Source organism: Candidatus Merdisoma sp. HCP28S3_D10 (genome assembly GCF_052065835.1).
GTDB lineage: Bacteria > Bacillota > Clostridia > Lachnospirales > Lachnospiraceae > Laedolimicola.
Window position 1 is genome coordinate 1 of the sequence record NZ_JBQHTG010000005.1, and the last position, 57,671, is coordinate 57,671.

The following is a 57,671-nucleotide window of genomic DNA, read 5'->3' on the forward strand; positions in this document are numbered from 1 at the left end:
GCGATCTCGATCATCGTCGGCAGATCCAGCATTCCCTTCTGTACGCAGTGATGGCTCTTTACGTAAAGCAGGGCAACTGTTTTTTCGTTAATTAACTCCTCAACGTCTTCCACTACTACCTCAGTAGCACAGCCTGCCTCTACCGGTACGCCGCCGCCCAGACGCAGCATGGTCTCGATGGGAGCGTTGAAGTTGATGGCATGGCCTTTCTGAAGGATAATCTCATTGGCCAGCCCGGTGGAATCCGGCAGACGATCCATGATCGTCTTCTTTCCCCTGGAAATCATTCCTGCCACGGAAAGGGCGATTGCCGCAGACGCGCATACGGTCGGGCAGCTGTCCTCGCCGCCGGTATACTGAGAGATAATCTCTCCGGCCTTATCCATCAAATCTTCTACTACTACATAGGACTGTCCGCCCGCTACGGCTGCCTTGGCCACCTTATCGCTGATGGTGGATACGCCCAGAACGGTTACCCGGCCACTGGCGTTGATGACCCGCGGAAGTCCGATTTCTTCATAAACTGTCATTTTTGTCTCCTCGTGATACTGTGAATATGAATTAGTGAATAAAAATACCGCCAAGGATCATAGCGCCAAGGATAGCGCCGCCTGTCATCTCTTTACCCCATTTATAAAAGATAGCGGAACCAATGATCGCTCCCAGACCTGCGTATACATTGTAGCTGGTAGCTGCCAGTACGATAAGCGGAGCCAGGTAACGTCCGGTTGCATTTCCGGCACCCATCATAACGGAGGTTCCGCCTACCGCTACGCCTTCCGGCATCAGCTTACGAACCAGCATAACGATTCCGCCGATAACCAGACCGATCACAGCACCGGTAATCAGCGCGGTAAAGAAGTTGGTAAACGGCAGCTTCCATCCCATGGAAAGGAACAGAGCCGGCAGACCGATACCTACACCAGTCTGCAGAGATCCGCCGATATCCATCAGGCCTACCAGCGGTCCTTCCAGGATACGTGCAATCAGGAAGCCTGCGGCAAATGCTGCGGCTGCCGCGTAATCGCCTGTGTCAATACCGTCACGGAGCATAGCTACGATTGAAATATCATTGAATGCGCCTGTACCGAAGCTGATATACATATAAGTTCCTGCAAAAATTGCTGCAGCGGCTCCAATTACCAGAAGGATAAAGGTGCTGTCCTTCATAAGAAATTCATCCATTTTCTGACCAAATGTTCTTTTGTCTTCCATCTTTCTCTTCCTCCCTAATTAAAACTTGCCAAAGAAGCCTCTGAAGTATGCAATGGCAACGAACAGAATTACAACGATGGCGATCAGAACCTGAACAACCTTGCTCTTGTAACCGTTCTCCTCAGCAGACTTACCGATCAGGATACCAAGTACAACACCGGGAGTTGCATTTCCGGTAATCAGCGCGGATACGCCGCCCAGAACAGTACCCCACATACCTGTGGTCTTACCGGCATCCACTGCTGCCAACCAGAAGATCGCAGGCATAACCGGATTGATGAGCCATGTAGTTGCAGGTCCAAGTACCTCGGAAGCGATCAGAGAAAGCTTCTCCGGGATAATACTTGCCATCGTGTTCAGGAAAATAACAACCAGACCGCCGACAACGGAACCAGCCATCATCATCTTGCGCGGATTCTGAACTGTCTCTTCTACCTTGTTGTTTTTAACAAGCAGGGCAGCGGCACTCCAGTTGGGCACGATACGGTGCATAACATCCTGTGTAAGGGATCCTGCCGCTACTGCAGAAGCTGCAGCCGAGAAGAAAAATCCCAGACCAAAGGAAAAATGTGCAATCGGGTCACCGTTGCAGGCATTCAGCTCACCCAGGGTACGGAACGCACCCATAGACTGAACTTCCGGCGCATGGAACATACGGGCTGCACCGGCTGCGATACATCCGCCTCCGATGATACCGATGATTGCGGAATAAATAATAATCTGTAACATACTAAAAATCCTCCTTCGTTACTTTAAGATATTTTACTTTTACCACGATCCTTGCGGTAATCGTAAAAGTCATCTTTTCTCTTGGCATGAAAAGAAACATAAAACGTTCGGTCTCTTTCTGAACCTGTACCTCATCGAAGTACACTTCTTTTGCTTCCATCTGAATGATCGGATAGGAAATTTCCTGGAAAATCTGCTTCCGCATCAGCTGAAACAGATTGCCTACCGCATTTTCCAGTGATCCTCCGGTCATGGTGAGGGTCATCTCATGATCCAACTCCTCTAAAAGCTGTTTTCCATTAAAGGTATCGATTCGTTCTGCATTCTTTCCAAACATTTTTACTCTTCTCCGTGTACTTCACGCCATGCCTGTACGACACGCTCGCCCAACTCTTCTGTGTCCAAGAAACCAAGTCCGACTGCCTGACAGCCTTCCTTCACAGCTGTGTATGCAGCGTCCACGGAACGAAGAGAATATTTTGCCTTGTAACCGTATTTGTTCTGAGCCGTCAGAGCGCCTGCTCCGCCGCTTCCGCAGAAGCTGATGCCCAGATCCGCGTTGTTTTCCTTCATCACATCGCCAAGCTTCATATCTGCTGCCATGCCCGGAATTACAATCGCCTTACCGCCGGCCTTCTCTACGCCTCTTGCTACCGCCTGACCTTTGCCCATGCGGTGGCCGATTACAACTAATACTTCTTTCATCGAGTGTTTCCTCCTTCTCCTGTTTCTTTATTGAACGGCTGACGCCGATGCAATCGCCATCTCCATGTGGGTTCCCACAAGGAATACTTCGCTCCTGTCGATGGCCACGCCATGGGCCTCGAACAACGGATCTACAATGATGTGGGCATATTTCCATGCCTCTTCGGACACCTCGTTCATCATCTCCTCCTCAATCGGATCCACGAAATGTCCCGTATAAATACGCTTAATCAGCGCCACCAGGTGATTGCTGAGCATGGCATCCGCGTCATCATTTAAGGCAATGGGAAGATTTTTGACTCTTTCCTTAGCAGCCTCATACTCTCGGATGGTGCGTTCCCGATGCTCCGCATCAATTTCATTCATTTCCAATGCTTTTTCTAAATACTTCACTTTCTTCTCCCTTACTGTAAATGGTTTTTCTTACTGTAATTTTATTCTTGAGGATGATGGTATCGCCGATGGAATCCGCAATTTCCTCCTCGCAGGCGTCCAGGGTCAGAAGATTCAGATCTGCCGTGCAGCCCTCCCTTAATTCTCCCAGACCTGTCAGGCCAAAGTGCTTAGCCGGTACGTAAGTAACCTTATGCACCACCTGATCCAGGCTCTCGCCGCAGTTGATGAGCTTGCTCATAACGCTGGCGATATTGTATACCGGTCCGTTGTAGTTCTCTACATGCAGATCTGTGGAGATCATATCACAGTCAAAATTGTCAAGCAGCGCCTGCTTGTATACACGGAGGCTGAAGCTTGCCACGCCGTGTCCCACGTCGAAACGCACGCCTCTGGCTCTGGCGTCCTTCGCCTCCTGGATGATTTCGCCCTCTTCGGTCAGGATGCCACCCTTCTTACCATGGTAAGCATGGGTGATGATATCGCCCTCGTCCACCAGCTTCAGTACATCCGTCAGAGCAGGCGGATAATTTCCCACATGAATCATCAGCGGTCTGTCTATCTCATGGGCTATCCGGGCAGCCTCCGCGATCGGAGTAAGACCCATTTCGCCAACGACGCTTGCGCTGGCTCTAGCCTTCAGGCCTACGATATTATCGCTGTACTTTTCTGCCACGGCCTTTACCTTTGCCTCGTCCAGCTTATCCATACTGTCCAGCTCATGACCGTTGATCAATCCTTCTCTGGATACGTTCAAAAGTGTAAATACTTTTGTCTTCGCTTTTTCTATGTAGCTGCTGCGGAAATCCTCATAATTGTCGGCTCCGCTGCTTCCTGCATCCAGAATGGTAGTTGCGCCTCTCTCCAGGCCCAGCACATCCGGATCCAGACCTAAAAATGCCTTCGGATAACAATGGGTATGGATATCGATAAATCCCGGCGTCACAATGCAGTTTTCCGCGTCAATGACTATCTCTGCCTCTTCTTCCAGCTGCTCACCGATTTTCTCAATTATTCCGTTTTTCACGAAAATATCTCTTTTTTCTCTCCGGAAGCCATTCGCCGGAGCAAGCAGCTGACCGTTTTTAATCAACAGGCTTTTCATATTCTTCTTATTCCTCCTCTATGATGTACAGAAAGAACGCGGTTCTCTCTGAAATCGATATTCTCACCTGCAGCGTATTTTCTACAGTTTCGAAAAATTTTTCCATTATCAGGAATACATCCGGATATTCTTTTTTAACCCGGTAATACTCCTGTCGGAACTCTCCTGCCGGATCCTCTGCGGGCTCGCCTGACAGCCATCGCTTTACCGCCATGCTCATATGAATGACCATACCCAGCATTGCGTCCTGGCTCAGCTGAATCTGAGACGGAAGCTTCGCCACATATTCCAGAAGCAACAGAATCAGATTACTCATGGTTCCGGCAGCCTCTGCCAGGTTCCGATCTGTTTTTCCCATAAGCTGTGCTGATATGGAAATATCCGTTTTTGCCTGGAAAGAAGCCTGATTTTTTTGTTTCATTGGGAGATCATCTACCAGCTTCCCATATTTCAGGAAATCCTGGATTCTCTGAATATCTTCTGCTAACAGAACGCCGGAAATCTTTACGACCGGCACTACGCTGTTTTCCAACGGAATGGTAGATATGGCAAAATCCACGCCCTTCATATCGCTGGCCTTCAGGAGCTGATAGGGCGAAACCTGTCCCACCACATTCAGCATAGGAAACACATGCTTGATACGCAGCGCCAGAAAATGGGAAAGTCCCTTACCGGTAGCGCAGACCACCATAACATTTTTGCGCCCGTTCTCCGCCTGTATTCCATTTTTATAAAGGTATACGGCCAGATAGCAGATTTCCATGATACCCAGCTTCTGTCCAATCTCTTCCTCAATAATTCCGGCCAGTTTTTTGGCCAGCTGAAAATGAGAATAATAATATTCCTGGATTTCCTGAAGAACAAACTCATTTTCTTCCTCCTGGCAATCCGCCGCGCTCATGGTCAGGTAATTTTTCAGATGCTCCTCCAAATCCCTTCGCAGGTTCTGCAGCTCAAAGCTGCCTCTCTCCTCATCATTTTCCAGATAGGCCATGATACGCTCCATGATTCGTTTCAGGATTTCGTCCTTTACCCGGTAACCCTCTGTACAAATCCCATAATCACGAAGAACTTCCTTCAGCCACAGCAGTTCCTGCTGATTTTCTCCTGTTCCTTCCTCTGCCGACAGCTCCTGCAGCATGTCCGACGCGTATGTATGATACTCTTCCAATTTTCTTTCGGATTCTTCTATCACCGGAATCCGCACATGTCGGACAATACAGTAGCTCATCAGATTCAGATAAGCCGTATTGGAAATCCAGATATTATATTTTCCATTCACCTGTCGGATGCTGCGGCTGATAGTCCGGAGGTGCTGAATAGTAATCTTGCTTTTCAACTCCTCGGGGAGAAGTAAAAACCATTCGTCTGCCTTGTAGCTTCCCCTGAATCTGACACTCAGAAGCTCCACCGCTTTTTTTCGAAGCTCCAGCTCATCTCCCAGAAGCCGGTATCCCTGTGCTTTCCGGATATCCAGTGTGAAGCTGTTTCCGAAATATCCTTCCAGCTTTCCCAAGCCCCTGGTCAATGTGGATTTGGAAGCCAGATATATATCTGCCAGTTTTTCTGCTGTCACGTATCCCTTCTGGACCAGAAGGTAAAAAAACAGACTTTCAAACCGTTTTTCTTCCTCGTCATCCATAAAACCTGCTTTATTTCCCATGTCCCATTGCATCAGAAGCGCGGAGCCTTCCGCCTTTTGGGCAACCGGAATCACATATCCTTTTCTGGTCAGATAACGGATTTCTATTCCATAGTTCTGACAGATTGCTTTCAGCTCCTGAACATCATAGCGAATGGTTCTTTCACTTTTCTGCAGTTTTTCTTTTAACGCACTGATCTCCATGGGGCCTCCGGACATCAGAAGCAGCCTGAAAATCTCTATCTGTCTCGGTTTTGGCGTTTCTTTCATATCATATAACCCCGTACCTTTCCAGCGCTGCCGCTATTCCATCCTTCCCATTGGTTTCTGTCACAGCAAAGGCATGAGCTTTCACATACTCTGCCGCGTTTCCCATGGCGATTCCGTATTTTATGACCCGGAACATATCCACATCATTTTCCCCGTCTCCAAAGGCCATCACTTCCTCCGGCTTTATCCCGGCCCTGTCCATCATGCGCTTCAGTGTCTGTCCTTTTGTGATTCCTCTTGGTGAAATTTCAATCAGTCTCGGACCGGTCCGCACAAATTCATACTGTCCGGCATACGTTTCCGTAAGCATCTCGTACAATTCCAGGATTCGTTCTTCCCGGTCAGTAGCATTCAGTTTATTGATTTTTTCCGGCAGCTCATCCATGGAATGTATTTCTATCTGCCTGGGATAATTGTGGATATTGTCAGTTACCCAGGACCATGCCCCCGCCACCAGGGGATGTTCCTTCGGATACCCCTTTTCCTGCCGTTCTTTTTCTTTTATGGGTCGCTGCCAGTCAGGAATCCAATAATAAATGGCGTCATCCTCATACCCCTGTATCTCCACTTCCCATTTCTGCAGAACCGGAAAAAGCAATTCCATATCTTTCCGTCCCAGAGCTGTCAGCTTATGACGTCCTCCCGGGGACAGATCGTTTACAGTCAGACCGTTATTTTCTATTAGACAGCCGCCATATTCCTTCAGCTTCAGTTCCTCTGCATAGGGCAGCTGACGCACATAGCTTCTGCCGCTTGCAAGGATCAGCCGGATTCCCTTTTTCTGGCAGGCCATCAGAGCCTCTCTGGTCCGATCTGTTATTTCGTCTCTGCTGTTCAGCAAAGTACCGTCCATATCCGTTACAATCCACTTTACATCCATTTAACAGTCCCCTTACCTGTTTCTAATCATAGCATAGTTCCTTTTTTACCTAGCCATTATTTATTTGCAATTTCTTAAGTATACATTGCAAAAATGAATCTGTTTTGTCAAGGCCTATTATTTTTTTAATTTCCGGGAAACGCGCATAGAAACTTTTCTTTCGGAAATCTTGTAACTATTAAGATCTTACAGGAGGACTTTACCGGATGGCACTGAATAAAGTAGAAATCTGCGGCGTAAATACAGCGAAGCTGCCTGTCCTGACCCAGGCGGAAAAGGACGCTCTGTGGGAGCGGATTGCCAAGGGCGATCCGGCAGCCCGGGAGCTCTATATCAAAGGGAATCTCCGTCTGGTGCTGAGCGTCATCAAGCGCTTCTCCTCCACCAACGAAAACGCGGACGATTTGTTCCAGATTGGCTGTATCGGCCTGATGAAGGCCATCGACAACTTCGACTGTACGCTGGGCGTCAAATTTTCCACCTACGCCGTACCCATGATTGCCGGGGAAATCCGCCGTTATCTCCGGGACAACAGCAGTATCCGCGTCAGCCGCTCCCTGCGGGATACCGCATACAAAGCCATTTACGCCCGGGAGAATCTGACCCGTCAGTATTCCCGGGAACCTCTTTTGAGTGAAATTGCCTCGGAAATCGGCATTCCCGACGAGGAAATTGTCTTTGCCCTGGACGCCATTCAGAGTCCGGTCAGTCTCTACGAACCGGTCTATACGGAAGGCGGCGATACCCTCTATGTGATGGATCAGATCAGCGACAAGAAAAACAGGGAGGATCTCTGGATTGAAGATCTCTCCCTGCAGGAAGCCATGAAAAGGCTGTCAGAACGGGAACATTATATCATTCAGCTTCGGTTCTTCCAGGGCAGGACCCAGATGGAGGTGGCCGATGAAATCGGTATTTCCCAGGCGCAGGTCAGCCGTCTGGAAAAAAATGCGCTGAAGTCCATGCAGAACTATCTGCAGCTATAAGCTACTCATACTTCAAAATCTCCTTTTTCAGTCGCCGGATAATTTTCTTTTCCAGCCGGGAGATATAGGACTGGGAGATTCCCAGAAGATCTGCCACCTCCTTCTGGGTCATTTCCTCGCCCCGGGGGTTTTTCAGACCAAACCGCAGCTCCACGATGGTCCGTTCCCGCTCAGACAGGGTTTCGATTGCCTTGTCCAGCAGCTTCCGCTCCATCTCTGTCTCGATGTCCCGGTAAATGACGTCCTCGTCGGTGCCGAGAATATCAGACAGCAGCAGCTCATTGCCATCCCAGTCCACATTCAGGGGCTCGTCGATGGATACCTCCAGCCTGGTTTTGTTATTCCGGCGCAGATACATCAGAATCTCGTTTTCAATACAGCGGGAAGCGTAGGTCGCCAGCTTGATATTCTTTCCGCTGTTGAAGGTATTGATGGCCTTGATAAGTCCGATGGTTCCAATGGAAATCAGATCTTCCACGCCCACGCCGGTATTATCGAATTTTTTCGCAATATAGACCACCAGCCGCAGATTATGCTCAATGAGCAGGGAGCGTGCTTCCTTTCCCTCCTCTGTCCCAAGCTTTCGGATAGCCCGGGCCTCCTCCTCTGCGTTCAGAGGCGCCGGAAGCACCTCCGCGCCTCCGATATAATGAATTTCCTTTTGCTTTCCCACAAAGAAAGTCGAAAAACTGGGGATCAGCTTCAGCTGAACCTGGTTTGGAATCGCCACTTTGATTAGCATTGCATCTCGTTCCTCCCACTCTCCTCCCCACCTGCGGCGGACTGCTCTGTCAGCGCCGGGTGAAGAATCATACTGTAATATTCATCAGAAGAAAGTGGTTCTTTGGTAACGCCAAGCAATGGCCTTTCCCTGCTAAGCTTCCTGCCGTCCGGTTCCCGGATTTCCAGAACGTCTGCGTAAAACGCCGGAAGAAATCCATGCTCCCGGCCTACACTCCGGTAGGGAATCGGGTACCAGACCGGCTCCCCGGACTCCAGGAGCTGTTTTTTCAGCCCATCCGTGATGATGCTCACAGGCTTTCCAAAAACCGGATCCCGCAGACCGTTGCCCGTATCCAAAAGGGCCCGGACGGTACAGGCTTTTCCCCGGTACCGGATCGTAACCGAACGGATGCTCTGCTCCTGCCTGCGCTGTCGGAATAAAGCTCTCATGCTCAGCTTCAAGATTCCATAGCTAACCAGCGTAAAAAATAAAAAAGGGTACGCAGGAAAACGCCAGGTATTCCAAAGCCAGCCGAAGATACCGCCCAGCAGGAAAGCATTCAGATACAGCAGGAAAATACTCTGCAGCAGCAGACGCCGGCTGTTCCATTTCCGGCTCACCAGCGCCATGCATGGCCCGACCGCCCCATGCAGGAGCAGCTTTCCGAGCATGCTTCTCTGCCAGCCCAGTCCGTAGAGGACACAGACCACCAGACTGCCCGCGGCGGCGGCCGCAAGCCTTCGCAGGATCCCGGAGCGCAGCTTCAGAAGCCGGTCTGTCAGCGATAGAAGCAGATAATCTGTCAGCAGATTCTCCAGGAAAAATACGTCTATGTACAGCGTATGGTACACAGCCCACCTTCTTTCTGTCCTACATTATAGAGAAGGCGGGCTGCATAATTTGTAAATTTATGGGATTTGCAGAATGGATTTATTCTACAGGATTCGACAGGATCTAACGCTCTTGATAATCATCTAAAAAGTTATAAACCTCATCGTCCTTATGATAACCGATGACGGTTCTCAGGTTGATGTTATGGACACTCTGGAAGATGTTGGACTCAATCACATCACTGGTGGCACGGAACTGCTTCATCAGCTCCTTCATCTCGTCACGCTTGGAGCCATGCTCTCCTCCACAGGTTGCGCAGTTCTCCGTAAAACGACAGGCGCACTGGATAAAATGAAGCTTGTGGTAATCTCTCCAGGCCTTGATGTCCTCCTCCTTGATTTTATACATGGGACGTATCAGCTCCATTCCCTCGAAATTCTTGCTGTGCAGCTTGGGCATCATGGTTTCAATCTTTCCGCTGTAGAGCATTCCCATCAGGATCGTCTCTACCACATCGTCAAAATGATGTCCCAGGGCAATCTTATTGCAGCCCAGGGCCTTTGCCTCCGCGTAGAGATTACCCCGACGCATACGGGCGCAGAGATAGCAGGGATTCCGGTCTACTCCGGCCACAATATCGAAGATCTCGCTTTCAAATACTGTCAGCGGAATTCCCAGGACTTTGGCGTTATCCTGGATAATTTTCCAGTTGTCCGCGTTATAACCGGGGTTCATCACCAGAAAGACCAGTTCAAAGGGATATTTTCCATGGCGCTGCAACTCCTGCAGCAGCTTGGCCATCAGCATGGAATCCTTACCGCCGGAAATACAGGCGGCGATTTTATCTCCGGGCTGGATAAGCTCATATTCCTGAATCGCCTGGGTAAATTTCCGCCACAGGGGCTTTCGGAATTTTTTGATGATACTGCGCTCGATTTCCGCCGTTTTCTCCTTCCGGGCGTCCTCCTCCTGCACAAAGCGGGCCAGCTCTATACGCAGATAGGCCCGGTATCCGCCCTCCACATTCCAGGCGTCATAGCCCTTCTGTTCCAGGTAATCCACATACTCCACACTCCGTTCTCCCGTGTGGCACAAAAGGCAGACCGGCTTGTCCTTCGGGATTTCCTCCACGCGCTCCGGAATCTCCTTCATCGGCATACTTAAGGCTCCCGCAAAGGTACCTCTTCGGTACTCCTCCCGGGGACGCACATCCAGAATGGTCATCTCTTCGGGCGCAAGCTTCATCAGTTCTTCTATGGTAATGGTTTTCATACGGTTCCTCCAAGGAAAAGGGCTGTCCGCACCACTGCGTCAGCCCCTTTTTTCTCTGATTATTTATTTCTCTGTAAAAACTCCGGAATCTTAATCTCTGTTTCCGGAACCCGGCTCTCGGGACGCTTCGGCATATTCAGACCCGGCAGGGGCTTGAATACCGGCGGCTCCGCAGCAGTCTGCGCTGCGCTCTGTCCGTTGGAATCAAAGGACGGCTTCGCCGCTGTGGCCGGCATCTTTCCAAAGCTGCTGCTCTTCGGCAGAACCTTGGTGCTGCTGTTCTCATCCAGTCCGGTCGCAATGACGGTAATGGTGGCTTCATCGGTGTATGTATCATCATACATCGCACCAAAGATAATATTGGCATCGTCGCCTGCCAGATCCTGCACATAGCTTGCAGCGTCGTTGGCATCCATCAGGGAAATGTCTCCGGAAATATTGATGATGACATGGGAAGCGCCCACAATAGTGGTCTCCAGAAGCGGGCTGGCAACTGCCTGCTTTACTGCGTCCAGAGCCTTGTCATCGCCCTTACCGGAACCAATACCGATATGCGCGATACCCTTGTCTGTCATAACGGTCTGCACATCCGCGAAGTCCAGATTGATCAGGGCCGGCAGGTTAATCAGATCTGTGATTCCCTGTACCGCCTGCTGCAGGACCTCATCGGCCTTCTTCAGCGCGTCCGGCATGGTAGTGCGGCGATCTACGATCTCCAGCAGCTTATCGTTGGGGATCACGATCAGAGTATCCACGCTCTCCTTCAGCTTCTGAATTCCTGTCATCGCATTCTGCATCCGTACTTTATTCTCAAAACGGAAGGGCTTCGTCACAACGCCGACTGTCAGGATACCCATATCCTTGGCCAGCTTGGCGATCACCGGTGCTCCGCCGGTTCCGGTACCGCCGCCCATACCGCAGGTAACAAATACCATATCCGCGCCCTGGATGGCTTCCTTGATCTCCTCGATGCTCTCCTCGGCAGCCTTTTCACCGATCTCCGGCTTGGCTCCCGCGCCCAGTCCCTTGGTCAGCTTCTCACCGATCTGAATGGCACGCTCTGCCTTACAGAACTGCAGAGCCTGCTTGTCCGTATTTACTCCCACAAACTCTACGCCTGCAATCTGCTCATCTATCATCCGGTTTACTGCATTATTTCCGGCACCGCCGACTCCAATTACAATAATTCTGGCTGCGGCTTCTGCATCGTTCATCATAATCTCAAGCAAAATATTGCCCTCCTATTTCCCTCTATTATTCTCATAAATCATACCCGAAGGCAGAGAACTTCCAATTTTTCTCATACCACATATGATAACTTTTTTCCAGAAATTTATCAACCCTATTTATAACATTTCCAAAATTATTTTTTTCTATACGCTATTCCCCGGAACTGTCCTTCTCGAAGCTGATAAATTTGGAATCTGAGGTATAATTTTCCATACGCAGGGTTCCGGACAGCCCTTCCAAATCGCTGTACAGCTCGTGGAGCCGTCCCACCTTATCCTCCAGATTGTCCCCGCTTCCCAGAGCTACCTTCACATCGGCAAAATACAGGGTCAGGCTCAAATCCCTGCCAAATTCAATTTTGTCCGGACTCAGCTCGTATTTCTTCAGAAGCTGGGTGATATTTAAGATACGGCTGAAAATCTTGTCGTCCTCCACCTGAAGCTTCTGATACAGGGCCAGGGAGCTGAACTTCACGCCGGAGATACAGGGAATTCCCTCCTTGACGTCTGCAGAGCTTTCCACCACCACGCCGTCCTTGTCAAAATAAAAATGGGAGCCCATATAGGTCACGTAGCCGATAACGCTTTTCTCGTAGACACGGATTTTCACGCTGCCCGGTCCCTTCAGACTCACCTCAATCTTATCGATAAAGGGAATCTCTTCCTTGTTAAAATACTTATATTTCAGATAGAGATACAGGGAATTCTGGCTATAGCGATCTGTAATGATCCGGTCCCTGATCTCCTGCTCACTGTAGAAGCTGTTGCCGGTAATCTCCACCTTACGGATTTTGAACAGGCTGATAAGGCCCACTGCCGCCAATGCCAGCAGCAGAAAAATCACCAGCGCCGCCAGAAAACCTTTCCCTCTCCGTTTCCGTTTTTTTATCTGTTTCCGTTCCTGAAATTTTTCCATGCCGCTCCTTCTGCTCCGTTTCTGTCTAGTATATCATAACTCCCAGCTTCTGCAAATCCCCGATTATGTTTTCATAGCCCCGGGCAATGTAAGGATATCCGAAAATCCGGCTCCTGCCCTCTGCCGCAGCCGCTGCGATACAGAGAGCCGCGCCGCCCCTGAGCTCCCGGGCCTCCATTACCGCTCCCAAAAGCATTCTTCCCCTGACCTCGGCCTCCTGTCCTGTAAGCCGAATCTCCGCCCCCATTTTTCGAAGCTCCTCCACAATTTTAAACCTGGCCTCAAAAACCTGTTCCCGGATCCGGCTCTTTCCGGGCAGACCTGCCAGCGCGCCCAGAAGGGGCGACTGCAAATCCGTCGGAAATCCCGGATAGGGAGCCGTCGTCACCTCTAGCCCGCATTCCTTTCTCTCTTGCCGCCTAAGAAGCACCGTTTTTTCCTCTATCCGGCTCTCTGTCCCCAGGGCTGCAAGAACCGGCCACAGGCTTTGCAGCTGCCCGGCCGGCGTTTCTCTCAGGCAGATTTCTCCGCCTGCAGCCGCCAGAAGCAGCATATAGGTTCCCGCCACAATCCGGTCTGCCATGACCGGAAATACCGTATCATGAAGGGGCTGCCCGCCCTTTACCACAATCCGCCCGGTTCCCTCTCCGCGGATACCGGCGCCCATGCTTCGCAGAAACCGGCAGAGCTCACAGATTTCCGGCTCCCGGGCCGCATTTTCAAGAATGGTCTCCCCCTCGGCCTTTACCGCCAGCAATAGTACATTTTCCGTAGCTCCCACACTGGGGAAGGAAAGCCGGATCCTGGCTCCCACCGGCTTTCTGCAGACTGCGTGAATTCCATTTTCTTCCAGTCTAATTTCCGCTCCCAGCTGCTCCAGAGCCTTTTTATGGAGATCGATCGGACGTTCCCCGATGACACAGCCTCCCGGATAGGGCAAAAAGACCTCGCCCACCCGTCCCAGAAGACTTCCCAGCAGCATGACGGAAGAGCGCATTTTCGCCGCGTAACCCGTTTCTGCCTGCAAAGGATATACCTGCCCGGCATCCACGATAAGCTTCCTGCCCTCCCGCCGGATTTTGCATCCACAGCCCCGCAGCAGCTCCAGCATGGCCTCCACGTCCGTAATATCCGGACTGTTTTCTACTACGGTTACGCCTCTGTGCAGCAACGCGCCGGACAGAATCGGAAGCACCGCATTTTTAGATCCCTGTATCCGCACCTCTCCCTGCAAGGGCCGGCCGCCCTCAATGTCCAGATAATCCATATCTTCTCCCCTAAGTCCGGCTATACCTTCAGCATATGCCATTCTCCCGGTGAACGTGACTGCGGGACACATTCAGGGCCAGACCCATTTCCGCCAGGAGAAATAAGACAGAGGTGCCCCCATAGCTGACAAAGGGCAGCGTAATGCCGGTGTTGGGAATGGCATTGGTCACCACCGCAATATTCAGAATCACCTGAATCAAGATATGCCCCATCATTCCGGTCACCAGCAGTCCTCCGAACAAATCCCGCGCGTGGAGGGCTATGATAAAAAGCCGCCAGATCAGCAGGACAAACAGAGAAATCAAAAGAACCGCCCCCGTCAGCCCAAGCTCCTCGCAGACAATGGAAAAAATCATATCGTTCTGGGCCTCCGGTACAAAGCCCAGCTTCTGCAGGCTTCCGCCAAAGCCCACGCCGAACAGGCCTCCGGATCCGATGGCGTAAAGTCCCTGCATGGTCTGATACCCCTTTTCGTAGGCCTCCGGGTTCCGCCAGATAGCCAGACGCTCCAGACGGTAGGATTCCAGGCTCAGAAACACCGCCAGAAACCCTGCCCCGCCTGCGCCGATGAGGATAAACCGGAGATATCCGGGGCTGGCCACAAAAATCAGGATTACCGCAATTCCCATAATAATAATCGCCGTACTCAGGTTGTTGGTACCCACCAGCCCCACCAGAGGCAGAGCCGGCAATATCACCACAAACATCTGCCGGAGGGTTACGGGCTTTTTCGTCCGGTTGCTGATCAACCGGGCCAACAACACGATAACCGCCACCTTGGCAAACTCCGAGGGCTGAAAGGACAGCGGCCCCACCGACAGCCAGCGCCTGGATCCGTTATATTCATCTCCAAACGCCAGAACTGCCGCCTGAAGTCCCAGGGAAATCAGATAACCGGGCACTGCCAGACGCTCCCACCGATGGTAATCCACGCAGGATACTCCATACATGACTGCCAACCCCAGAGAAGTAGCCCACAGCTGCTTCTTCAGGTAATAGGCCGGATCTGCAAACTTCACCTGCCCGTTCCAGGAGCTGGTGCTGTAAAGCACAACAAGTCCGAACCCCGCCAGAATCAGCACCGTAAGCCCCAGACCGTAATCCGGAGCGCCGCTCCTGTGCTTCTTCTTTTTTCCGGCGGAATCCGGACCTGTCATATACCCTCCGTCCCGGGGCCTCGCCCCTTGCTTTGCTTCGCAGGGCGCTTCCTTATTCCGGAAGCGCGCGGACGTAATCTTTAAACATTCTTCCTCTCTGTTCGTAATTGTCGAACATTCCCCAGCTTGCGCAGGCAGGGGAAAGCAAAACCGCGTCGCCGCTCTCTGCCTTTTCGGCGCATACCTCTACCGCTTCCTTCAGGCTTCCGGTAAATACAATCTTCGTAAATCCATGCTTCTTCGCTGTCTCGGCAATCTGATTGGCCGTCTGTCCCAGCAGCACCAGCCATTTCACCTTATCTCCAAAGCATTCAATCCAATCGTCAAAGCTGACGTGCTTATCGTAGCCGCCGCCGATCACAATGGTAGGACGGTTCATGGCCTGCACTGCCTTGATGGACGCGTCGGTATTGGTTCCCTTGGAATCGTTGTAATAGGCCACGCCCTTCTTCTCTGCCACGAACTCAATCCGGTGCTCTACGGCCGTAAAGCGAATCACCGTCTCCCGGATATAGGGAAGTGGAACTCCCATCGCTGCTGCAATGGCCACTGCTGCCATGACATTTTCATAGTTATGGGTTCCCAGAAGCTTCAGCTCGCTGACGTCGCAGATCTTCGTCCTCACAGACTCATCTTTGTATACGATCGCCGTTCCGTCCATATATACGCCCTGATCCAGTATATGCTCCCGGCTGAAATACAGAACCGAAGCCTTACAATTCTCCCCGAAGCGTCTCGTCTCCTCATCGTCATAATTCAGCACGCAGGTATCCTCTGCCGTCTGATTTTCCGCGATCTTTTCCTTGGTTTCGATATAGCACTTCATGGTGTGATGGCGGTTCAGGTGATCCGGCGTAATATTCAGAATCGCGCTGACCTTCGGATGGAAGCTCTCAATGGTTTCCAGCTGAAAGCTGCTGATCTCCGCAGCCGTCACGCTGTTCTCTGTCATTTTCAGGGCCTCCGCCGTGTAAGCGGTTCCGATATTGCCTACCACAAAAACCTCCGGATAATAGCTCTTGAAAATCTCTCCTACCAGCGTTGTCGTTGTAGTTTTTCCGTTTGTTCCGGTAATTGCCGCAATTCTGCCCTTTCCAAAATGATAAGCCAGTTCCACCTCGCCCCAGATGGCAGCGCCATTCTTCCGAAGCTCCTCCACCAGCGGCAGATCCACCGGTACGCCAGGGCTTAATATTACCAGCTCCGTCTCTTTTTTCAGCTGTTCCGGAAGTTCTCCCAGAACAATAGCGCACTTGCTGCCCTCGGGCAGTCTGCCCCGCACAGTCTCCTCTGTCAGCTTTTCATTGCTGTCATAAAGGGTGGGAGCCGCGCCCGCTGCCTCCAGAAGCTTCACTGCTCCGATGCCGCTGACACCGCTTCCGATTACCAGAATCTTTTTATCCTTAATCATGTCTTTTCCTCCTTAAAGCGCCAGCAATCCAATCAAACATAATAACGCCGTCACGATGGAAAATACTGCCACGACTCTGGTCTCCGACCAGCCGCCCAGCTCAAAATGATGATGAATCGGCGCCATACGGAAGATTCGCTTTCCGCCGGTTTTCTTGAAATACGTTACCTGAATCATAACGGAGAGAATCTCCACCCAGTAAATCAAAGCTACAATCAGAATAAAGATCGGCATATCCATCATGTAGGCCGTTGCCGCCACAAAACCGCCCAGAGCCAGGGATCCTGTATCGCCCATAAAGACGCTGGCCGGAAATACATTAAACAGCAGGAATCCCATCAGGCTTCCTACCACTGCACAGGTAATCGGATGGATGCCGCTTCCGGTACCCACTGCCACCACCGTAAAGAACACGGCAATCAGAACCGTCACACTGGCAGCCAGGCCGTCCAGACCGTCGGTAAAATTGGCTCCGTTAACCGTTCCGATGATCGCCAGAAAAGCCACCGGAATAGCAAGCCAGCCCAAATGCAGATAGTGACCCGGCCAGAAGGGGATCAGCATGGCCATATCGCCGCCGGTCATTTTATAATAATAAAAGACAAATACGCCGGTCACCAGAAACTGGCCAAACATCTTCTGTCCCGGAGTCAGACCCTCCGAGCGGTGAAGCATAATCTTGATATAGTCGTCCAGAAAACCGATAATCCCAAAGCCAACGGTCACAAAGAGAATGGGAATAATCTTCGGATAGTCCTTCGCGTAAATCAGGGCTGTCACAATAATCGCAGCCAGAATCATCACGCCGCCCATGGTCGGCGTACCCGTCTTCTTTAAGTGGCTCTTAGGTCCCTCCTCACGCTCTGTCTGGCCGAATTTCATCCGGCGGAGCAACGGAATCACCACCGGACCCAGCGCCGCACTGATGACAAAGGAAATCAAAACCGGAAATATCAGTGTTTTTACATCCATAACTTTTTTCTACCTCTCATATCCTTTTCTTAAGCTAATCTGCATTATAAGCCTTTTCCTCCGTTTTTTCAATGCCAAGATAGGGAAGAATATTTTCAAAGATACCGCGGATAACCGGAGCCGCAATGGTTCCGCCGTAATAGACCCCCTGGGGATTGTGAATCACGCACATGGCCAGTACCTTTGGATCCTCTGCCGGGGCAAATCCGATAAAGGAAGAGATATAGCGCCCCGTACCTCTCGGAAGGGTCTGGGAGGTGGCTGTCTTGCCTCCAATCCGGTATCCTTCCATATACGCCCGCCTTCCTCCTCCCTCCGATACCACCTTTTCCAGCAAAAAACGCATAGTTTCCGAGGTGTCGCCGCGTACCACGTTCCTGCCCTTCGGCCAGGCCAGCTTTTTCTCTGTTTCTCCCTCCTCCGTCAGAACCGCCACCCCAAAATGAGGCGTAATCCGGGTTCCTCCATTGATGATGGAGCTGACAGTGGCCGCCATCTGCATGGGTGTAATCTGAAAGGACTGACCAAAGGACATGGTTGCCAGCTCCACCGGGCCGATATTTTCCAGCTTATGCATAATAATATTAGCCTCGCCGGGCAAATCAATTCCTGTTTTTTCCATTAATCCAAACTGCCGGAAATATCCGCAGAAATCCTCTGCTCCCACCCGCTGTCCGATGTCAATAAAGGCCGGATTGCAGGAATTTTCTATGGCCTGTACAAAGGTTTCCGTTCCGTGTCCCTGTACCTTGTGACAGCGGATCCGACGATCCTCTACCATTCGGAAGCCCGGGCAGCTGAAGGTATCCTGCAGGGTCACCACTCCCTTTTCCAGGGCTGCCGCCGCTGTCACCACCTTAAAGACAGAACCGGGCTCATAGGTGTCATGGATACTCTGGTTCCGCCACATTTGATTCCGCAGATCCTGTCTCTCCTGTTCCGTCCGTTCTTCTCCGCTCTGCCCGGTGTCCTCCAGGTATGCTGTCAGATCATAGGGATTGTTCAGGTCAAATTCCGGCACATTTACATTGGCGTAAATTTCCCCATTTTCCGGATTCAGCACCAGAATTGACACATAGGTGGCCTGCTTTTCCTGCCGGACCTTTTTTGCTGCCTGCTCCGCGCAGCGCTGAATATTATAATCCAGGCTTACCTGCAGATCCGCCCCCGGAACTGGCTCTATCCGCTCCTCGCCCGCATCCGGAAGCTCGATTCCTCTGGCGTCCGTCAGCGTCAGAATTCTGCCCTTCTGTCCCTGCAGGTAGGTATCATACCGGACCTCCAGACCGATGATCCCCTGGTTATCCCCTCCGGTGAAGCCCAGCACCTTGGAGGCCAGGGAGCCGTAGGGATACCAGCGTTTATAATCCTCATCGATTTTTACCCCGTCAAGCTCCAGGGCCCGGATCCGGTCTCCCGTTTCTTTGTCCACATTGGCCTGAATCCGTTCTATGGAACTGTATTTTTCTACCCGTTTCCGCACCTTTTCCTCTGGCAGTCCCAGCTCCCTGCAGAGCGCTTCTATCACTCCCTCCGGATCGGTCAGCTGGCTGTGTACCACCGACACGGTACATACGGTCCGATTCGAAGCCAGCACCCTGCCGTTCCGGTCAAGGATTTTCCCCCGGGCCGCCTTAATGCTCCGCTCCCGCTGATGAAGATCCTCCGCCAACTTCTGATAATATTCGGATCGGAAAATCATCAAGTAGCCCAGACGCGCTGTCAGCCCCGCCAGCAGCAGAACGCAGACTCCAAAAACCAGCGTCAGCTTTTTCCGGTTGTAGGTTCTTACTTTCTGTTCCCCTGTTTTCATAAAAACCCCATAATCGGTTTGTTACAACCTATTATGGGGTTTCTGACTTTATGCGGCGCTTTCCGCCTCTCTATTCGGTACTGTCCTCTGAAGCTGTGCTTCCATCTCCGGGAAGGAGCGGGCTTTCATAGCCGTCCAGCGGACCGCTGTCACCGTCGGCCTCTACTTCCTCCTCCGTGGGCATCTTCACCGTTTCACCTGTATTCGGATCTACCAGGGTACCCTCCTCCACAGGCGTCTCGTCTTCCTTCGCTTCCTCTTCTGCCTCCTGCTCCGCAGCGGCTGCCTGCTCTGCCTCCACCTCTGCTTTCATATCCTCCGGAATCTCCGCCGTAGCATAGATATTCAGATAGGGCATGGCTTCCTTCATAATATTCTTGAAAATCTCCTGGGCAAAGGCGCTGCTAGCCTGCGTAACCGGACTGTCCGCGTTGGGCTCGTCTACTACCACATAGCAGACCACCTGGGGATTATCCGCCGGCGCAAAACCGATAAAAGATACCAGATATTTCCGCGCAGAACGGGGCACCTTCTGGGCCGTTCCCGTCTTGCCACCCATGGTATATCCGGCTACCCGCGCCTTTCTTCCGGTGGCATTGTTACCGTTGGAATCTGCGCTTCCATACATGGTGTGATACAGATACTGCCGAATCAGCGACGAGGTCTTATTGGAAATCGTCTGGCGCACCAACACCGGATTGACTGTCTCCACCGTACCGCCATCTGCGTTCAGAATCTTCTTTACCACATGGGGCTGATAATAATAACCTCCATTGATAACGGAGGAAAAGGCCGAAGCTACCTGGATCATGGACGTATTGAAGCCCTGGCCAAAGGAACTGGTGGCCAGCTCTACCGGGCCCATGGTATCCTTTGTAAATACCGTCGAAGCGTTATTCGTCTCACCGGGAAGATCGATGTTCGTCTTCAGTCCGAAATTGAAAATCTGCTGATATTTCAGAAAATTGTCATAGCCGAGCATGGCTCCCATCTGCATCAGGGCGTCATTGCAGGAAAACATCAGCGAACCCTCCAGGCTGATAATGCCGTGTCCTGTCTTTTTCGCGCATTTAATCTTGGGCTGTCCCTGTACGATAACCTGTCCACCGTCGCAGAGAAAGGTGGTAGAATCGCTGACCACGCCCAGCTCCAGAGCCGCCGCCACCGTCATGGGTTTTACGGTAGATCCGGGCTCATAGCCGTCGCTGATACAGAAATTACGCCACATCTGGTTTTTAGCGTCCAGCTGCTCCTCTTCTGTCATGGAATCCACCTGTTCCTGGGTCAGATAACCATTTTCCACCAGATCCTGGGGATTATTCAGATCGAAATCCACATCGCCAGCCATCGCCAGAATCTCTCCGTTCTGGGGATTCATCATCAGGATGCCAATATTCTTGGCTGCCGGTCCTTCTACGCTTTTATTGGTATAGTCCTCTATAAATTTATCAATGTACTTCTCCGCAATTCCCTGCAGGGTTGCGTCAAGGGTAGACACCACAGTATTGCCGTCCACAGCCTTTTTTACAGAAGTAGACTGCTCCAGATCCTCGTTCAGGTACTTGTAGCTGCGCCCGTTGGTTCCGTTCAGGGTGCTGCTGTATTCCTCCTCTATACCGGTCTGGCCCTGGTTACCCGTAACTGTATAACCAATCACATGACAGCCCAGCGAATTGTAAGGATAACGGCGGATATAGGAATCCTCAAACCAGACGCCCTTGATTTTACTTCCTGTCTCCTTATCCTCCTGAGCAGCCTTGAAATCTGAAATTTCGTCCTTACTCATCTGTTTTTTCAGAATTACGTAGCTGCTGTCCTTTTTTTCATTTAAGGTAGAACGAAGCTCCGCCTCATCCAGCTCGAAATACTGCACCAGCGCCCGGATCGTAGGCTCCACACAATCCTTGTCCGCATCCTCCTTGTCCTCATTCTGCCAGAGTACCTTGGGATCCAGAATCAGATTGTACACCTTCTCGCTGGTAGCCAGAATGGTTCCGTTTCGATCCAGAATATCGCCGCGACGATAAGGCAGCAGTGTACTGTTGGTATCCTGCTGCGCCAGAACCTTTTTCGTATATCTGTCTCCGCTGGTCTTATTGATATAGGCCAGCCGTACATTAACTCCCATCAGGGCAAGTACAATGAGCGCAAATACCAGCGCCAGCTTACGTTTCATACGATTGGTAAGCAGCACCTGCATCCGCGCTCTCGATTTCTTTCCATTTGACTGTTCGCTCAAATTACTCACCTGCTAATCGTGCCAAGCACTCCCTTAAGTCCGCCTTCGTTACTCTCCGGAATATCGGCATACTGCTTTACGTAATCGCTCCCCTCGTTGTCGTAAAGTACTACCTGATCCTCATTTGCATATACCATTCCCAGCTCATTGACGGCGATATCGCGAATTTTCTCCAGGTCTACCGATGTGGTGACTCTGTTATATTCGTCGTCATTCTCGTCCTTCAACTGGGAAAGCTCTGACTCCAGCGCCGCAAGGTTCTTTACCCGGGCCGTATTATCCGCCTGGAGCTGCAGATATCCCACGCAGACCCACATGGCTACGCCCAGAGCTGCCGCAAGAAACAGCACATGACCGATTCCCATCTGCCGGGTTCTGATCCTGTGGGCTCTATGTACGGAGGGCCGCTCCTCCCGGATCTGCCACTGCTTTGGCTGTTCCTTTACCCGGAGCTTGCGGACTGCTGATCCGTCCACGTAGAGATCCCGCCTTCTGTCTGCCTCTGTTCTGTTATCTGTTCTTCTATCTGTATAAATGCTTCTGATCTCTGCCATCTTTTCGCTTCCTAACTTTCCGTCCGCTCAAAGACACGAAGCTTCGAGCTTTTGGATCTTTTATTGTATTCCAATTCCTCCGCGCTTGGAGCAATCGGCTTTCGAATCGGTGACCTGCCCTTCGGTTTTTTACCACACACACACACAGGAAAGCTGGAAGGGCAGGTACAGGGATTTTCATTGGTTTTAAATATGGTCTTTACAATCCGGTCCTCCAGAGAATGGAAGGTAATCACGCAGATTCTGCCGCCCGGATTCAGAAGGTCTATCATATCGTCCAGAGAATTCTTCAGTACCTCAAGCTCCTGATTCAGCTCTATGCGGATAGCCTGGAAGGTCCGCTTGGCCGGATGTCCGCCCACAACCCGGAACTTTGCCGGAATAGCTGCCCGGATAATCTCCGTCAGCTCCCCTGTTGTCTCGATGGGCTTCTTTTCTCTGGCTGCCGCGATGTGCTTTGCGATATTGGCCGCGAACTTTTCCTCGCCGTAATCCCGGATAATCCGGTAGAGCTCATGCTCCGTATAGCCATTCACGATGTCCCTCGCCGTCTTTGTCTGACGCTGATCCATCCGCATGTCCAGCGGCGCGTCCACCCGGTAGGTAAAGCCTCTGTCCGCCGCGTCCAGCTGATAGGAGGACACGCCCAGATCCAGCACAATGCCGTCCACACGCTCAATCCCCAGGTTCGCAAGCTCCCGGCGCATATTACAGTAATTACTCCGGACAATCGTAACCCGATCGCCGAACTCCTTCAGTCTCTCTCCTGCTGCCGCAATGGCGTCCGCATCCTGGTCAATGCCAATCAGCCTTCCCTTGTCCGAAAGCCGTCTGCAAATCTCATAGGAATGTCCGCCGCCGCCCAGCGTGCCGTCTACGTATATTCCATCCGGACGAATATGCAGTTGTTCTATCGTCTCATGCAGTAAGACGGATACATGTGAAAATTCCATGCCTGTCCCCTTTTCTGTCAGATATCCAGACCAAGCTCTGTCAGCTGACCTGCAATCTCGTCCATGTCAATCTCTTCGTAATTGTTGTTCTCGTTCCACTTCTCCTCGCTCCAGATCTCGATACGGTTCAGGAGTCCGGCCAGCACAACGTCCTTTTCGATTCCCGCAAACTTCCGCAGGGTTGCCGGAATCAGTACTCTTCCCTGCTTGTCAAACTCACAGGAAGTGGCGCCTGCGGTCAGGAAACGAACAAAGGAACGGGCATTCTTATTGGTCATGGGAAGCTGCTTTAGCTTTTCCTCGTAGCTCTCCCATTCTTTCATGGGAAATACAAAAAGACAGCCATCCAGTCCTCTTGTCACAATACACTCGTCACCGAGCTTTTCCCGAAACTTTGAAGGAATGATCAGCCTGCCCTTGGTGTCCACCGTATGGTTGTATTCGCCGCGGAACATAGCGTCACCCCATTTCTTCCGGTTCCGGTGCTTTCGTGCCACTTTTCTGCACTTTGGCACCACTTTTTACCACTTGCCACCACTTACTTCTTAATAATATCTTAATTGTTATTAAAAATCAAGACCTTATTCCTTAAATTTTCTTCTTAGAATAAGGCCTGTTCCCCAACTGAGACCGCTGATTCCCAGTATGATCAGCATCACATGGGAGTATTCCCCCACCAGCCAGGCAAGGTATTCCCAGGATTCTCCCAGGAATGCCCCCAGGGATACCAGAAGAACGTTCCAGATCAGGCTCCCTATCGTGGTATAAAGCAAAAACAGGGACAGATCCATACGGCTCATGCCGGCCGGAATGGAGATCAGACTCCGCACCACCGGAATACAGCGGCAGAATAAAACCGTTCCCTGCCCCTTTTTCCGAAACCAGCTCTCCGCTTTTTCCAGATCTTCCCCGTTCAGATGAAGAATTTTCCCAAGCTTCCCCTCTGTCAGCCTCGTCAGCCGTTCCCGGTTTAAAAGGAAGCCCGCCCCGTAGAGAACCAACGCCCCCGCCAGAGAGCCAAGCGTGGCAAACAGTACCACTCCAGGTACGCTCAAAGCCGTATGGAGCGTCAGAAATCCGCCGAAGGGCAGAATCACCTCCGACGGAATAGGCGGAAATACATGTTCCAGAAAAATCAGGGCCAGAAGCCCGGGATACCCATATTGCTCCATCATCGACAAAATCAAACTCTTCATACCACAGTCTCCCGAACAATCTCTGTCTTATCTTATGTGACTGTTTTTTCCATTTATGACTGGTTTGAATTTACTTTTTGATTTGAGTATGCTATAGTGTACTTTGAATGTTTTAAGAAAATCGTTCAGAGACGATAAGGTTTTAAGGAGGATATAGATAACATGAAATTAGGTATCGTGGGTCTGCCGAATGTCGGCAAAAGTACCCTGTTCAATTCCCTGACAAAAGCAGGAGCAGAATCCGCCAACTATCCTTTCTGTACCATCGATCCCAATGTGGGCGTGGTTGCGGTACCGGACGCCCGTCTGGGGCTGCTGGCTGATATGTATCATTCCGCAAAGGTAACCCCTGCTGTCATCGAGTTCGTGGATATCGCAGGTCTGGTAAAGGGCGCATCCAAGGGCGAGGGCCTGGGCAATCAGTTTCTGGCCAACATCCGTGAGGTAGATGCTATCGTACACGTAGTCCGCTGTTTCGAGGACACCAATGTCATTCATGTAGACGGAAGTGTGGATCCCATCCGTGATATTGAAACGATTAATCTGGAGCTGATTTTCTCCGATCTGGAGATTCTGGAAAGAAGAATCAGCAAAACCGTCCGCGGTGCCCGCAACGACAAGACCCTGGCAAAGGAGCTGGAGCTTCTGAACCGCCTGAAGGCATGGCTGGAGGACGGCAAAATGGCGTCCGGCTTTACCACCGATGACGAGGACGAGCAGGAATGGCTTGCCAGCTACAATCTTCTGACCTATAAGCCCGTGATCTTCGCGGCCAATGTAGGCGAGGACGATCTGGCAGACGACGGCGCTTCCAATCCCCACGTAGAAGCAGTCCGCAAATACGCAGCCGAGAATGGCAGTGAGGTTTTTGTTATCTGCGCTCAGATTGAAGAGGAAATTTCCGAACTGGACGACGATGAAAAGACTATGTTCCTGGAGGATCTGGGATTAAAGGAATCCGGTCTGGACAAGCTGATCCGCGCAAGCTATCACTTGCTGGGACTCATCAGTTACCTGACTGCCGGAGAAACTGAAACCCGCGCATGGACCATTACCCGGGGGACCAAGGCGCCCCAGGCAGCCGGCAAGATTCATTCTGACTTCGAGCGTGGCTTTATCCGCGCCGAGGTTGTAAACTATCAGGATCTGCTGGACTGCGGCAGCTATTCCGCTGCCAAGGAAAAAGGACTGGTAGGTCTGGAGGGAAAGGACTACGTGGTGAAAGACGGCGACGTCATCCTGTTCCGTTTTAACGTTTAATACAAAGCAGCGCTTCTGGTTTTCGCATATCCAGAAGCGCTGCTTTTATACCATTTTACTGCTGTTTTACCAATGCCTCTATCTTATCCCGCTGAAGCAGCAGATTGAACCCTGCCGGATTCAGCGCAAACCCCTTTGCGTTCTGAATGATCGGCGGTACCAGTCTCTGGAAGGAAACGGAAAGCGCCTGCAGCTTCCGGGGATTCTTCTGACGGAATTTTTCATACTCCCACAGATCCGAGAAAATCGGCTGAATCACATCACCCGCCGGATTTTTCAGATAAGGAACCTTGATATCTGAATTGGGCTTCGACAAATCTACCGGCCCTTTCACATCTGTTACATCAATAGCAAGGACAAAACGGGAACGTCTCAGATCCGCAATCAGCTCCTGCTCCATCTCCTGCAGCTTCTTTGCCCGCTCCCTGTCTGTATTGTCCTGATTGGGGCGGCGCAGCTCCTGTAGAAAATAAACGGCCGTTAATTGCAGGGAATCATTCATGACCGGAGGCATATTTTCCTTCTGCTCCGGCTTTTTCACTGTTACAATCGCGTTCAGATCCAGATAGCAGAAGCCGGAACCATTGTGAAAGGCTACTCTGTTAATTCCGGTCAGATAAAGACCCGTATAAAAAGCCTGCATCTTTTCCTTTGTAATATCCGTCACAATAGTCGGATAGTTGTCATTCTCCAGAGCTTCCGCGTAGTTCTTCGCATCCTGCTCAATCTCAAAAACAGCAACCTGATCATCAAAGGTCTCCGGATCACACTCCGCGAAGGGAAGTCCGGTCGCCTTTGCCATCAAGGCGTAAAAGTGTTCCAGTTTCTGTAAATTTGTTATCATCAGCCGATTATCTGTACTCATCATTCATGTCCCTCATTTCTTCCGCTTACTTTTTACTTCTGCTTATTGCCTGAATTGCTTCTCCGTAATTCCGAATGATAACTTCTTTTCCCCGGCGCTTTTGGGGATCTGAATTAATAGCCCGGCGCACGTCGATTTCTTCAATCAGGAAGCCCTCGTACAATTCCCGGATCAGCTCTGTGTTATGATTGGTCAGCATACAAAATACGCCTTTCTCCGTCAGCTGCCGGAATAAGGCCGCCAGACGGCGATGCTCCTCCTCCGTAAATCCCTCTTTGGTATAGGAATCAAAGGAGGTGGGGTTCAACGGCGCGTAGGGACTATCAAAATAAACGAAATCCCCTTCCTTTACATCGGAAAGCGCCTCTTCAAAATCCTGACAGGTAATGGTCACAGATTTCAGATATGCAGAAATCGCCTTGATATTTTCCATATCCATGGAGCGCACCGACTGCTTCTGGTTCCAGGGCACGTTAAATTCCCCCCGGGCGTTTACCCGGTACAGACCGTTAAAGCAATGCTTATTCAGATATATAAATAACGCGGCCATCTCCGTATCATAGGAACCGCCAAGACGCTTCTCATTATAACGGCTGCGCATTTCATAATAAAATTCCCGGGTGCAGGTAACCTTATCCAACTCCATCAGCCTTTCCAGAATGGCGTCCAGGTGATCACGAATCACCCTGTAAGTGTGAACCAGCTCCTGATTGATATCATTCATATGGGCTCCTTCCGGAGCCAGGGAAAGCACCAGCGCTCCCCCGCCTGCAAAGGGCTCATAATACGTATTATACGTTTCCGGCATACGGATATAGAGCTGCTCCAGCATCTGCCGCTTGCCTCCGGCCCATTTTACAAACGGAACCATGGTTGTCCTATTCATAACCTATCCCCATTTTTCTTTGTATTTTATCAACTGCGTAAGAGCCGGCCGTCAGAATTTCCGGATCCCTTCGTCCTCGCCTCCGTCTTTGTCAATGGAACGAATCTGTACCTCATAACCGCCGTTTCCCACCTGTACGTGAACCCGGTCACCCACTTTATGACCCAGAAGCGCTTTTCCCAGCGGCGACTCAATGCTGATACGGCCCTCCAGGGAATTTCCCCGGATAGAAGTGACGATTTTCACTTCTTCCGTTTCGTCCTCGTCTTCATAGTATAGCACAACCTTTGTATCCATGCCTACCTCGTCTGCGCCGGAATGATCTTCTATCACCCGAGCGGTCTTCAGCATTCTCTCCAGATAGCGAATCCGACTTTCATTCTGGTTCTTATCCTTCTTCGCTGCGTAATACTCGAAATTTTCACTCAAATCTCCATGGGCACGCGCTTCCTTGACTGCCTCAATCGCTTCCTTTCGCACCACCAGCTTCCGGTGTTCTATCTCCTGCTGGATTTTTTCCACATCCTGTTTTGTCAGCTGTTCTCGCATTCTATTCCCAACCTTCCTCTTCCTGTCCGGAACGTCCCATCGTAAGGACAGAGATTCCATTTACCTCCACCCGGTCATCTACCGGAATCACCAGACATTTTCTTCCGTTGATGATCCGTGTCTCCACCAGATCCGCACGCTCCGGATTTACCTGAATCACCACGTCAGGCGCCTTAATCTCAAATTTTCGCGTATTCATCACATTGGAAGCCAGAAATTCCGTATTGGCTCCCACCGATTCCTCATAGCGTTCCTCAAGCTCTTCCATTTTCTCTGCCTTCACGCCGCTTTCCGCAAAGAGATGCTTTACTTCGGCCTTACTTAGCACCAGAGGCTCCGGCTCATCCTTCTTTTCCTCCGCCATCTCATATAGCTTCTCATGGATATTCCGGACTGCCTCGTAATCGCACTCCTCACCCAGGGTTTCCTCAATCATAGCGTTGAAGGTATCCTTCTGATCCGCGGCAGTCAATGGCGTACCGCAGCCAAACATTCCCTCTACAAAGTCGTCCTTCAATTCTTCCGCATTCTTGGAATAGTAAAGCATGCTGTGCAGATCTGTACTGCGATCCTGAAATGCCGGGAACAGAAAGCCCGCCATGGGAAGCTCTACCAGCCAGTCCCTTACCCTGGAACCAAAGCGGTTACTCTCCGCGTCATAGCTTAAGCCTGCCTTGTCCAGATTTACCGGACAGATGGTACAAAGCAGATACTCGTACACCTCGTCAGAAGCATCAAACATCTCCTCATTGTCTGAGGACTTGCCCGGCACGTCATACATGCCGTGTACCAGTAAAATCAGGTAATTCTCTCCATATTCATAGTTTTCTATGATCTTGTCATAGAACTGCTCCAGAAGTACATCGTCCTTCAACTTGCTATCCCGAAGCTTCCGTAAAAACTCCTGCTGCCCGCCTTCCAGCTCCGTTTCCAGCGGAAACTCCAGATTTACCAGATTTTTTCCCACCGTACCGGACAGGCTCTTTCTGAAAATTTCAAAATATTTAAAGCATTCTTCCTCGGACTGGGAAAGAAACGCCTCTTTCATCTCGCTCTTTTTATTCTTCTCTCCATCCACATAACAGGCGCAGAGTCTGGTCAGCGCACAGTTCTGAGGCGTAAACTGCTTCTTTATCTCCGCAATTTCTTTTTTATTCATGTAATCCTTCACTCCTGAATTTGATTTTCTCTCATTCTTCTGCTGACATCATTTCTTCTATCCAGCCGCGGACCTCGTCAGACAGATTTTCAAACAGATAATTCTTTGCGCCCACCGGCTTCTGCTCCAGACTTTCCCGAAGCTCGTTTCCGGTCAGCTCCACCAGCTCCCGAATACCCGAGGCAGAAAGCCTTGCCGCGCCCTGTCCCATAATAATCACCTGCTCCAGGCCGTCGGAGGTAGCTACCGTCACCTGATATTTTCTTCCTATTTCATGAACCGTCTTCTCAATATACTGGTCCGCCGTCTCAGCTTCTTTTGTATACACCACATGAATATTATGGTACCGAAAAATTTCCCGGGTTCCTCCTTCTACACGATAAGCATCAAAGACCAGAATCAGCGTACAGCCCAAAGCTCCCTGCAGATTGCAGAGAATATCCATCAGCTTTCCCCGGGCAGACTCCAGATTCACTTCGGAAAGCGCCTTCAGATCCTCCCAGGCAAAGATAATATTATAGCCGTCCACCAGAAGATATTCCTTTTCCTTCTTCCGGAACCTGATTTCCCGGATTCCTTCCTCGTCCGATTCCTTCCGGAAGCTTCGTTCCACACGACCTACGCCCTGACGGTCACGCCGGATCGGCCCATAGGTACGTTCGAATATCTCGTCCAGTTCCTTCGGATCTGCTGCCCCCAGAGAAGACCGGCTTCGTCTGGCAGTCTCAAGCCCCACTTCCCCCGAATCCTTCTTCGGCCGTAGAACGCCATCCACCTGCATATAGGAAAAAACCTGATTCCATGGTACATAAAAGCCTGCGCCATGGGCACAGAACACCGATCCAGTGGGATTCTGGACGTCCGCTTCCGAATCATAGCCTGCGGCAGCAATGATCTCCTCCGCATTGCCGCAGGGGCCATAGCCCTTAAGCGCACAGGACAGCTGCCCCTCGCCTCTGGTATAGGCAGTCACCTCTGCCGCGTAGCCCTGCATCCGCGATACGGGAGCAGTTCCGGACAGTACCATGCGCCCGTTCTCATTCTCCGGTTCTGAAAACGTACCGGACATCTTCTGAATATCTGTCATAGCCCGGCCCAACTTGTCTGCCGGAACAGTCAGCCGGAACTCGTAAAACGGCTCCAGAAGCACGCTTTTTGCCTGCTTCAGGCCCTGACGCACCGCCCGGTAGGTGGCCTGTCGGAAATCGCCGCCTTCCGTATGCTTGGCATGGGCTCTTCCGGCTGCCAGAGAAATCTTCATATCGGTAATCTCCGCTCCGATCAATACCCCAGGATGGCTCCGTTCTGAAAGATGGGTCAGGATCAGCCGCTGCCAGTTGCGATCCAACACGTCTTCGCTGCAGCAGCTGTCAAATACCAGTCCGCTTCCCGGCTCTCCGGGCTCCAGAAGCAGATGTACCTCCGCGTAATGGCGCAGCGGTTCAAAATGTCCTACACCCTCTACGGTGTCTTCAATCGTTTCCTTGTATACAATACTGCCTGCTCCAAACTCTACCGGAACGCCGAAGCGTTCCTGCATCAGGCTCTTCAGAATCTCTATCTGTACCTCGCCCATCACACGCACATGAATCTCTGAAAGCTCTTCCCTCCAGACCACATGCAGCTCCGGAAGCTCTTCCTCCAGACGGCGCAGCTTCTGCAAAAGCTCATGAAGATTACAGCCTTCCGGCGGCAGCAGCTGATAAGTCAGAACCGGCTCCAGCGCCGGTACCGGTCCCCGTTCTTCCGCTCCCAGGCCTTCCCCTGCCCAGGTACGGGAAAGCCCTGTTACTGCGCAGACCGTCCCTGCTGGGGCTTCCTGCACTGCTTCATAGCTGTTGCCGGAATAAAGACGAATCTGATCCGCCTTTTCTTCCCAGGATTCTCCGTCCTGCTCTCCGCTGATCAACTGCTTGACTTTCAGACTTCCCCCTGTTACCTTCAGATAACTCAGTCGGTTGCCCTGCTCGTCCCGGCCAATCTTGTATACACGCGCGCCGAATTCTGCCGGATATATATGCGGTTCCATATAAAGCGCCATGGCGTCCAGGAATTCCTGCACGCCTTCATCTTTCAGAGCGGATCCAAAATAACAGGGGTAAAGCTGCCGCTCCTTTATCTTATGAGCGATACTTTCTGTACTTAATGTTCCCTGCTCCAGAAACTCTTCCAGCAAAGTCTCATCGCAGACTGCCGCATCCTCCCAGATATCCGCCTCTGCACGATCCGCCGTAAAATCCACGCAGCGTCCGTCCAGAGCGTCCTTCAACTCTGCCAGGAGCGCCGCCCGATCCGTTCCGGGCTGATCCATTTTATTCACAAATAAGAAAACCGGAATCCGGTACTGCTTCAGAAGCTTCCACAGCGTCCTCACATGAGCCTGCACGCCGTCCGCGCCGTTAATTACCAGAATGGCGTAGTCCAGCACCCAGAGGGTGCGTTCCATCTCTGCGGAAAAATCCACATGCCCCGGCGTATCTAAGAGCGCTGCTTTCCAGTCTCCCAGCTGCAGCTGGGCCTGGCTTGCAAAAATCGTAATACCTCTGGCCCGCTCCAGACTGTGGGTATCCATATGGGCGTCGCCATGATCCACGCGGCCCGCCTTCCGAATGGCGCCGCACCGGTAAAGCATGGCTTCCGCCAAAGTTGTCTTTCCTGCGTCCACATGGGCCAGGATTCCAATTGTCGTTCTCTTTTCCATATATTCAAACCTCGGATTCCATTCTAACACAAAATGTGTGTTCGGGAAAGAGATTTCTTTTATCTGACCAATGCCCTCGCTTCTCTCAGCTTTATGCAATAATGCGAGTATGTAAACTGCGTCAGCAGCCAGATAACGGATACTACTACCACCGCAAACATCCCTGTATCAAAATACAAATTTGCTACCATCGTTCCCACCAGCAGAACCGGAATCGTCCGATTCACCATCATATAGGCCTTATAAGCACTCTGGTATATAATCTCTTTTTCCGCTTCATCACAGCTCTCCAACCACTGCTCCTGGAACTTCAGTGAAGACGGTTCTCCCTTTTTCTCCGGATGGGTCTTCTGAATCAGCTTCACATAGCGAATCTGCCAGAAATATTCATAGAGAAAGCAGGCAACGAAAATCATACAGGCAGCTAAAAGCCTGTATGCATGACCATCAGCTGTGATATATTTCATGGAATAGCCAAAGGTCAGAATCAAAATACAAAGTATCTGGGACAGCACATTCACATTCATGCCGAAAGCGCCTTCCTTCTCCTCCTCATACTCCAACCGGTCGCATTCCTCGTCCTCTGCCGTCTGTTGCTTTTCACATATTGTCTTCAGTCTCCGGTAACTTCCCTCCTCCAGAATCACAGATCCTGCAAAAATAATTCCCAGAAGCGGTGCCATCATGTTTTGGATCAGCACAGAGATTTCTGTCAGATACAATCCGATTCCATGCGTTTTCGCTGCCATACAAAGGCCTCCGGAAATGCCGCCCAGCACTCCGCCAACTACCATAATCTTCAAAGCTCTTTTATAGCTATTCGTTTTCTTCTCTTTCATCTTCCCCATCCTCCTCATACCGGAAAATATCCTCTACCTGTACCTCGCAAATCATCGCCAGCTTCAAAGCTAATGTCACCGACGGCGAGTAATCGCCCCGTTCAATCAGACTGATCGTCTGCCGGGATACGCCCGCCTTCTTTCCCAGCTCCGTCTGATTCATATTCAGCCGGGAACGGTATTCCTTTAAACGATTTAATAACGGCATAATGTTCAGTTCTCCTTTGTATTTGACAACTTTTCTTGTCATTATTATCATAGCATTGACAAGTATAGTTGTCAATACAGTTTGACAAGTTTTATTCCCCCTCTACGTAAATAGGAATCTTCCAGAAAATTCTACCCATTTTCCGAAAGATTCCTATTTTGTATGATATCTATATTCTATTTACAGTGTTTTCGTGGTCCATTTACTCATGTCCCACACTTCTCCCACCACATCCTGATAGAATTCCGGCTCGTGGCAAATCAGCAGAATGCTTCCTTTATATTCCTTCAGCGCCCGCTTCAGTTCCTCCTTGGCGTCCACATCCAGGTGGTTCGTAGGCTCGTCCAGAAGAAGGAAATTCGTATCCCGGTTAATGAGCTTACAGAGACGGACCTTTGCCTGCTCACCACCGCTTAAGACGCGCACCTGGCTTTCGATATGCTTGGTAGTCAGGCCGCATTTTGCCAGGGCGGCACGTATTTCCTGCTGATTATAAGACGGAAATTCATTCCATATCTCATCAATACAGGTGGTCTTATTATCGCCCTTCACTTCCTGCTCAAAATAGCCCAGCTGCAGATTTTCCCCCAGATCACAGCTTCCGGACAGGGAAGGAATCAGGCCCAGAATACTTTTCAGAAGCGTCGTCTTACCAATGCCGTTGGTTCCCACCAACGCTATCTTCTGTCCGCGCTCCATGCTGAAATTCAGCGGTTTGGACAGCGGTTCCGTATAACCGATAACCAGATCCTTTGTTTCAAAAAGTATTTTGCCCGGCGTCCGGCCATAACGGAAGTTAAATTCCGGCTTCGGCTTCTCTGCTGCCAGCTCGATGACGTCCATTTTATCTAGCTTCTTCTGCCGGGACATGGCCATATTCCGGGTGGAAACCCGGGCCTTGTTGCGGGCTACAAAATCCTTCAGCTCACTGATTTCCTGCTGCTGACGACGGTAAGCCGCCTCCAGCTGCGCTTTTTTGACTGCATAGACCTCCTCAAAATGGTCATAGTCTCCTACATAGCGGTTCAGCTCCTGATTTTCCATATGATAAATGATATTCACTACTTCATTCATAAAGGGAACGTCATGGGAAATCAGAATAAACGCGTTTTCATAATCCAGCAGATATCGCTTCAGCCAGCCGATATGTTCCTCATCGAGATAGTTCGTAGGCTCGTCCAGAAGCAGGATATCCGGCTTCTCCAGGAGTAGCTTTGCCAGCAAAACCTTGGTTCTCTGACCGCCGCTCAAATCCGTCACGTCCCGTTCCAGTCCCAAATCCAGTAGTCCCAGCGCCCTCGCCACTTCTTCTACTTTAGCGTCGATGGTATAAAAATCATGCAGCGTCAGCTCGTCCTGAATGGTGCCCAGTTCTTCCATCAGCGCCTCCATATCGTCTCCGGCTTCTCCCAGCATATCGCAGATTTCATTCATGCGCTGTTCCTTCTGCAAAAGCGGATCAAAGGCTGACTTCAGCACCTCCCCGACGGTCATTCCCTTCTCCAGCACCGCGTGCTGATCCAGATAACCCGCATGGACATTTTTTGCCCATTCCACTTTTCCCTCATCGGGCATCAGTTTTCCGGTCACAATACTCATAAACGTGGATTTTCCCTCGCCATTGGCTCCCACCAGGCCGATATGCTCCCCCTTCAGAAGGCGGAAGGATACGTCTGAAAAAATAGCCCGGTCTCCAAAGCCATGGGTTAAGTGCTCTACATTTAAAATACTCATCTTATTCTCCCTGTATACCAATCATTCATTTCTTTTGTTACGCACATGTAACCCATATTTTATCGGCTTTTGCCCTTTTCGTCAAGAGCGGGGCTCATGATTCGTAATCTCTCAGCCAAAGCGGAAATCTACCGAATCAGCCACTCTGCTTCCTCATAATCCTTTTTATGAACATAAATCTTATATTCATAAACATACTTTTGATCCAGCCCCAGACTACCTGTTCGGCCTCTCGATTTTCCCATAACAGCAGGGTTTTTCAGATTCGTTATTTTCACATCATATTGAATTCCATTTTTATCCAAAATGCTGCGCACTTCTCCCTGTCGCTTCATATCCATTGTAATGAGTAATTCTTTTCTATTGAAATATGTCAGCATAAAACTCCCCTCATTTCATTAACCGGAATATTTCTTTCTGCAAAAGCATTCCATCTCATGCGACCAAATCACGCCAACGGCCTGCAGATATGCATAAACCACGGTGGTGCCCACAAATTTCATGCCGCGCTTCTTTAAGTCTTTGGAAATTACATCGGACAATTCCGAGCTCGTTCTTCCTGTTTCCCGAATCACTTTGCCACCTGTCCAATGCCAGAGGTAATCCGAAAAACTACCGTGTTCCTCCTGAATTGCATGGAATACCTGTGCATTGGTAACGGCAGCCTGTATTTTCAGGCGATTGCGTATAATACGGGGATTGCTCCTCAGTGCTTCCAGCTTTTCCGCACTATAGGCGCAAACCTTCTCCACATCAAAGCCGTCAAAGGCTTCACGAAACGCAGCCTGCTTATTCAGGACACATTCCCAGGACAAACCTGCCTGAAAGCACTCCAATATCAACATTTCAAAAAGCTTCCGGTCATCATGCACCGGAACACCCCATTCCTCGTCGTGATAACGGATGTACCGCTCGTTTTTCGGATTTGCCCAACGACACCGCAGCTTTCCGTCTGCCCAATTCATTCGTACCCCGCCTTTCCATTTTTGCGCTAATGACCAGAAATTCCTCCAAATCGAAACCTTTAAAAATTTCCAAAACACGCTCGTTACCTATCATTTACATATTACCATATACAACGTGGAAGATAAACGCCCGTTCTGATTTTTAGCCAAAAGTTATTTCTCATTTTAAGCAGCTTTCCGCGATTGAATAGCAGAGTAAAATCAGTTTTACAAACCTGCCAGCGCCAGGAATTTTTTATATGACAGAATACTCTGTGTCAGAAATTGACCGTCCCGAAACAAAGCATAGGTCGTGACCGGTGCAGGTACATTCTGTGCGGATTCTTTGTCCGTGATATGGATAGCCTTGAACGGGATACCATGTTCCTTCGCCGCCTGCTGTACCCTCGGCACCCAATAATAGGTATACGGACACTGATCGGTATAATAAAGAACAAAACCCGCTTCCTTAATCACCGGATGTTTCGCACATTCCTTGAAATGCGGCGGCTGTGCACCCGATTCAATGGGAAGATACATGAGATTGATTCCGCAGTCGGACAGGTCTGCTACACGGAACCCCTTGTAAGCAAGAAATTTCGGATCAGCGAGAAATTCCCGCTTCCGTCCTTCTGCACACAGAATACAAAGACCTTTCTTTCCCTGAGCCTTAGCGTCACGGATACACGCCTCCAACAGATCGTTCGAGTATCCGTGTCCCTTCATGGAACCGGATACCCATAGGCAGTTCATGTAAAGATAACCCTCTGCCGCAATAGGCACCCAGGCATTTTCGGCCGGTATGTATTCGATAAAGCATTTACCGCGCTCTGCGCTCCGATAAAAAACAAGTCCATCATCAAAGCGTTGCTTCAGCCATTCCTTTTTTGCGACACTCTGCTTGCCGGACATGGCACAGCAGATATGTTCTTTGTCTATATTTTCTTTTGTGATCCGAATATAGTTCATCCGTTATTCCTCCCGTTCAACACAGCTGACACGGCAGCTTCTGCTTTTCTTTTGCCGGGAAAGTGGCTTCGAACTGTTCAAATTCCTCCGGGTTTTTCTCACAGACAAAATACCCTTCGGGGTCTTTGTAAGTGCCGGAGACGCCATCCAGGAATCCTGGTTTCAGTTCTTTGATGAGAAAATAGTCCGCCTCCGGGTCGTCAGCATAGCGCACGCCCTTGGTTTTGGCCGGAACAAAGCCAGACTTACCGTAAAAGTCAATATCGCCGGTAATGGCAAGCGCCCCTGCACCCATTTCCCTGGCTTTTTCCATGGAATAGTCGAGCAGCTGCTTTCCGTAGCCCTGCCGCTTGTATGCAGGTGCGATACCGATGGGGCCAAAGGTCATAATCGGTAGGGTTCGCCCATCGTCGCCGTCGATCTCCGACCGCACATAGATGACCTGACCGATCAGCTCACCGCCCAATTCCATCACAAAATCCAACTCCGGCACAAATGCCGGGTCATCCCGATAACAATGCAGCACATAGTGCTCCATACATCCGGGCCGGTAAACATTCCAGAATGCCTCGCGGGTCAGGTTTTCGACAGCTCTGTAATCTTCTTTTGTTTCCAGACGTATGGTAATATTCTTTTCTGACATGATGTTTCTCTTCTCTTTTTTCTTATCTCTTAATCAATAATCCTTCTTTTCTGCTGATTTTGGGAACGATGGCGGCCTGCTTCTTCATAATAAATTAATCCGAAGAGCGAACCGTTTGAATGACTTGAACGCCATCCATATCCGGCAAGCCCAAATCCAGTAAGATGATTTCAGGATTGTGCGATGTGGCCTCCACAATGGCTGCCGAGCCATTAGGTGCTACCACATAACGATAATCATTTGTTTTTAAAGTGGTCATAATGAGATTTCGTACAGACGGGTCATCCTCAACCACTAATATCAAAGGTTTATTCATGAAGTTCTACCTCCCCTGCAGGTAATGTAAATTTAAAAGCAGTGCCATTTGGCTGATTGTCTGATACGGAAATCGTGCCGCCGTGGGCGGTCACAATGGACTTACAGAGGGACAGCCCCAATCCAAGGCTTCTGCGGCTGTCGACCACTTTATTGGCCCCACTATAAAACATATCGAAAATACGGGGTTTCTGCTCATCGGGAATCCCAGGGCCGTTGTCGGAAACGGAAACCGTGACCCATTGCTCTTTTTGATCGGTATGTATTTCAATTACTGAACCGACAGGGGTATATTTGATGGCGTTGTCAACCACATTGATAATCACCTGAACGATCAGCTTCGCATCAATGTGGGCAAGGATAAAGTCTTTACCGCTGGTCACACGAATGGTGTGTTCTTTACTCTTTCTGTTGATGTGCTTCAGTGCTTCAGAAACGACCTCATCCATGAGTTCGATACTCCGAGTTAGATTGACCTGTCCGCCCTCAATTCGTGTGACTGCCAACAGGTTTTCAACGAGATTAATCAGCCACATGGAATCGTCATAAATATCGGTAAAGGTCTGCTCCCGTAGTGCATCGTCCATTTTTTTATAATTTGCAAGCAAATTGTCTGCGCTGCCGGAAATCGCTGTCAAAGGCGTCCGAAGATCATGGGAGATTGCCCGCAGCAGGTTGGCACGAAGCTGTTCATTTTGCGCCAGAACAGCCGCTTCCTCTTTTTCTTTGGCGTTTTTGATGTTTTCAAGTGCCAAAGCGCACTCGCCCAGAATAGAGAGGAGTACGCTGTTTTCGAAAGAGTCCAGTGGAATACCGTTCACCGCAATACCAGCCACTCCATATACATGCTGGTTGACCCGAATCGCAAGGTATAAACACTTTGCACTGGATAATGTATCTGTTGTGGCACCTGCGTGTTTGTTATTTCGGAAGGCCCAATCGGCGACTGCTTTCTCGTTCTCAGAAATTAAATCCTCTTGAGTGCTATTAACAGTACGAAAAACGTTGGGGGTGGCAAGTTCTTTACCATCAGACAGGTAGACGACGATATCTTTTTTCAGCAGCTTCATGAGTTGCCCTGCCGTAACGGTGATTACCGCTTTCTCATCCTGTTCTTTTTGCAAAAGCTGATTGGTTTCAAAGAGAATCTTTGTACGGTAAAGCTGTATGGGCAGATTGTTTCGCATTTTCTTTCAGCCGGGTAGCGAGAGATCCGGAAAGCAGTGTTACTATAAACATAATGGTAAAGGTAACAATATAGTTCGGATCGTCAAAATGGAATGTCAGTCTCGGAGTGGTAAAAAAGAAATTGAAAACCAGCACACTGACAACCGAGGTCAGAATCCCGCACAGTCGGTTGATTGTGATTACAGCGGTCACAAGTACGCCTAATATGTAAACTGCGATAATATTACTCTCCGTGAACCCAAGAGCGTCAAAGCCACAGCCAATTAGTGTAGCTACCAGCAATACGACTATACTCTTCAGAACATCACGCAGGGGCATCGCATCTACCTGCGCCTTACTCTTTTTTTCCTGATAGCTGGTTCCTGTGCTGGCATCCGGTATCACATGAATATCCAGATTAGGTACGCTGGAAATCAGGCGTTCCGTCAAGGTGGGCTTGCTGAAAATATTCTTTCGTGCAATGGTACTTCGTCCAATTACGATTTTTGAGATGCCGGAAAGACGGGCAAATTCCGCAATCTGATAAGGCACGTCATCACCATAACTTGTCTCAATCGCAGCGCCGAGTTGCTGGGCCAGACGCTTATTATCCTGCAAACGCTTTTTATCATCGTCACTCATCGCCGCTGTATTTGGCGTTTCCACATAAAGAGCGGTAAATGTTCCCCGAAAGGCTCTTGCCATCCTTGCAGCAGTCCGAATGATTTTTGCGTTGGATGGCGACGAGGAAAGACATGCCAGAATGCGCTCGTCTGTATGGTAATCGCCTCGGCTCTGTACTCTGGCGCTTTCCGTCAGCAAGTTCACCCGGTCAGCGCACCGACGGAGGGCGATTTCCCGCAATGCGGTGAGATTTTCCAGCGTGAAAAAATTAACTGTTGCCCGCTGCGCCTGATCTTCCCGGTACACATTTCCACTTGCCAGTCGTTCCAGCAACTCCGTAGGCTCAATATCCACCAGTTCTACCTGATCTGCTTGATCAAAGGTGGAATCCGGAATGCGCTCCCGCACAAGAATTCCGGTGATAGAGGCTACTGTATCGTTGAGACTCTCGATATGTTGGACATTTACAGTCGTATAGACATCAATTCCAGTATTTAGCAGTTCCTGAACATCCTGATACCGCTTCGTGTGCCGACTGCTTTCGGCGTTGGTATGGACCAACTCATCCACCAGTATGAGCTGGGGATTTCGCTTGAGCGCAGCATCAATATCAAATTCACGAAGGGTCATTCCTTCGTAAGCAACTTGTTTCACAGGAAGCTGCTCCAAGCCGTCCAGAAGTGCCATCGTCTGGGGGCGGGCATGGGGTTCTATGTATCCAGCAACCACATCGATGCCACGCTCCTTAGCCTGATGAGCCGCCTGAAGCATGGCATAGGTCTTTCCGACACCTGCGGCATAACCGAAAAAGATTTTGAGTTTTCCGCTTTTCTTAGTGGATGCATCGTTACGGATCGCACGAAGAAGCTGATCCGGATCTTGTCTTGGCAGTTCCATTTTAACCCTCCTATCTGTCACTCAAGTAAAAGCGATTCCCTTTTCAATACTATAACACACAACGTCAAAACCTACATCTGCGACTGATCCACGGCAGATTTGTTCAGGCATCCAATGAAAAAATCGACGACAGGTGATTTTTTGGAATCCCTCCATAGTGCTATTTGTGTGTTTCCAGTTCTCTGCACAATTCACTTTCTTCTCCGCTGAAAATATGGATAGAGACATCTGAATGCTGCTTTCCGTAAGTCTCGAAAGCATCTGCGAGACCGCCTGCCATTAATGGATTGGAAAAACCAATTCGCAAGCTGTTTTCGCCGTAAGTCAGAGCAGTGTCTTGTCTATTCCAATTGTTTTCCAGAAAAACATCCAGTTTATTCATCAGAAAATACCCAAAAATAAATATAGCTGATGTACTTACAAGTAAAATAACATCCTGCATGGATTCACCCCCAATTCCTTTGATTTTTCTTGAAATCAAGTATGAAAGCACTTTTGCAAATTTCTGTTACTTCCCAACGCCAACATGGTATCTCCTGCTTTCAGCACTGTGTCTGAAGAAATAGATAACTCCAGCTTGCCGCTTTTCTTGATTCCCATAATGTTAATATTGAATTTTTTACGAATATCAAGCTCTCCAATCGAATGGTCCGCCCAATCTTTGAGAATGGGAATTTCAAACATGGCATGATTTTCGTCCAGTTCTATGTAATCGAGAATGTGATTCGCACTGTAACGGATTGCTGTCCACTTTGCGGGCTGTTTTTCCGGGTAGACTACTTCATTTGCACCGTTACGCAGCAAAAATTTTTCCTGAACATCAGTTGCAGCTCTGGAAACTACAAACCTCGCTCCTAATTCACTGAGCAGAAAAGTTGTTTCCAATGAACTTTGAAAGTTGTTGCCGATGGCCACAATGCATAAACCGTTCCAATCCCTGACGAATCGTATCCTTTTCATGAAGAAATACAGTGGAGATTTTGGGAATCATGATTTTAGCTATGTTCATTTATTCATCCAGGATACCATCCAGCATCAGATTGACTTCCAGCACATTGACGGTTTCTTCGCCAAAGATGCCAAGGAATCGACCGTCGGTGTATTTTCGGATGATCTTGCGTACTTCATCATCGGTCATATCATTCGCTTTTGCAATACGTGCTACCTGATACTCTGCTGCCGCCGGGGAAATATGGGGATCAAGCCCACTGCCGGAACAAGTAACAAGATCCACCGGAACAGCTGTTTCATCCATATCCGGGTCGGCAGCCCGGAGCTTTTCCACCCGCTCTGCCACGAGCTGTGCATACTCCTCACTTGCCGGAGAGATGTTAGATGGGGCGGCATACATCAGTTCCTTTCCGTTTTCATCTGTATAGGTAGAAACATCGATATTCATAACTCGCCCCCACATATGGGACTCATCCGTATATTGCTGCCCCAGCAACTCACAGCCGTATTTTTTCCCATCTACTTCAATGATACTTCCATTGGCATTATCCGAGAAAATAAGCTGAGCAATTCCTGTGACAACACCCGTATAGATCACGCCGCACAGCAGAGTAAAGGTAGTCAGTCTGCCTCGTGTCATCAAAAGCTGTTTGCCGATGCGAACAATGTCGATCAGTTTTGTGGGTGAAGAGTCCAAATCCACCATGTTACCTGCTTCTTTTGCTGCTTGTGTGCCGCTGTTCATGGCAACTGCAACATCTGCTTGTTCCAAAGCCGGAGCGTCGTTGGTGCCGTCGCCTGTCATGGCGACCAAATGACCCTTGGCCTGAAAATCACGAATCATTGCCAGCTTTCCTTCCGGCGTTGCTTCCGCAAGGAAGTCATCCACACCGGCCTCGGCAGCAATGGCCGCAGCAGTAATCGGATCGTTGCAATCAGCTTGTCGAACTTCGGTATCTGTCCGATATTGGCGAACTCATCAAGCAGACAGCGAACATGGACCGGAAGCCTGCCGCCGTATTTATCATCTGCTCGATCACAAAGCAGGTTGAACAGCTGTGTGTACATGATGCTAACCACAAAATTGAAGGTATCATCTGTATCACTGATGATGACGAACATCGCTGTTTTCCTATCTCCCATAAGATCCAGTTCGAGCTCATCATAGCTCATAAGATCTCGCAGCTCCTTGATATCAAAGGGTGCTAATCTGGCACCGCAGCTGATCAAAATAGATTTCGCTGTCTTGCCAGAAACGAATTGTCAAGGACTTTTTAATCAAGTTTACAAAGAAGTCACATTCTGCGGACTTCTTCACGGAGCAGACGCTTGATTTTGTCCTCCATCGTCTCTTTGGCGGTCTCGCTGAAATGGACCCGGACGATATAGGTGGTCTTGCCAATCTGCTTTCTGACAGTCGGGCAAGGGCTGTTGTTGGTGGTGCTGAGGGTTGCGGTATTGTTCATTCAAAATCCTCCTGTAAATGAAAAATGCCCGGTGACTATTCATCATCGGGCGGTATCGGTATGAGGGAAGAAGGCAAGGCGGCAACATTAAGGTATCTATAAAACCCTTGCCGTCTTTGCCACGCTTGCCGTGTTCCTGTTGTCAGTCTCGGAGATAGCAGACCCATGCTGTGCCGTCTTTCTCGGTCACAAGCCTGTCCCCGATACGGCTCTTTGCCGTTCTCATGGTGCGTGACGAAATCCCACGCTCATTGACCGCTTTCTCAAGTTCTGCGCTCGGCATACGCTTTCCGTCTGCAAGCAGTTCCAGAATAAGCATTTGCGCCTGTGCGGTCTTGCTCTCGGTCTTGGCGGTGTCCGTCCCGGCAAGAAGCTCATCGGCGGTAATGTCATAAGCTCCTATCCACTCAAAGCCTTTCTCATCTCCCAGAGAAAACGCAAGAGACTGTCCGGGCGGCGCAAGGGAGCTTTTCTCATGGATAAGCACCCTCGTTGTGGGGCTGTCCTTCAGCTTGCCGATAAAGAGCAGACTGCGGACTGCCGCCGTAATGTCGATAGACCCTAACCCTCGGTAGGTGCTTTGCGTTCCTGCGGCTTTGTTAAGGTGTCCTATCAGAACGATAGCGCACCCGGTAGCCTGTGCAATGTCTCCCAGACTGCGGAATATCGGGCGCACCTCGTTAGCCCTGTTCATGTCAACATCTGCCCCAAGAAACGCCTGTACCGGGTCAATGATAACCAGCCTTGCGTTGTTCTCACGGATTGCCCTTGCTATGCGTTCATCGGCAAGGGTCAGTGGTGTGTCCCTGTCGTCAATGACAAGCACTCTTTCAAGGTCTGCGTCCGCTTCAATCAGTCGGGGTTTCACGGTATCACCCAGACCGTCCTCGGCGGTCTGGTAGACGATATTGAAAGGGTCAATGGTCTCCATGCCGGGCAAAGGCTTTCGGTTGGTGCAAGCCGCCGCAAGGCGCATGGCAAAGTAGGTCTTGCCCTCGCCGGGGTTGCCCTGTATGATGGTCAGCTTTCCAAAGGGGATATACGGAAACCATAGCCAATCCACGCTCGTCAGCTCCACATCAGCCATGCGGAGCATTGGGACAGGCTGGGCGGTGGGCAGCTCTCGCAGCGTGATTGTCTCGGCTATGAATTTGCGGCTCGGAATGTCCCCTTGCTGACGGAGAACATCGTTCCAGTCTTTCCTTGCCGGGACAAGGCGAATGACGGCGATCTCGCTGGGAATGTCCTGCGCCAGTCGAGTGCAGGCTTCACTTCCTGCGGTGTCGCTGTCAAGGCAGAGGAACACTTTTCGGGTGTCCCTGCGGTCAGAAAGGAAACGGTCAAGGGCTTTGCCCGAAACGCCGCCCAGGGCAAGATAGCTCCTTGTCTGCCAGTCCTGCGGATAAAGGCAGATAAAGGACAAAAGGTCTATCGGTGCTTCAAAGACAAAGAGCTGGTTGCCGTTGCCCTCGTAACGGAACGGATAGGATTTATCGGAGCCGGTAATGTCCTGTCTGAATGGGTCTGCCGTTCCTCGCACATGGGCGTATCTCGGCGTGCCGCTTCGGTCTCTGCCGACAAACACAACATTGTGCCGCTTTGCGTCCTCGTAAATATCCCCGGAAAGAAGAAAAGCCTCAACAAGCGTTTTGTTGAGACCTCGGCTTTCGCAAAGATATTGAATTGCTCTGTCGGCTGTTCGGTTGTGTAGCGGCAAGTGAAACTCTGTGGGCGGTGCTGTGGTAGCTTCGGTCTGTCCCTCGCCGTTTTCGCCTGTCAACATCTGGACGGCTTCGGGAAAGGACTTGCCGTAAAACTCCATGACAAAATCAATGGGATAGCCGCCCTTGCTCTGGCTGTGGCGAAACCACTTGTTACCTCGGATAGTCAGACTGTCATGTTCTTTCCAGCGGTATTCTCTGCCGCTTTTGATAAGCGTCTCTCCCTGTGTACGGAGAAAATCTTCCAGACTGACGGCGTTTGCCCGGTCAATCTGTGCTTGGGTGTAATTCATCGGGATAGTTCCTCCTTTTTCTGTCGTGTTTGGGGTTGATTTTGGAGCTTTTGTTCCTCTGCACGCTCGTTAAATCGGGCGGCAGTATCAATGTTTGACTTGACCCTCCAAAGCCGCTGTAAATCGTCTCTGACGGTCTTAAACTCGGCATAGGTGGTATCATGGGACTGCTCCAAAGCGTCATACTCTGCGGACAGTTTCTTCATCTCGATTTTGCCGTCCGCAAATTCCTCAGACAGCTTGCGTCTGGCGGTGTAGAACATTTTCAGTTCGTCAGCGTGTTCGGCCTTGTACCTGGCTCTGGGCTTTTCAAACTTGATTTTCTGCAAGCCGTCAAAGACAGGCTTCAAACGCTTATAAGTGTCAGCATACTCAAAGAGACTGCGGATTTCTTTCATTCGGGCAGTCTGACTGTCCAGCGTTCCCTTTCAGCCGTCAACGGTGGTGCGGTGGCACTCCACACGGCTTTCCAAATCTTCAAGAGTGTAAATGCCGTTTGCCCGGAGATAATTGAAAGTCTCATTCATCTCCTTTAGGTTGCTGATTTTGCCTTTCTGGGAATATGCCCCGGCTTTGCGCTGGGTGTAGTAGGCGTTCAGCAGAGAAACAAGGTCGGGTGCCTGCGGCTTGGCAAGTTCCGCTTTTGCTTCGGCAATCCAATCGAACAGGAGAGAGATTTTCTTCTTGATATCCCGGATAACAGCATTAGTGGCTTTTATCCAACGGTTGAACTCGCCCTTTTCGGTGCGTATGCCTTTCTTCTCCATTGCCCGGACGGTTGCGCCCTCATGGACGGTGGGAAGCAAATCCACGCCCTGACGCTCATAGCTTCGGTGGTCGATACGAACATCAAGTCCTTTCTCCGCAAACTTGGCGTTGCATAGTTCAGCCCATGTCTGACGCCAATGTTCCAGCGTTTCGGGACTGCCCCAGTCGGTAGTGGAAACGGCACTGAAAACATACTCGCCGTTCTGGTCTCGGATACGGTTGCCGTCCTCGTCCAGCTCGTACACTCGGTGTTGCTTTAGCCCCCATTTGCCGTTCTGCTCAATGGGACGGATAGGGCAAAGCACATGAAAATGTGGGTTGAGAATGCCGCCGTCCTCTTTGTCCGGTTGGTGTACGGCGAAGTCAACCACCATGCCCCGGCTCACAAATTGCTCCCATAAAAATTGCCTTGCAAGAGCGATGTTTTCCTCAAGGGAGAACTCATTCTGCAAGGCAATGTCAAAGCTGTATGCAAGCTGGGCGTTCTTTCCACGCTCGGCTTTTTCCACGGCGTTCCATAGCGTCTGACGGTCTGCGTATTCGGGCGGTGCATGGGACGGCAGGAGAATGTCGGAACAGATCACGCCGCCCTTACGGGTGTAGTCGCTGTACTCGCCATAATACTCGCTATACAAACGCTCTCCGGCTCGATAAGCGGCAGAAGCAATAGCGGACTGTCCTGCGCTTCGTTTAGTCTGTGTGACGCTCATGTGGAATAGTGCCATTGGCGTTCATCTCCTTTTCTCTGTTGACTTTACTGATATGGGTAATCGCCATGTGTCGGACGGCTCGCTGAACTTCGGACAGAGAAAAGATGTACTCCATCAGCTCTGTTATTTCGGTGCGTGTGAGATCTTTGACCTCCGGGGCAAGGCTCTCAATCGTGCCGCCCAGATTGCAAAGGCGGTGGGTGCGCTTTTGTCTCTCGCCTTTCTCCAGATACTTCTTTCGGTTTTCCAGACGCTCCAGCTTGTGCTGTTCCTGTGCAAGCTGCGTCTCGGCTCGCTCCTTATCGGCTCGGAGTTGTTCGAGGGTTTTCGGTTTTGCCATTTTGTTTGACCTCCTTTTTTAAAAATGGGGATAAAAAAAGACCGTCAACTTTTCGCAGATTGCGACCAGTCAACGGTCAGTTTTTCGGTATTCAGTTTTTCAAACTTGCTGGCGGCGAACGGTTTGTCAAAACCGTTTGCGGACGGCAAGTCCACAAGGGATAGACGCACAAGCGTCGCAAGGGAGTGTAGCTCCCTTGACGGAAGGTCGTGACGAAACATTCTCGGTCATGCAGTTTTCTTCTGCTGACGGAGAATGAAGCTCCGCAGGACGCACTACTCTCGACAGAGAGTATAGAAGTGCGCCCTTAGTGACTTTGATGCGGTGGGCTAACCGGAAGCTATGGAAGGGAAAACTATTTTGAGAAAGTTCTTGACTTTTACTCTTTAATGATATATTATATCATTAAAGAATTAATATAAATTAAGTGAGAGCTATGGCAAAACGGAATACTATCCAGCGTTCTTTAGTCTTGGAGGCAGTGAATAAATTGCATTGCCACGCCACAGCAGATGAGGTTTATGAAGAAATCATCAAGGAGCATCCGACGATCAGCAAAGCAACCGTCTATCGAAATCTGAATCTGTTATCTGAAATGGGCGAAATCCGCCGGCTTCAAATTCCAGGGAGCGCCGACCGTTACGACCATATCAGTCGCAACCACTGTCATGTAAAATGTAAAGTATGCGGGCGCGTCTTCGATGTGGACATGGATTTTGTCGGCGGCCTCGAAAGCGGGATCCGGGATACCCATGGATTTGACTTCACCGGTTATGACATCATTTTTCATGGTGTCTGCCCGGAATGCAAAAAGAAAAAGGATCACACTGAGCAATAGCCAATTTCGGAAAAGGCGCGGGAATGAGCGTTTTTTATAAATCAATTTTTAAGGAGGAGTATCATGAGAAGCATTACAAAGTTAGACCTGCAGTACGCACACCGTTTTTATGGTTTCAAAGGAGAGGCTCAGTATCTGCATGGACATACCGGCGTTCTGACCATCGAAGTCGAGGACACTGTTGAACCGGGCGTGAATATGGTCTTCCCCTGCAACGAAATTCAGAAGACGGCATGGGAGGTTCTGAAGAATTTCGACCATGCACTGGTCCTGCGGGAAGATGATCCGCTGCTGCCTGCAATCCTGAAGGTCTACGAAGAGCAGGGTATCAAGGATGGCGCCCCCACCAACAAGATGAAGGGCCCCGCGTTCCAGACCGAGCTTGCCACCGCTTACCCGGAGTGCCGTCTGGTCGTAACGAAAGAGACCATGACCGTCGAGGGCATGATTAAGATCGTCTATGAACTCCTGAAGGACAAGCTGAATATCGCCAAGCTGACTTTCACCAGCGGCGTGAATGCTGCATCCCAGGAATACCATCCGGAAGGCTCCAAAGACCGTTGCCCCCTGTGCGGTATCGCTTTGAACGAAAAAGGTGTATGCCCGAAGTGCGGGTACAAGAAGCAGTAACCTCTATAAGCAAAGGCGGAACGCCCGAAGAATCTGTGAATTCTTCGGGCGTTCTGTTCATATTCAATCAGCAGCTTTGGAACCAAAATTCTGCAAAAATTACCCTTTATTCTCCAAAATATTCAAGAAGCAAGCCTTATTTTGGGAGAGATGCAAAATAAGGCTTGCTTTTTTGCTGGAAGTGATGGATATGGAACTGGACAAATCTGTACAGGTGGAGCTTCCGAAGCATGGGATCGCTTACAAAAAGGAATCAGGATAGACTTATGTGTATTATGTGACGGTGGCCTATCGGAATGAGCGGGGCAAGCCGACCTGTGACCGTATTTCGATAGGGCGTTTGGACGAGGAAACAGAAAAGCTAATGCCCAACCGAAATTATTATGAAGTGTACTTGAAAAAGCCCATGCCTGAGTGTATAGGATAATTTTGAGTAGAGTTTAGGTTGGAAGAACATATCCCAAACTGTTTTATGCGCACCCGCATAATTTGCGGGGGTTTTTCTGTCAGGAAAACAATTCGCAGAAACAGTTACTTTTAAAGTGACTGACACATCTGTAGAAATCCAAAATCGGCGCGAAATAATCTGCCGGATGGGACATCATTTAATTTGCCGGACAACATTCATGGTGTCTGTACTCCTTTCTGCGGCTCTCGTGTGGGTAGCTGGCTGACCGGAACGAACACGCCCTTTGCAATGTCCTCTGCACGAATGGCGGCTTTCTTGGCTTCAATTTCTGCCTTTTTCTTCTCCTTGATTTTATCCTCGTATCGCTTCTGCGCTCCGCTGGCTTTACGCTTCAAGTAGTTCTGATGAAGTCTGTCCTTGCGTTCCTCACGCTTGCGGATTTCCTCTAATTCCTCTGGGGTCAGCTCCACTTCGCCAAATGCCGGGGGAACGAAACGACCCACGAAATTGAAGTAAATCTCAACCTCCTGTGTGGTCTGAATACTGCCCTTGCAGTCACGCTCATGCACAAGGATTTTCTCGATAAATTCATTGAGCATGGCAATCGTCAGCTTGTCGAAGTTCTCATACTTATCAATCAGAGCGATAAAACGGTCAGCGTCCTTTTCATGCTTCTCGTAGCTCTTGATTGCCTTTTCCAAAGCAGAGATTTCAGCGGTAAGCTCGGACTGTTCCTTTTCGTATTGAGCGTCCAGAGTGGCGTATCTGCTATCGGACAGCTTTCCCAAAATGTTGTCCTCATAGATTTTACAGAGCAGGACTTCCAGCTCGGACACTCTCTGCTTGGCGGTAGCAAGGCGTGTGCGCTGTTTCCTGACCTCTGCCGTCTGCTGGCTGGACTGCGCTTCCTGTACCACTCGGACAAATTCGGCACGGTCATGTTTTGCATACTCGGCAATGGCTTTGAGCATTTCGGAGACAAGAGAAAGTACCACATCTTCATTGATACGGTGCTGTGTCTTGCAGAGCGTTCCGACCGGGACTTTGGTGTACTGTGAACAGGTGTATTGAGAAATGCGCTTGCCGTTGTTGGTGCGGTGGACATACATCTTGCCGCCGCAATCGGCACAATAAAGCAAGCCTGTGAGGGGTGCGACTTCGCCCCAGCCGTCCGGGTAGCGTCTGACCTTGCTGCGGATTTTCTGCACAAGGTCAAAGGTCTCTTGGTCGATGATAGGCTCATGGGTATTCTCAAAAATCGTCCATTCGTCCTCCGGGACATAATGGCTTTTCTTGTCTTTGAAGTGCTTGCGGGTCTTGAAGTTGATGGTGTGTCCCAGATACTCCCGCTTTTCCAGAATATTTGCGATGGTGGAGGAACCCCAGCCGTACATATCTTTGAAAGTCTTGTTCTTGTTCACGCCCTCGCCATGCTGTGCAAGGTAAGCGGACGGAATGAGGACTTTATCTTCTTTCAGCCGGTTTGCGATCTGATACGGACCGTAGCCCTCAATCGTCATGGCAAAAATACGCTTCACAACCTCGGCGGCTTCGGGGTCAACCAACCATTGGTCTCTGGCTTCGTTCCAGAGGTAGCCGTAAATGACCGTCCCCGTGAGGTGCTTGCCTGTCTTGCCTTTGGATTGAAAAGTGGAACGGATTTTACGGCTGGTGTCTCTGGCGTAATACTCATTCATGATGTTGCGGAAAGGGGTGAAATCATCATCCCCTCTGGCGCTGTCCACGCCGTCATTGATGGCGATAAGGCGCACACCACGCTGTCGCAGGATTTCCATAATCTGACCGACTTTCAGATAGTCACGCCCCAGACGGCTCATGTCCTTGATACAGAGGTATTCCACATTCCCGGCTTCAACCTCTTTCATCATGGCTAAAAATCCGGGGCGGTCAAAACAAGTGCCGCTGATACCATCATCCGTAAAGTGGACAGGATTCGGAAAGTCATGCTGGGCGGCGTAGTCCTCCAACAGCTTCTTTTGAGACGAGATTTGTCAAGGTGTTTTTCTTCCAAGGAGTACAACGTTCTCGTTTAAATCCGGAAAAAGCGCACCTTTATAGAAGTATTGATGCTAATAGACAATTGCAGATAAGCTTCACCTATATGTGCCGGGATAAATGAAGAAGCTGCATTTCCATTCTGGAGAAGCTTGCGTTTTCTCCTCAAATCTTGTAAAATACAGCATATAGACGAATTAGAATCCCCCATACTTAGGAGGGCTGTATATGGCCTTATATACAAAAAAGCTCATCATGTCCACATTTCAAGAAATGCAGGAGGAGCTTCCGTTTAACAAGATTACCGTAGCAGCGCTGGTGAAACGAGCAGGTATCAGCCCTAATACGTTCTACTATCATTATCAGGACATCTATGCTTTGTTGGGTGCGTGGTTTTGGGAAAGGGCAGAATCATTTATCCCCAGCAATGCCCCTATTGAATGGAAAAGCACCACCAAAGCTGTGCTGCATCAATGCAAAGCCCATCCGAAAACAGTTTATCATGTGTTTAATGGCCTTTCCCGCGACCATTTGGAGCGATATATCTTTTCTTTGACCGATGATGTTTTCCTGAAGGTGGTACAGCAAGTGGCAGAGGGACGCCCGATTTCAGATAATCATCTTCGCAATATCGCATCTTTTTGCCGTTATGCTTATATCGGCTTTGTCATGCAGTTTTTCTGGAACCATATGGAGAATGATATTGATGAGAGCGTAGACCGGCTGGGGGGCCTTTTTGATACCTTTGTGGCCGGAGCTGTCCAGACTATTGAGTGAGAAAAGAGATACATACTTCCAAAGGCTGCCCTGTACGGGGCAGCCTTTTTTTGCGCACAAATTCAAAAATGCGCAAATTTGCGTATTGATGCGGTTCCCCTGAAATTCGGAAGAATCGACTTTTCCCGCCATAGTTTTCGCGTGGAGATTTCGTTAAGATAAGAATATCCTAAAGCAATACAAAACAGAAAGGAACTGTTATTATGAATGCCTCGGAAGTGTTAAAAGGCTTTGCCATGAAGCAAGTTTACGGTTATCTGGATAAGGATCCGGATACCAATATCCCTAAGCTGCTGGATATGCTGGAGAAGTACGACAAGAGTGGTCAGGCCATCACCTCACAGGTCGAAGGAATTCGTGCTGCACTGGCAGACCCGAACAACAACTGGTCGAAGCTGGTAAAGAGCCTGTGGACCGACATCGATGACGAGCAGCGGAAAAAGCTGGTAGAAACCGTTGCAATCAACGGCACGCTGATTGGCACGCCCGCTTCCATGAAGCTGCAAGACAAGTATCAGTGCAACATTCCCTGGGCGATCCTGATGGACCCCACCTCTGCCTGCAACCTCCACTGCACCGGCTGCTGGGCAGCGGAATACGGCAATAAGCTGAACCTGACTTTTGAGCAGCTGGATGATGTGATCCGGCAGGGCAAGGAGCTGGGAACCTATGTTTACATCTACTCCGGCGGTGAACCGCTGGTACGCAAGGCTGATCTGATCCGCCTTTGCGAGAAGCACAGCGACTGTGCGTTCCTTGCATTCACCAACGGTACGCTGATCGACGATGCCTTTGCCGACGAGATGCTGCGGGTCAAGAATTTCGTCCCGGCCATCAGTATTGAAGGCTTTGAGGAGGCAACCGACTTCCGCCGCGGTAATGGCACTTACCAGAAGGTCATCGAGGCCATGAAGCGACTGAAAGCCCGCAAGCTGCTGTTCGGCATTTCCTGCTGCTACACCAGCAAGAATGTAGAGGTCATCGGCAGCGAGGAATACTTTGATTCCATGATCGATATGGGTGCAAAGTTTGCGTGGCTGTTCACCTATATGCCGATTGGTGCGGCGGCTGTGCCGGAGCTGATCGCCACGGCGGAGCAGCGCAAGTTCATGTACGACCAGATCCACAAGTTCCGCAAGACCAAGCCCCTGTTCACCATGGACTTCTGGAACGATGGCGACGCTGTGGGCGGCTGCATTGCCGGCGGACGCGGCTACTGTCATATCAACGCCAACGGCGATATGGAACCCTGTGCATTCATTCATTATTCTGATTCCAACATCAAGGAAAAGACGCTGCTGGAGTGCTACCAGTCCCCGCTGTTTATGGCTTATCGCCGCAATCAGCCGTTCAATGAAAATATGCTGCGCCCCTGTCCTGTGCTGGATAACCCCGGTCGGCTGACACAGATGGTGGACGAATCCGGCGCGCATTCCACCGATCTGCAAAGCCCGGAACGCGCTTGCGACTACTGCAACCGCTGTGTACCCGCTGCTGAGAAGTGGGCTCCAGTTGCTGATGAGCTTTGGAATTCCCTCCCCAATAAGAGAGGTACGCAGCTTACCGGCAAGATGGCAAAGAAGTCTTAACAGGAGGCGATACTGTGGATAAAATGCTGTTCACATCGGAATCCGTGACCTGCGGCCATCCGGACAAGGTCTGCGATCAGGTGGCGGACAAGATTTTGGACGAGCTGCTGGCGCAGGATCCCGATTCCCGTGTTGCCTGCGAGGTGACCTGTGCCGAAAACCAGATGCACATTTTCGGTGAGATTACCAGCGAAGCCAAAGTCAATTACCGGGCTGTAGCGCAGCAGGTCATTGCCGAGATCGGCTATACGAAGCCGGGACGCGGCTTTGATGCAGATACCTGCGCCATTACAGTAGATCTGCATCACCAATCTCCCGACATTGCACGGGGCATCACCCGCAGCCGGGAGGCGGAGCAACTGGATGCCGGTGCAGGTGACCAGGGCATGATGTTTGGCTATGCCTGCAAGCAGACAAAGACCCTGATGCCGCTGCCCATTGAGCTGGCGCATGAGCTGTCCAAGCAGCTGGAAACGGTACGCCGAACCGGCGAATTGCCGTTCCTGCTGCCGGATGGCAAATCGCAGGTGACGGTGGAGTATGACGGAGACCGCCCCATCCGCATTGCATCTGTGCTGGTATCTGCCCAGCATCAGGAGGAGGTATCCACGGAGGCGGTACGCGCCGAGGTGCGCCGTCATGTGATGGAAGCCGTGCTGCCCGCTGAGCTGCTGGACGAGAACACTCAGTTCTATGTCAATCCCACCGGACGTTTTGTGTACGGCGGCCCGGCGGCAGATTCCGGTCTGACCGGACGCAAGCTGATCGTCGATACCTACGGCGGATATGCCCGACACGGCGGCGGTGCCTTTTCCGGAAAGGATGCCACCAAGGTGGATCGCAGCGGTGCATATATGGCGCGCTACATCGCCAAGAATATCGTGGCACAGGATTTGGCCGACCAATGTGAAGTTCAGCTCAGCTATGCCATTGGTCTGGCGGAGCCGATGTCGGTACGCATTGAGACATTCGGAACGGAAAAGGTAGACAAAAACACTCTGAATCGGGCAATACGAAATAGTGTGGATATGCGTCCCGCCGCTATCATTCAAAGATTCGGCCTGACACGGCCGATTTTCTCCAATGTGTCCTGCTATGGACATTTTGGCAGCAACGCCTGCCTGATGCCGTGGGAGCAGACAGACCTTACGATCAAGCTGTGAATCGGACGGAGGTGGCGTATTCGTGACTGTGAAGATCATATCAGACAGCACCTGCGATCTTTCGCCGGAACTGCTGCGGCAATATGATGTTTCCATCACCCCCTTATCAGTCTGCTGCGGCGAAAGGGTCGGCGCAGACGGAACAGAAATCACACCGGACGATATTTATGAATACGTTCATGCAGAGGGAAAGCTCCCACAGACCAGCGCCGTAAATGTCGCGGATTATGCAGAGGAATTTCACCGCTGGACGAAGCAGGGCTGCTGTGTTGTCCATTTCTGCATCAGTAGTGACTTTTCCAGCACGTATCAAAATGCCTGCCTTGCTGCCAAGGAAGTCGGAAATGTATTTGTTGTTGATTCCAGAAATCTTTCGACCGGACAAGGGCTGTTAGTCCTCCATGCAGCGGAAATGGCAGCAAACGGCTACTATGCGCAGGAGATATGGGAAACCTGTTCCGCAATGGCGAAACGGGTGGAAGCCAGTTTTGTCATAGACAGCCTCGACTATCTCTACAAAGGCGGCCGTTGCTCAGCCTTGGGTGCTTTTGGTGGAAATCTGCTTCGACTGAAACCGTGCATCGAGGTCCGGGACGGAAAAATGACGCCCGGTAAAAAGTACCGTGGCAGAATTGAAAAAGTCATGCTGCAATATGTGGAGGATCGTCTCCAGAATCGCACCGACATTGATAAGCACCGCATTTTTATTACGCACACCAAATGCAGCCCGGAAGCTGTCCAATCGGTGCGTGATAAGATACTGGAAATTGCACCGGATTTTGAGGAAATATTAGAAACTACCGCCGGAGCAACGATCACCTCCCATTGCGGGCCAAATACATTGGGCATTTTGTTTGTGAGAAAGGATTAGTGTGATCGAAGCCGTCATGTGTGGCTGTGACGATTGGCGGCTTGGCATACCGGATTCAAACAGAAGCAACCTGTCCGATGCTTGGAGCTGCGGCGGGTGATAACCACCCGCCGCAGTATTTTACAGGAGTCCTGCAAACAAAAGTCAATAGCTGAAATGAAAAAAGTCCCGCAAAATTTGCGCGACTGAAAAAGGGCATAACAAAACAGACTGGAGAAAAAGCTTCGCCAGCCGGGATAAAGTATCAATCTGATTTATCCTTGTGAGGTGCCCTGCTGTGCGTCAAAAGCCTCCAGGCATTCCTTCACACGGGCGTAGTAGATACGTAGGAACTTGTTCTGTGCGGCGGTCATGTATACAAAGTATGGCTTGCCCTCAGCGCGTTTCTTATCGAGAAACTGGTACACCGGCTCGTCTGCCGGCGCTTTTCTGAGATATGTGCAGACGATCTGGTACAGCGTTTTCCGAAGATGCGGCGAACCACGCTTTGTGGTCGACGTGCTTTGTGTCTCATGCTTGCCGGACTGGTCCACAGCCGGGTCAACGCCAGCGAAGCCCACAATGGAACTGCGGCGGGGAAAACGGCGCACATCGCCAATCTCAGCCATGAGTTGCGCAGCTGTGGTTTCGCCAACGCCGTACATGGCGCGCACGGTTTCGTACTCCGGGAGCTGTGAGGCGAGTCGTGTCATCTCTGCTCGCAGAGCAGCCAACGTAGTCTTTCCTGCAAGAAGCTGCTGTGCGGCTGTGGTAATGAGCAGCTTGGTGTTGTCGTTCTTCGGTATCATCGAGCGGAACATCTATTATTTCGCTACCGGCAGTGGAAATGATTTTCTCACCGACATCGGAGGAAAAGCAGGTGACACACCTCGCCCCATTAACCAGTACCTTCAAAAGCTGCCGTCGGTGTATGTGAACGGCACACGCCGTTATTGCCTCAACGGCATCGGCTATGGCATTGACGGTTACTGCTGTCTGGAGGGCGACCGCCAGCGGGAGCGCTCCACAAAGCCGGTCAATTATACATCCATCGCCATAAAAGGCCTGCTGTTCCACTATAAACCCACCTCCGCCGTTGTCACAGTGGATGGCGTAAAGCACACATACAAGCATGTCTGGTTGGCTCCGACCATGAACGGGCGTTACTACGGCGGCGGTATGATCCCGACGCCGCAGCAGGATCGTCTTGTGCAGCCGAAGCAGCTATCCGTTATGGTGTTCCGCAGTCCCGGTAAGCTGAAAGCCTTGGCTGTCTTTCCCTCTATTTTCAAGGGAGAGCATATCAAGCATACGGATGTAGTGGAAGTTCTGACTGGTCAGGAGATCACGGTGCAGTTTGACCGTCCTGCCCCACTTCAGAACGACGGAGAAACAATTCCCGATGTAACTACCTATCGTGCGTCGGCCTGCGCAGAGGTGCTGGCAGAAAGGTAACAGAAATGCAGAAGGTAAAGCTAAGTATTCAAGCTGAACAGACGCGCTGGCGTGTGTGGTTTTGGACAGTATGTGAGCTGTTTGTACTGTACTCCATGCTGCGCTCTCTGCATTCAGGGCCGGCGTCCGATGCGCTTGTGTGCCTGCTGGTAGGCATCGGTGTGGCAGTACCGTATATCCTTGAGGCTTTCGGCTACCGGATGTCTGATACGCTGTTTGTGTTCAGCCTGCTTTACCTGCTGGCCTCTATGTCAGGACGGATTTACAAGCTGTACTATCTCATTGCGCATTGGGATAAACTGCTGCATCTATGCGGCGGTGTGGTTTTTGCCCTGCTTGGTTCTTATCTCCCTGTGGTGATAAACAGGAAGTACGAGAATGACCGTCTGCTGCGTGTGCTTTTCGCGTTAATGTTCTCCATATCTGTTTCTGCACTATGGGAATTCTACGAATTTGGCATGGATCGCTGGTTCGGCATGGATATGCATCGGGACACAATCATTCACGCCATCCATTCTTACGACTTAGGCGAGGCCACCGGCGTGATCGGCAGCATCGACCAAATTGACAGCGTCATCGTCAATGGAGAACCGTTGGAGGGCTATATCGATATTGGCTTGATCGACACAATGGGCGATATGATGATTGAAACGGCAGGAGCTGCGGCCTACGCTGTCGTATTTGCACTGGATAAAGGCCGTCACCCCGCTTTTATCCATGCTGCAATGGCTTCTCTACCCGGAAAGAAGTCCGTTCATGCACAAGTCGAGTAACACATCGCCGGAGAACCGGCGGATACGAATCGCCAAATGCCTGCTTGCATTGGTTTGGTTCACGATCATTGCAGTATGTCTGCTGCATAAAGATGAGTTTACGCTGGAGGGCATTTTGAGCTATACACCCCAGCAGCCAATTTTAGCCGCAGCAGTATTATGGATGCTGTTTGCGGTGAAAAGTCTGAGCATCTTTTTGTATAGTGGCCTGCTCTATGCTGCCAGCGGCATTTTGTTTCCATTGCCCGTGGCAATCGCGGTAAACATCGCAGGCACAGCGGTCATGGTCAGTATTCCCTATTGGTTGGGGAAAAAGCTGGGCAGTCAAGCAGTGCAGTATATTCTGCATCGCTGGCCGAAGTCCGCCATGCTCCACGATCTTCGCGGCGGCAGTGATTTCTTTTTCGTTCTGATCGTCCGCTTGCTGGGCATCCTGTCTGCTGATGTAGTCAGCGCATATATGGGGGCAGTAGGGGTGAAGTACCGGGCGTATCTTCCAGCCTGTCTGCTGGGTTTCTTACCGACCTGTATTTTGTTCCCTATTATGGGCATGAGTATTTCGGATGTGCGTTCCCCTCAATTTCTTACTGCGGCAGGCATTGAACTTGCAGCAATGCTGCTCTCCTGCATCGCATTTCATTTCTATCGAAAAAAACACACAACGCACGAAAATTGACATACAACAGAAAGGACGAATGAAC

At 50.4% G+C, this 57,671-nt stretch carries 53 protein-coding genes and 6 pseudogenes; 11 read left to right on the top strand and 48 right to left on the bottom strand.

Annotated elements, in window-relative coordinates; translation table 11 throughout:
* The 9 genes from ACTNCH_RS11835 to ACTNCH_RS11875 all read right to left on the bottom strand — a co-directional run.
* Positions 1-530: hypothetical protein (locus ACTNCH_RS11835; protein ID WP_441019381.1), on the bottom strand; the 530-nt coding region annotated here is incomplete at its 3' end.
* Positions 531-561: 31 nt separating this feature from the next.
* Positions 562-1,215, bottom strand: a complete 654-nt coding sequence (locus ACTNCH_RS11840) for a DUF4310 family protein (RefSeq protein ID WP_349164282.1) — start codon at positions 1,213-1,215, stop codon at positions 562-564.
* An 18-nt stretch (positions 1,216-1,233) separates the two neighbouring features.
* The gene (locus tag ACTNCH_RS11845) at positions 1,234-1,944 is read right to left on the bottom strand and encodes a DUF4311 domain-containing protein (RefSeq protein ID WP_441019382.1); all 711 of its coding nucleotides are present in this window, start codon (positions 1,942-1,944) and stop codon (positions 1,234-1,236) included.
* Between the two features lies 1 nt (position 1,945).
* Positions 1,946-2,281 carry a DUF4312 family protein gene (locus ACTNCH_RS11850; protein WP_441019383.1) on the bottom strand — a complete coding sequence of 112 codons (336 nt, stop codon included), beginning with the start codon at positions 2,279-2,281 and terminating at the stop codon, positions 1,946-1,948.
* Between the two features lie 2 nt (positions 2,282-2,283).
* On the bottom strand, positions 2,284-2,649 hold the full coding sequence (locus ACTNCH_RS11855) for an SFCGS family glycine-rich protein (RefSeq protein WP_441019384.1): 366 nt from the start codon (positions 2,647-2,649) through the stop codon (positions 2,284-2,286).
* Between the two features lie 27 nt (positions 2,650-2,676).
* Positions 2,677-3,042, bottom strand: coding sequence for a PRD domain-containing protein (locus ACTNCH_RS11860; protein WP_441019385.1), 366 nt, complete (start codon positions 3,040-3,042; stop codon positions 2,677-2,679).
* The gene (locus ACTNCH_RS11865) at positions 3,008-4,147 is read right to left on the bottom strand and encodes an amidohydrolase/deacetylase family metallohydrolase (protein ID WP_441019386.1); all 1,140 of its coding nucleotides are present in this window, start codon (positions 4,145-4,147) and stop codon (positions 3,008-3,010) included. The genes ACTNCH_RS11860 and ACTNCH_RS11865 overlap by 35 nt, the downstream gene beginning before the upstream one ends.
* A 7-nt stretch (positions 4,148-4,154) precedes the next feature.
* Entirely contained in the window at positions 4,155-6,059 is a 1,905-nt protein-coding gene (locus ACTNCH_RS11870) for a PRD domain-containing protein (RefSeq protein WP_441019387.1), read from the bottom strand.
* 1 nt (position 6,060) lies between these two features.
* The gene (locus tag ACTNCH_RS11875; protein ID WP_441019388.1) at positions 6,061-6,939 is read right to left on the bottom strand and encodes an HAD family hydrolase; all 879 of its coding nucleotides are present in this window, start codon (positions 6,937-6,939) and stop codon (positions 6,061-6,063) included.
* A gap of 206 nt (positions 6,940-7,145) precedes the next feature.
* On the opposite strand from ACTNCH_RS11875, the gene sigG reads away from it, so the two are divergent.
* Entirely contained in the window at positions 7,146-7,925 is a 780-nt protein-coding gene (gene sigG, locus ACTNCH_RS11880) for an RNA polymerase sporulation sigma factor SigG (RefSeq protein ID WP_441019389.1), read from the top strand.
* Between the two features lies 1 nt (position 7,926).
* On the opposite strand, the gene sigE is transcribed toward sigG, so the two are convergent.
* From sigE to ACTNCH_RS11955, 15 genes are all read right to left on the bottom strand, one after another.
* The gene (gene sigE, locus ACTNCH_RS11885) at positions 7,927-8,667 is read right to left on the bottom strand and encodes an RNA polymerase sporulation sigma factor SigE (protein ID WP_441019390.1); all 741 of its coding nucleotides are present in this window, start codon (positions 8,665-8,667) and stop codon (positions 7,927-7,929) included.
* Positions 8,661-9,500, bottom strand: a complete 840-nt coding sequence (locus tag ACTNCH_RS11890; protein ID WP_441019391.1) for a sigma-E processing peptidase SpoIIGA — start codon at positions 9,498-9,500, stop codon at positions 8,661-8,663. The genes sigE and ACTNCH_RS11890 overlap by 7 nt, the downstream gene beginning before the upstream one ends.
* Before the next feature lie 103 nt (positions 9,501-9,603).
* The gene (locus tag ACTNCH_RS11895) at positions 9,604-10,752 is read right to left on the bottom strand and encodes an ATP-binding protein (RefSeq protein WP_441019392.1); all 1,149 of its coding nucleotides are present in this window, start codon (positions 10,750-10,752) and stop codon (positions 9,604-9,606) included.
* 59 nt (positions 10,753-10,811) lie between these two features.
* Positions 10,812-11,981 carry a cell division protein FtsZ gene (gene ftsZ, locus ACTNCH_RS11900; protein ID WP_441019393.1) on the bottom strand — a complete coding sequence of 390 codons (1,170 nt, stop codon included), beginning with the start codon at positions 11,979-11,981 and terminating at the stop codon, positions 10,812-10,814.
* Between the two features lie 151 nt (positions 11,982-12,132).
* Complete coding sequence (locus ACTNCH_RS11905) at positions 12,133-12,897, bottom strand: cell division protein FtsQ/DivIB (protein WP_441019394.1); 765 nt, start codon at positions 12,895-12,897, stop codon at positions 12,133-12,135.
* Positions 12,898-12,922: 25 nt separating this feature from the next.
* Positions 12,923-14,164 carry a UDP-N-acetylglucosamine 1-carboxyvinyltransferase gene (gene murA, locus ACTNCH_RS11910; protein ID WP_441019395.1) on the bottom strand — a complete coding sequence of 414 codons (1,242 nt, stop codon included), beginning with the start codon at positions 14,162-14,164 and terminating at the stop codon, positions 12,923-12,925.
* 28 nt (positions 14,165-14,192) lie between these two features.
* On the bottom strand, positions 14,193-15,323 hold the full coding sequence (locus ACTNCH_RS11915; RefSeq protein WP_441019396.1) for an FtsW/RodA/SpoVE family cell cycle protein: 1,131 nt from the start codon (positions 15,321-15,323) through the stop codon (positions 14,193-14,195).
* 52 nt (positions 15,324-15,375) lie between these two features.
* Positions 15,376-16,734 (bottom strand): UDP-N-acetylmuramoyl-L-alanine--D-glutamate ligase, encoded by a 1,359-nt coding sequence (gene murD / locus ACTNCH_RS11920; RefSeq protein WP_441019397.1) that lies wholly within the window; start codon positions 16,732-16,734, stop codon positions 15,376-15,378.
* A gap of 12 nt (positions 16,735-16,746) precedes the next feature.
* Positions 16,747-17,706 carry a phospho-N-acetylmuramoyl-pentapeptide-transferase gene (mraY, locus tag ACTNCH_RS11925; RefSeq protein WP_441019398.1) on the bottom strand — a complete coding sequence of 320 codons (960 nt, stop codon included), beginning with the start codon at positions 17,704-17,706 and terminating at the stop codon, positions 16,747-16,749.
* 34 nt (positions 17,707-17,740) lie between these two features.
* Complete coding sequence (locus ACTNCH_RS11930) at positions 17,741-19,519, bottom strand: peptidoglycan D,D-transpeptidase FtsI family protein (protein WP_441019399.1); 1,779 nt, start codon at positions 19,517-19,519, stop codon at positions 17,741-17,743.
* A 70-nt stretch (positions 19,520-19,589) separates the two neighbouring features.
* The gene (locus ACTNCH_RS11935) at positions 19,590-21,758 is read right to left on the bottom strand and encodes a peptidoglycan D,D-transpeptidase FtsI family protein (protein WP_441019400.1); all 2,169 of its coding nucleotides are present in this window, start codon (positions 21,756-21,758) and stop codon (positions 19,590-19,592) included.
* A gap of 5 nt (positions 21,759-21,763) precedes the next feature.
* On the bottom strand, positions 21,764-22,312 hold the full coding sequence (locus ACTNCH_RS11940; protein WP_441019401.1) for a hypothetical protein: 549 nt from the start codon (positions 22,310-22,312) through the stop codon (positions 21,764-21,766).
* Between the two features lie 11 nt (positions 22,313-22,323).
* Complete coding sequence (gene rsmH / locus ACTNCH_RS11945; protein WP_441019402.1) at positions 22,324-23,265, bottom strand: 16S rRNA (cytosine(1402)-N(4))-methyltransferase RsmH; 942 nt, start codon at positions 23,263-23,265, stop codon at positions 22,324-22,326.
* Positions 23,266-23,282: 17 nt separating this feature from the next.
* Positions 23,283-23,720 carry a division/cell wall cluster transcriptional repressor MraZ gene (gene mraZ / locus ACTNCH_RS11950; RefSeq protein ID WP_158362097.1) on the bottom strand — a complete coding sequence of 146 codons (438 nt, stop codon included), beginning with the start codon at positions 23,718-23,720 and terminating at the stop codon, positions 23,283-23,285.
* 126 nt (positions 23,721-23,846) lie between these two features.
* On the bottom strand, positions 23,847-24,461 hold the full coding sequence (locus tag ACTNCH_RS11955; RefSeq protein ID WP_441019403.1) for a DedA family protein: 615 nt from the start codon (positions 24,459-24,461) through the stop codon (positions 23,847-23,849).
* A 162-nt stretch (positions 24,462-24,623) separates the two neighbouring features.
* Here ACTNCH_RS11955 and ychF point away from each other — a divergent pair, with 162 nt between their 5' ends.
* On the top strand, positions 24,624-25,721 hold the full coding sequence (ychF, locus tag ACTNCH_RS11960; RefSeq protein WP_441019404.1) for a redox-regulated ATPase YchF: 1,098 nt from the start codon (positions 24,624-24,626) through the stop codon (positions 25,719-25,721).
* Between the two features lie 55 nt (positions 25,722-25,776).
* On the opposite strand, the gene ACTNCH_RS11965 is transcribed toward ychF, so the two are convergent.
* The 22 genes and pseudogenes from ACTNCH_RS11965 to ACTNCH_RS12070 form a co-directional block, all read right to left on the bottom strand.
* The gene (locus ACTNCH_RS11965) at positions 25,777-26,589 is read right to left on the bottom strand and encodes an SseB family protein (protein WP_441019405.1); all 813 of its coding nucleotides are present in this window, start codon (positions 26,587-26,589) and stop codon (positions 25,777-25,779) included.
* 22 nt (positions 26,590-26,611) lie between these two features.
* Entirely contained in the window at positions 26,612-27,472 is an 861-nt protein-coding gene (locus ACTNCH_RS11970; protein ID WP_441019406.1) for a DNA adenine methylase, read from the bottom strand.
* Positions 27,473-27,523: 51 nt separating this feature from the next.
* Positions 27,524-28,021: a transcription elongation factor GreA gene (greA, locus tag ACTNCH_RS11975; protein WP_441019407.1), complete on the bottom strand. Its 498-nt coding sequence runs from the start codon at positions 28,019-28,021 to the stop codon at positions 27,524-27,526.
* A 1-nt stretch (position 28,022) separates the two neighbouring features.
* The gene (locus ACTNCH_RS11980; RefSeq protein WP_441019408.1) at positions 28,023-29,180 is read right to left on the bottom strand and encodes a DUF4317 domain-containing protein; all 1,158 of its coding nucleotides are present in this window, start codon (positions 29,178-29,180) and stop codon (positions 28,023-28,025) included.
* 31 nt (positions 29,181-29,211) lie between these two features.
* The gene (locus tag ACTNCH_RS11985; RefSeq protein WP_441019409.1) at positions 29,212-31,881 is read right to left on the bottom strand and encodes an NYN domain-containing protein; all 2,670 of its coding nucleotides are present in this window, start codon (positions 31,879-31,881) and stop codon (positions 29,212-29,214) included.
* A gap of 59 nt (positions 31,882-31,940) precedes the next feature.
* Complete coding sequence (locus ACTNCH_RS11990) at positions 31,941-32,720, bottom strand: DUF3169 family protein (protein ID WP_441019410.1); 780 nt, start codon at positions 32,718-32,720, stop codon at positions 31,941-31,943.
* Positions 32,698-32,928: a helix-turn-helix transcriptional regulator gene (locus tag ACTNCH_RS11995; protein WP_441019411.1), complete on the bottom strand. Its 231-nt coding sequence runs from the start codon at positions 32,926-32,928 to the stop codon at positions 32,698-32,700. Before ACTNCH_RS11995 ends, ACTNCH_RS11990 begins: the two co-directional genes overlap by 23 nt.
* 180 nt (positions 32,929-33,108) lie before the next feature.
* Positions 33,109-34,662, bottom strand: a complete 1,554-nt coding sequence (locus ACTNCH_RS12000; protein WP_441019412.1) for an ABC-F family ATP-binding cassette domain-containing protein — start codon at positions 34,660-34,662, stop codon at positions 33,109-33,111.
* A 128-nt stretch (positions 34,663-34,790) separates the two neighbouring features.
* A complete protein-coding gene (locus ACTNCH_RS12005; protein ID WP_441019413.1) occupies positions 34,791-35,042 on the bottom strand; it encodes a hypothetical protein in 252 nt (83 codons plus the stop codon).
* Between the two features lie 18 nt (positions 35,043-35,060).
* On the bottom strand, positions 35,061-35,627 hold the full coding sequence (locus ACTNCH_RS12010) for a DNA-3-methyladenine glycosylase I (RefSeq protein ID WP_441019414.1): 567 nt from the start codon (positions 35,625-35,627) through the stop codon (positions 35,061-35,063).
* A gap of 207 nt (positions 35,628-35,834) precedes the next feature.
* Positions 35,835-36,575, bottom strand: coding sequence for a YoaP domain-containing protein (locus tag ACTNCH_RS12015; protein WP_441019415.1), 741 nt, complete (start codon positions 36,573-36,575; stop codon positions 35,835-35,837).
* A 16-nt stretch (positions 36,576-36,591) separates the two neighbouring features.
* Entirely contained in the window at positions 36,592-37,218 is a 627-nt protein-coding gene (locus ACTNCH_RS12020) for a GNAT family N-acetyltransferase (protein WP_441019416.1), read from the bottom strand.
* A 103-nt stretch (positions 37,219-37,321) separates the two neighbouring features.
* A pseudogene (locus ACTNCH_RS12025) lies at positions 37,322-37,534 on the bottom strand (response regulator); the annotation flags it as partial.
* Positions 37,527-40,221, bottom strand: a pseudogene (locus tag ACTNCH_RS12030) (DUF4118 domain-containing protein). The pseudogenes ACTNCH_RS12030 and ACTNCH_RS12025, both read right to left, overlap by 8 nt.
* A gap of 160 nt (positions 40,222-40,381) precedes the next feature.
* On the bottom strand, positions 40,382-40,663 hold the full coding sequence (locus tag ACTNCH_RS12035) for a hypothetical protein (protein WP_441019417.1): 282 nt from the start codon (positions 40,661-40,663) through the stop codon (positions 40,382-40,384).
* Positions 40,664-40,698: 35 nt separating this feature from the next.
* Positions 40,699-41,145: pseudogene (locus tag ACTNCH_RS12040) on the bottom strand (potassium channel family protein); the annotation flags it as partial.
* An 85-nt stretch (positions 41,146-41,230) separates the two neighbouring features.
* A complete protein-coding gene (gene kdpC / locus ACTNCH_RS12045) occupies positions 41,231-42,061 on the bottom strand; it encodes a potassium-transporting ATPase subunit KdpC (protein WP_441019418.1) in 831 nt (276 codons plus the stop codon).
* A 32-nt stretch (positions 42,062-42,093) separates the two neighbouring features.
* Positions 42,094-42,435 (bottom strand): annotated as a pseudogene (locus tag ACTNCH_RS12050) (type IV secretory system conjugative DNA transfer family protein); the annotation flags it as partial.
* A 32-nt stretch (positions 42,436-42,467) separates the two neighbouring features.
* Positions 42,468-42,638: a transposon-encoded TnpW family protein gene (locus ACTNCH_RS12055; protein ID WP_441019419.1), complete on the bottom strand. Its 171-nt coding sequence runs from the start codon at positions 42,636-42,638 to the stop codon at positions 42,468-42,470.
* Between the two features lie 142 nt (positions 42,639-42,780).
* Positions 42,781-44,652, bottom strand: coding sequence for an AAA family ATPase (locus ACTNCH_RS12060; RefSeq protein WP_441019420.1), 1,872 nt, complete (start codon positions 44,650-44,652; stop codon positions 42,781-42,783).
* Positions 44,649-46,145, bottom strand: a pseudogene (gene mobQ, locus ACTNCH_RS12065) (MobQ family relaxase). The gene ACTNCH_RS12060 and the pseudogene mobQ overlap by 4 nt, the downstream one beginning before the upstream one ends.
* The gene (locus ACTNCH_RS12070) at positions 46,111-46,470 is read right to left on the bottom strand and encodes a DUF3847 domain-containing protein (protein WP_441019421.1); all 360 of its coding nucleotides are present in this window, start codon (positions 46,468-46,470) and stop codon (positions 46,111-46,113) included. Before ACTNCH_RS12070 ends, mobQ begins: the two are co-directional and overlap by 35 nt.
* A gap of 436 nt (positions 46,471-46,906) precedes the next feature.
* On the opposite strand from ACTNCH_RS12070, the gene ACTNCH_RS12075 reads away from it, so the two are divergent.
* On the top strand, positions 46,907-47,308 hold the full coding sequence (locus ACTNCH_RS12075; RefSeq protein ID WP_441019422.1) for a Fur family transcriptional regulator: 402 nt from the start codon (positions 46,907-46,909) through the stop codon (positions 47,306-47,308).
* Positions 47,309-47,371: 63 nt separating this feature from the next.
* Entirely contained in the window at positions 47,372-47,938 is a 567-nt protein-coding gene (locus ACTNCH_RS12080; protein ID WP_441019423.1) for a 6-pyruvoyl trahydropterin synthase family protein, read from the top strand.
* Positions 47,939-48,562: 624 nt separating this feature from the next.
* On the opposite strand, the pseudogene ACTNCH_RS12085 reads toward ACTNCH_RS12080, so the two are convergent.
* Positions 48,563-50,356 (bottom strand): annotated as a pseudogene (locus ACTNCH_RS12085) (recombinase family protein); the annotation flags it as partial.
* Positions 50,357-50,591: 235 nt separating this feature from the next.
* On the opposite strand from ACTNCH_RS12085, the gene ACTNCH_RS12090 reads away from it, so the two are divergent.
* From ACTNCH_RS12090 to ACTNCH_RS12105, 4 genes are all read left to right on the top strand, one after another.
* Positions 50,592-51,140, top strand: coding sequence for a TetR/AcrR family transcriptional regulator C-terminal domain-containing protein (locus ACTNCH_RS12090; RefSeq protein ID WP_441019424.1), 549 nt, complete (start codon positions 50,592-50,594; stop codon positions 51,138-51,140).
* 203 nt (positions 51,141-51,343) lie between these two features.
* The gene (locus ACTNCH_RS12095; RefSeq protein WP_441019425.1) at positions 51,344-52,729 is read left to right on the top strand and encodes a radical SAM protein; all 1,386 of its coding nucleotides are present in this window, start codon (positions 51,344-51,346) and stop codon (positions 52,727-52,729) included.
* 14 nt (positions 52,730-52,743) lie between these two features.
* Positions 52,744-53,892 (top strand): methionine adenosyltransferase, encoded by a 1,149-nt coding sequence (gene metK, locus ACTNCH_RS12100; protein WP_441019426.1) that lies wholly within the window; start codon positions 52,744-52,746, stop codon positions 53,890-53,892.
* A gap of 22 nt (positions 53,893-53,914) precedes the next feature.
* Entirely contained in the window at positions 53,915-54,763 is an 849-nt protein-coding gene (locus ACTNCH_RS12105; RefSeq protein WP_441019427.1) for a DegV family protein, read from the top strand.
* 254 nt (positions 54,764-55,017) lie between these two features.
* Here the strand turns inward: ACTNCH_RS12105 and ACTNCH_RS12110 are convergent, their stop codons facing one another.
* Entirely contained in the window at positions 55,018-55,563 is a 546-nt protein-coding gene (locus ACTNCH_RS12110; protein ID WP_441038354.1) for a transposase, read from the bottom strand.
* Between ACTNCH_RS12110 and ACTNCH_RS12115 the strand changes: the two genes are divergently transcribed.
* The 3 genes from ACTNCH_RS12115 to ACTNCH_RS12125 are packed head-to-tail and all read left to right on the top strand — an operon-like array spanning position 55,517 to position 57,646.
* The gene (locus ACTNCH_RS12115) at positions 55,517-56,197 is read left to right on the top strand and encodes a diacylglycerol/lipid kinase family protein (protein WP_441019429.1); all 681 of its coding nucleotides are present in this window, start codon (positions 55,517-55,519) and stop codon (positions 56,195-56,197) included. The genes ACTNCH_RS12110 and ACTNCH_RS12115 overlap by 47 nt on opposite strands.
* A gap of 5 nt (positions 56,198-56,202) precedes the next feature.
* The gene (locus ACTNCH_RS12120; RefSeq protein ID WP_441019430.1) at positions 56,203-56,970 is read left to right on the top strand and encodes a hypothetical protein; all 768 of its coding nucleotides are present in this window, start codon (positions 56,203-56,205) and stop codon (positions 56,968-56,970) included.
* Positions 56,954-57,646: a TVP38/TMEM64 family protein gene (locus ACTNCH_RS12125; RefSeq protein ID WP_441019431.1), complete on the top strand. Its 693-nt coding sequence runs from the start codon at positions 56,954-56,956 to the stop codon at positions 57,644-57,646. The genes ACTNCH_RS12120 and ACTNCH_RS12125 overlap by 17 nt, the downstream gene beginning before the upstream one ends.
* The last annotated feature ends 25 nt before the right edge of the window (positions 57,647-57,671 follow it).

Coding starts and splice junctions, on each gene's coding strand:
- ACTNCH_RS11840 (WP_349164282.1), bottom strand. CDS start 1,215: ATGGAAGACAAAAGAACATTTGGTCAGAAAATGGATGAATTTCTTATG.
- ACTNCH_RS11845 (WP_441019382.1), bottom strand. CDS start 1,944: ATGTTACAGATTATTATTTATTCCGCAATCATCGGTATCATCGGAGGC.
- ACTNCH_RS11850 (WP_441019383.1), bottom strand. CDS start 2,281: ATGTTTGGAAAGAATGCAGAACGAATCGATACCTTTAATGGAAAACAG.
- ACTNCH_RS11855 (WP_441019384.1), bottom strand. CDS start 2,649: ATGAAAGAAGTATTAGTTGTAATCGGCCACCGCATGGGCAAAGGTCAG.
- ACTNCH_RS11865 (WP_441019386.1), bottom strand. CDS start 4,147: ATGAAAAGCCTGTTGATTAAAAACGGTCAGCTGCTTGCTCCGGCGAAT.
- ACTNCH_RS11870 (WP_441019387.1), bottom strand. CDS start 6,059: ATGAAAGAAACGCCAAAACCGAGACAGATAGAGATTTTCAGGCTGCTT.
- ACTNCH_RS11875 (WP_441019388.1), bottom strand. CDS start 6,939: ATGGATGTAAAGTGGATTGTAACGGATATGGACGGTACTTTGCTGAAC.
- sigG (WP_441019389.1), top strand. CDS start 7,146: ATGGCACTGAATAAAGTAGAAATCTGCGGCGTAAATACAGCGAAGCTG.
- sigE (WP_441019390.1), bottom strand. CDS start 8,667: ATGCTAATCAAAGTGGCGATTCCAAACCAGGTTCAGCTGAAGCTGATC.
- ACTNCH_RS11895 (WP_441019392.1), bottom strand. CDS start 10,752: ATGAAAACCATTACCATAGAAGAACTGATGAAGCTTGCGCCCGAAGAG.
- ACTNCH_RS11905 (WP_441019394.1), bottom strand. CDS start 12,897: ATGGAAAAATTTCAGGAACGGAAACAGATAAAAAAACGGAAACGGAGA.
- murA (WP_441019395.1), bottom strand. CDS start 14,164: ATGGATTATCTGGACATTGAGGGCGGCCGGCCCTTGCAGGGAGAGGTG.
- ACTNCH_RS11915 (WP_441019396.1), bottom strand. CDS start 15,323: ATGACAGGTCCGGATTCCGCCGGAAAAAAGAAGAAGCACAGGAGCGGC.
- murD (WP_441019397.1), bottom strand. CDS start 16,734: ATGATTAAGGATAAAAAGATTCTGGTAATCGGAAGCGGTGTCAGCGGC.
- mraY (WP_441019398.1), bottom strand. CDS start 17,706: ATGGATGTAAAAACACTGATATTTCCGGTTTTGATTTCCTTTGTCATC.
- ACTNCH_RS11930 (WP_441019399.1), bottom strand. CDS start 19,519: ATGAAAACAGGGGAACAGAAAGTAAGAACCTACAACCGGAAAAAGCTG.
- ACTNCH_RS11940 (WP_441019401.1), bottom strand. CDS start 22,312: ATGGCAGAGATCAGAAGCATTTATACAGATAGAAGAACAGATAACAGA.
- rsmH (WP_441019402.1), bottom strand. CDS start 23,265: ATGGAATTTTCACATGTATCCGTCTTACTGCATGAGACGATAGAACAA.
- mraZ (WP_158362097.1), bottom strand. CDS start 23,720: ATGTTCCGCGGCGAATACAACCATACGGTGGACACCAAGGGCAGGCTG.
- ACTNCH_RS11955 (WP_441019403.1), bottom strand. CDS start 24,461: ATGAAGAGTTTGATTTTGTCGATGATGGAGCAATATGGGTATCCCGGG.
- ychF (WP_441019404.1), top strand. CDS start 24,624: ATGAAATTAGGTATCGTGGGTCTGCCGAATGTCGGCAAAAGTACCCTG.
- ACTNCH_RS11965 (WP_441019405.1), bottom strand. CDS start 26,589: ATGATGAGTACAGATAATCGGCTGATGATAACAAATTTACAGAAACTG.
- ACTNCH_RS11970 (WP_441019406.1), bottom strand. CDS start 27,472: ATGAATAGGACAACCATGGTTCCGTTTGTAAAATGGGCCGGAGGCAAG.
- greA (WP_441019407.1), bottom strand. CDS start 28,021: ATGCGAGAACAGCTGACAAAACAGGATGTGGAAAAAATCCAGCAGGAG.
- ACTNCH_RS11980 (WP_441019408.1), bottom strand. CDS start 29,180: ATGAATAAAAAAGAAATTGCGGAGATAAAGAAGCAGTTTACGCCTCAG.
- ACTNCH_RS11985 (WP_441019409.1), bottom strand. CDS start 31,881: ATGGAAAAGAGAACGACAATTGGAATCCTGGCCCATGTGGACGCAGGA.
- ACTNCH_RS11990 (WP_441019410.1), bottom strand. CDS start 32,720: ATGAAAGAGAAGAAAACGAATAGCTATAAAAGAGCTTTGAAGATTATG.
- ACTNCH_RS11995 (WP_441019411.1), bottom strand. CDS start 32,928: ATGCCGTTATTAAATCGTTTAAAGGAATACCGTTCCCGGCTGAATATG.
- ACTNCH_RS12000 (WP_441019412.1), bottom strand. CDS start 34,662: ATGAGTATTTTAAATGTAGAGCACTTAACCCATGGCTTTGGAGACCGG.
- ACTNCH_RS12005 (WP_441019413.1), bottom strand. CDS start 35,042: ATGCTGACATATTTCAATAGAAAAGAATTACTCATTACAATGGATATG.
- ACTNCH_RS12010 (WP_441019414.1), bottom strand. CDS start 35,627: ATGAATTGGGCAGACGGAAAGCTGCGGTGTCGTTGGGCAAATCCGAAA.
- ACTNCH_RS12015 (WP_441019415.1), bottom strand. CDS start 36,575: ATGAACTATATTCGGATCACAAAAGAAAATATAGACAAAGAACATATC.
- ACTNCH_RS12020 (WP_441019416.1), bottom strand. CDS start 37,218: ATGTCAGAAAAGAATATTACCATACGTCTGGAAACAAAAGAAGATTAC.
- ACTNCH_RS12035 (WP_441019417.1), bottom strand. CDS start 40,663: ATGCAGGATGTTATTTTACTTGTAAGTACATCAGCTATATTTATTTTT.
- ACTNCH_RS12055 (WP_441019419.1), bottom strand. CDS start 42,638: ATGAACAATACCGCAACCCTCAGCACCACCAACAACAGCCCTTGCCCG.
- ACTNCH_RS12060 (WP_441019420.1), bottom strand. CDS start 44,652: ATGAATTACACCCAAGCACAGATTGACCGGGCAAACGCCGTCAGTCTG.
- ACTNCH_RS12070 (WP_441019421.1), bottom strand. CDS start 46,470: ATGGCAAAACCGAAAACCCTCGAACAACTCCGAGCCGATAAGGAGCGA.
- ACTNCH_RS12075 (WP_441019422.1), top strand. CDS start 46,907: ATGGCAAAACGGAATACTATCCAGCGTTCTTTAGTCTTGGAGGCAGTG.
- ACTNCH_RS12080 (WP_441019423.1), top strand. CDS start 47,372: ATGAGAAGCATTACAAAGTTAGACCTGCAGTACGCACACCGTTTTTAT.
- ACTNCH_RS12090 (WP_441019424.1), top strand. CDS start 50,592: ATGGCCTTATATACAAAAAAGCTCATCATGTCCACATTTCAAGAAATG.
- ACTNCH_RS12095 (WP_441019425.1), top strand. CDS start 51,344: ATGAATGCCTCGGAAGTGTTAAAAGGCTTTGCCATGAAGCAAGTTTAC.
- ACTNCH_RS12115 (WP_441019429.1), top strand. CDS start 55,517: ATGAGCAGCTTGGTGTTGTCGTTCTTCGGTATCATCGAGCGGAACATC.
- ACTNCH_RS12110 (WP_441038354.1), bottom strand. CDS start 55,563: ATGTTCCGCTCGATGATACCGAAGAACGACAACACCAAGCTGCTCATT.
- ACTNCH_RS12120 (WP_441019430.1), top strand. CDS start 56,203: ATGCAGAAGGTAAAGCTAAGTATTCAAGCTGAACAGACGCGCTGGCGT.
- ACTNCH_RS12125 (WP_441019431.1), top strand. CDS start 56,954: ATGCACAAGTCGAGTAACACATCGCCGGAGAACCGGCGGATACGAATC.